This window comes from Bartonella senegalensis OS02, from assembly GCF_000312545.1.
GTDB lineage: Bacteria > Pseudomonadota > Alphaproteobacteria > Rhizobiales > Rhizobiaceae > Bartonella > Bartonella senegalensis.
Genome location: NZ_HE997540.1, coordinates 600,072 through 657,742 on the forward strand (window position 1 = coordinate 600,072; position 57,671 = coordinate 657,742).

At 39.3% G+C, this 57,671-nt stretch carries 36 protein-coding genes, 1 tRNA gene and 3 pseudogenes (1 of these 40 only partly in view); 16 read left to right on the plus strand and 24 right to left on the minus strand.

Annotated features, from left to right (window positions below):
- The 8 genes and pseudogenes from BN200_RS10055 to BN200_RS02435 all read right to left on the minus strand — a co-directional run.
- Positions 1–391 (minus strand): annotated as a pseudogene (locus tag BN200_RS10055) (HNH/ENDO VII family nuclease); the annotation flags it as partial.
- An 84-nt stretch (positions 392–475) separates the two neighbouring features.
- Positions 476–1,054, minus strand: coding sequence for an SMI1/KNR4 family protein (locus BN200_RS02405; RefSeq protein WP_019220836.1), 579 nt, complete (start codon positions 1,052–1,054; stop codon positions 476–478).
- A gap of 63 nt (positions 1,055–1,117) precedes the next feature.
- Complete coding sequence (locus BN200_RS08500) at positions 1,118–1,510, minus strand: HNH/ENDO VII family nuclease (protein WP_019220837.1); 393 nt, start codon at positions 1,508–1,510, stop codon at positions 1,118–1,120.
- Positions 1,511–1,774: 264 nt separating this feature from the next.
- Positions 1,775–2,341 carry an SMI1/KNR4 family protein gene (locus BN200_RS02415; protein ID WP_019220838.1) on the minus strand — a complete coding sequence of 189 codons (567 nt, stop codon included), beginning with the start codon at positions 2,339–2,341 and terminating at the stop codon, positions 1,775–1,777.
- 234 nt (positions 2,342–2,575) lie between these two features.
- Positions 2,576–2,938 (minus strand): HNH/ENDO VII family nuclease, encoded by a 363-nt coding sequence (locus BN200_RS02420; protein WP_034988641.1) that lies wholly within the window; start codon positions 2,936–2,938, stop codon positions 2,576–2,578.
- Positions 2,939–3,074: 136 nt separating this feature from the next.
- Positions 3,075–5,618: a DUF6990 domain-containing protein gene (locus BN200_RS02425; protein WP_019220840.1), complete on the minus strand. Its 2,544-nt coding sequence runs from the start codon at positions 5,616–5,618 to the stop codon at positions 3,075–3,077.
- A 6-nt stretch (positions 5,619–5,624) separates the two neighbouring features.
- On the minus strand, positions 5,625–12,893 hold the full coding sequence (locus BN200_RS02430; RefSeq protein ID WP_019220841.1) for a two-partner secretion domain-containing protein: 7,269 nt from the start codon (positions 12,891–12,893) through the stop codon (positions 5,625–5,627).
- Positions 12,894–12,984: 91 nt separating this feature from the next.
- Positions 12,985–14,748 (minus strand): ShlB/FhaC/HecB family hemolysin secretion/activation protein, encoded by a 1,764-nt coding sequence (locus tag BN200_RS02435; RefSeq protein ID WP_019220842.1) that lies wholly within the window; start codon positions 14,746–14,748, stop codon positions 12,985–12,987.
- Positions 14,749–15,148: 400 nt separating this feature from the next.
- Here BN200_RS02435 and BN200_RS09350 point away from each other — a divergent pair.
- From BN200_RS09350 to BN200_RS02475, 4 genes and pseudogenes are all read left to right on the plus strand, one after another.
- Positions 15,149–15,733, plus strand: a pseudogene (locus BN200_RS09350) (type ISP restriction/modification enzyme); the annotation flags it as partial.
- Between the two features lie 1,716 nt (positions 15,734–17,449).
- A complete protein-coding gene (locus BN200_RS09955; protein WP_019220845.1) occupies positions 17,450–18,688 on the plus strand; it encodes a hypothetical protein in 1,239 nt (412 codons plus the stop codon).
- A gap of 87 nt (positions 18,689–18,775) precedes the next feature.
- Positions 18,776–19,402 carry an LbetaH domain-containing protein gene (locus BN200_RS02470; RefSeq protein WP_019220846.1) on the plus strand — a complete coding sequence of 209 codons (627 nt, stop codon included), beginning with the start codon at positions 18,776–18,778 and terminating at the stop codon, positions 19,400–19,402.
- A gap of 96 nt (positions 19,403–19,498) precedes the next feature.
- A pseudogene (locus BN200_RS02475) lies at positions 19,499–20,268 on the plus strand (hypothetical protein).
- A gap of 1,816 nt (positions 20,269–22,084) precedes the next feature.
- On the opposite strand, the gene ilvD reads toward BN200_RS02475, so the two are convergent.
- The 3 genes from ilvD to BN200_RS02490 all read right to left on the minus strand — a co-directional run bounded on the left by ilvD (position 22,085) and on the right by BN200_RS02490 (position 25,434).
- Complete coding sequence (gene ilvD / locus BN200_RS02480; protein WP_019220847.1) at positions 22,085–23,923, minus strand: dihydroxy-acid dehydratase; 1,839 nt, start codon at positions 23,921–23,923, stop codon at positions 22,085–22,087.
- Between the two features lie 930 nt (positions 23,924–24,853).
- Positions 24,854–24,929 (minus strand) — tRNA-Ala (locus tag BN200_RS02485).
- A 124-nt stretch (positions 24,930–25,053) separates the two neighbouring features.
- On the minus strand, positions 25,054–25,434 hold the full coding sequence (locus tag BN200_RS02490) for a TIGR02300 family protein (protein ID WP_019220848.1): 381 nt from the start codon (positions 25,432–25,434) through the stop codon (positions 25,054–25,056).
- Between the two features lie 187 nt (positions 25,435–25,621).
- Between BN200_RS02490 and aroA the strand changes: the two genes are divergently transcribed.
- From aroA to pncB, 5 genes are all read left to right on the plus strand, one after another.
- Entirely contained in the window at positions 25,622–26,950 is a 1,329-nt protein-coding gene (gene aroA, locus BN200_RS02495) for a 3-phosphoshikimate 1-carboxyvinyltransferase (RefSeq protein WP_019220849.1), read from the plus strand.
- On the plus strand, positions 26,947–27,594 hold the full coding sequence (cmk, locus tag BN200_RS02500) for a (d)CMP kinase (protein WP_019220850.1): 648 nt from the start codon (positions 26,947–26,949) through the stop codon (positions 27,592–27,594). Before aroA ends, cmk begins: the two co-directional genes overlap by 4 nt.
- Positions 27,595–27,726: 132 nt before the next feature.
- Positions 27,727–29,427 carry a 30S ribosomal protein S1 gene (gene rpsA, locus BN200_RS02505; protein WP_019220851.1) on the plus strand — a complete coding sequence of 567 codons (1,701 nt, stop codon included), beginning with the start codon at positions 27,727–27,729 and terminating at the stop codon, positions 29,425–29,427.
- 198 nt (positions 29,428–29,625) lie between these two features.
- Positions 29,626–38,187 (plus strand): glycoside hydrolase family 94 protein, encoded by an 8,562-nt coding sequence (locus tag BN200_RS02510; RefSeq protein ID WP_034988651.1) that lies wholly within the window; start codon positions 29,626–29,628, stop codon positions 38,185–38,187.
- Positions 38,188–38,330: 143 nt separating this feature from the next.
- Complete coding sequence (gene pncB, locus BN200_RS02515) at positions 38,331–39,635, plus strand: nicotinate phosphoribosyltransferase (protein ID WP_019220853.1); 1,305 nt, start codon at positions 38,331–38,333, stop codon at positions 39,633–39,635.
- 1,106 nt (positions 39,636–40,741) lie between these two features.
- Here the strand turns inward: pncB and BN200_RS02520 are convergent.
- The 10 genes from BN200_RS02520 to nth all read right to left on the minus strand — a co-directional run bounded on the left by BN200_RS02520 (position 40,742) and on the right by nth (position 50,477).
- Positions 40,742–41,128, minus strand: a complete 387-nt coding sequence (locus BN200_RS02520; RefSeq protein WP_019220854.1) for a YbaN family protein — start codon at positions 41,126–41,128, stop codon at positions 40,742–40,744.
- 390 nt (positions 41,129–41,518) lie between these two features.
- Positions 41,519–42,424 carry a metal ABC transporter permease gene (locus BN200_RS02525; protein WP_019220855.1) on the minus strand — a complete coding sequence of 302 codons (906 nt, stop codon included), beginning with the start codon at positions 42,422–42,424 and terminating at the stop codon, positions 41,519–41,521.
- Positions 42,421–43,287 carry a metal ABC transporter permease gene (locus tag BN200_RS02530; protein ID WP_034988655.1) on the minus strand — a complete coding sequence of 289 codons (867 nt, stop codon included), beginning with the start codon at positions 43,285–43,287 and terminating at the stop codon, positions 42,421–42,423. Before BN200_RS02530 ends, BN200_RS02525 begins: the two co-directional genes overlap by 4 nt.
- On the minus strand, positions 43,284–44,114 hold the full coding sequence (locus tag BN200_RS02535) for a manganese/iron ABC transporter ATP-binding protein (RefSeq protein ID WP_019220857.1): 831 nt from the start codon (positions 44,112–44,114) through the stop codon (positions 43,284–43,286). Before BN200_RS02535 ends, BN200_RS02530 begins: the two co-directional genes overlap by 4 nt.
- On the minus strand, positions 44,111–45,019 hold the full coding sequence (locus BN200_RS02540) for a metal ABC transporter substrate-binding protein (protein ID WP_019220858.1): 909 nt from the start codon (positions 45,017–45,019) through the stop codon (positions 44,111–44,113). The genes BN200_RS02535 and BN200_RS02540 overlap by 4 nt, the downstream gene beginning before the upstream one ends.
- Before the next feature lie 305 nt (positions 45,020–45,324).
- Positions 45,325–47,739 (minus strand): phenylalanine--tRNA ligase subunit beta, encoded by a 2,415-nt coding sequence (gene pheT / locus BN200_RS02545; RefSeq protein ID WP_019220859.1) that lies wholly within the window; start codon positions 47,737–47,739, stop codon positions 45,325–45,327.
- Positions 47,740–47,770: 31 nt separating this feature from the next.
- Positions 47,771–48,856, minus strand: coding sequence for a phenylalanine--tRNA ligase subunit alpha (gene pheS / locus BN200_RS02550; RefSeq protein WP_034988884.1), 1,086 nt, complete (start codon positions 48,854–48,856; stop codon positions 47,771–47,773).
- 93 nt (positions 48,857–48,949) lie between these two features.
- Positions 48,950–49,351 carry a 50S ribosomal protein L20 gene (rplT, locus tag BN200_RS02555; RefSeq protein WP_019220861.1) on the minus strand — a complete coding sequence of 134 codons (402 nt, stop codon included), beginning with the start codon at positions 49,349–49,351 and terminating at the stop codon, positions 48,950–48,952.
- Between the two features lie 33 nt (positions 49,352–49,384).
- Entirely contained in the window at positions 49,385–49,588 is a 204-nt protein-coding gene (gene rpmI / locus BN200_RS02560) for a 50S ribosomal protein L35 (protein WP_019220862.1), read from the minus strand.
- A gap of 148 nt (positions 49,589–49,736) precedes the next feature.
- Positions 49,737–50,477: an endonuclease III gene (gene nth, locus BN200_RS02565; RefSeq protein ID WP_019220863.1), complete on the minus strand. Its 741-nt coding sequence runs from the start codon at positions 50,475–50,477 to the stop codon at positions 49,737–49,739.
- Positions 50,478–50,585: 108 nt separating this feature from the next.
- Between nth and BN200_RS02570 the strand changes: the two genes are divergently transcribed.
- From BN200_RS02570 to BN200_RS09355, 3 genes are all read left to right on the plus strand, one after another.
- Complete coding sequence (locus tag BN200_RS02570; protein WP_019220864.1) at positions 50,586–51,014, plus strand: Hsp20 family protein; 429 nt, start codon at positions 50,586–50,588, stop codon at positions 51,012–51,014.
- 19 nt (positions 51,015–51,033) lie between these two features.
- Positions 51,034–51,285 (plus strand): BQ00720 family protein, encoded by a 252-nt coding sequence (locus BN200_RS02575; RefSeq protein ID WP_019220865.1) that lies wholly within the window; start codon positions 51,034–51,036, stop codon positions 51,283–51,285.
- A gap of 700 nt (positions 51,286–51,985) precedes the next feature.
- Positions 51,986–52,159, plus strand: coding sequence for a hypothetical protein (locus tag BN200_RS09355; RefSeq protein ID WP_195886763.1), 174 nt, complete (start codon positions 51,986–51,988; stop codon positions 52,157–52,159).
- 42 nt (positions 52,160–52,201) lie between these two features.
- Here BN200_RS09355 and BN200_RS02580 read toward each other — a convergent pair whose 3' ends face one another.
- Positions 52,202–52,789 carry a transglycosylase SLT domain-containing protein gene (locus tag BN200_RS02580; protein WP_019220867.1) on the minus strand — a complete coding sequence of 196 codons (588 nt, stop codon included), beginning with the start codon at positions 52,787–52,789 and terminating at the stop codon, positions 52,202–52,204.
- Between the two features lie 104 nt (positions 52,790–52,893).
- A complete protein-coding gene (locus BN200_RS02585) occupies positions 52,894–54,078 on the minus strand; it encodes a DNA recombination protein RmuC (protein ID WP_019220868.1) in 1,185 nt (394 codons plus the stop codon).
- Positions 54,079–54,169: 91 nt separating this feature from the next.
- On the opposite strand from BN200_RS02585, the gene def reads away from it, so the two are divergent.
- Genes def through truA form a run of 3 tightly spaced genes read left to right on the plus strand, consistent with a single transcriptional unit; the run spans position 54,170 to position 56,377 of the window.
- Positions 54,170–54,697: a peptide deformylase gene (gene def / locus BN200_RS02590; RefSeq protein ID WP_034988659.1), complete on the plus strand. Its 528-nt coding sequence runs from the start codon at positions 54,170–54,172 to the stop codon at positions 54,695–54,697.
- A complete protein-coding gene (gene fmt, locus BN200_RS02595) occupies positions 54,697–55,632 on the plus strand; it encodes a methionyl-tRNA formyltransferase (protein WP_019220870.1) in 936 nt (311 codons plus the stop codon). The genes def and fmt overlap by 1 nt, the downstream gene beginning before the upstream one ends.
- 1 nt (position 55,633) lies before the next feature.
- Entirely contained in the window at positions 55,634–56,377 is a 744-nt protein-coding gene (gene truA / locus BN200_RS02600; RefSeq protein ID WP_019220871.1) for a tRNA pseudouridine(38-40) synthase TruA, read from the plus strand.
- Positions 56,378–56,410: 33 nt separating this feature from the next.
- Here truA and BN200_RS02605 read toward each other — a convergent pair whose 3' ends face one another.
- Positions 56,411–57,274, minus strand: a complete 864-nt coding sequence (locus tag BN200_RS02605; RefSeq protein WP_019220872.1) for an LOG family protein — start codon at positions 57,272–57,274, stop codon at positions 56,411–56,413.
- 108 nt (positions 57,275–57,382) lie between these two features.
- Here BN200_RS02605 and dapD point away from each other — a divergent pair, with 108 nt between their 5' ends.
- On the plus strand, positions 57,383–57,671 hold the 5' end (the start) of the coding sequence (dapD, locus tag BN200_RS02610; protein ID WP_019220873.1) for a 2,3,4,5-tetrahydropyridine-2,6-dicarboxylate N-succinyltransferase. The gene runs 560 nt beyond the window's last position; 289 of the gene's 849 nt are visible here — the first part of the coding sequence; its start codon is at positions 57,383–57,385; its stop codon lies off the right edge, out of view.

The window sequence follows — 57,671 nt, forward strand, 5'->3', positions numbered from 1 at the left end:
GGATTATCATGAATCACAGAAGTATATTTTTGATGAAATTCCTTGCTAGTTTCTGCTAAGGGGCCATCAGGGGTTTGCTTTAAGTGATGCAACTCTACAGACTCACCATCATATCCTATAGGTGCTCTTCCTGTTTCCATTCTCTCAACATTGGTGCCCCACACTTCTTTTTTGTTTTCAGTCCATTTAACCCTTTTGTTAGGATCAAACAAATCGTCTCTCTGATAGACTTTGTTGGTCTGACCAAATTTGCTATCGGTAAATTTAATGGGTTTTCCTTTTAACCAATGTTTTTTTCTTTAGCAGCTTCTTTGGTCAGTTCTTTCTTCGCTTCAAGCTTGGCAAGATCTCCCTGAGCAGCAAGTTCTGCAAGATTTTTCTTGGAAGCGAATTAAGTGATCATAAATAATACCACTACTCGGAATATCTGCTGTATATCCCTTATAAACGTTACATATTTTCTCACCCCCTCTTGTCACCTCCCCCATAATTTTTTCCAAAAGCGCTTGTAAAAAGGTATCAGTTGCGGAGTGGGAGGAATCTTAGCCTTTTCAATTGGTTGATCACCTTCAGGTATCTCAGCTCCCACGCTTTCTTTAATTCTTTTACAAAGGAATTCATAAAAATTACTTGCGTAATATTCACAATCTTCAGATGGAAGCATGACATAGAGTGGGCATTCACCATCCCGAAACTGCGTATAATCAAAATAAAAGGTTTCACCAAAATCAGCATCACAAACGATAAGCTGTTCTGGTGTCGCAAAACCACGTTTTCTATCATTTAAGTTTTGAAAAACAATGTCATTAACAGAAACACCTATAGGATGCTCATAAAGACTATAGATTTCTTCACCACTAATGTCCCCGCCTTTATAATGTTTTAAAAAACTCTTATAAGACGATGTAAATTTCAAACCAAGAGCTTTCTCAGCTTTTTCAATCACGAGATCATCAACAACATCATCTTCAGTACGAAAGTTGATAATATCATCATCATATTTATTCACTTTATCAATTAATACTGCAACATCAACTAAGGTATAGGTTTTCATTCATTATTCTCCATCAATTATTTTATAAGTCTTTGTTTTTCTCTTTTCATTAACCGTAGAGCACTACTGCTGATGCTCCTGTCCCCATCTGTTAAAATCTAGACCTATGATACCCCATCTCATATCGATTATTCCTCCTAACTGACTGTTTTTTTGTTCTCTATAGCCTTTAGCACGTTCCTTCCAATATTCCTCTCTCCACTTATCAAACTTTTTTCTATCTATAAGTGATTGATGTTTTTGAGGATTATTATGAATCACAGAACTATATTGATTATGAAATTCATGGCTCATTGCTGCTAAGGGGCCTTCAGGGATTTGATTTAGGTGATGCAACTCAACAGACTTATCATCAAACCCTATAGGTGCTTTTCCTGCTTTCATTCTTTCAAGATTGGTGCCCCACACGTCTTTTTTGTTTTCTTTCCAATTAGAAATTCTGTTAGGATCAAACAAATCGTCTCTCTGATAGACTTTGTTGGTCTGACCAAATTTGCTATCGGTAAATTTAGTGGGTTTCTTTTTTAACCAATGTTTTTTTTCTTTAGCAGCTTCTTTGGTCAGTTCTTTCTTCGCCGCAAGTTTGTCAAGATCTCCCTGAGCAGCAAGTTCTGCAAGATTTTTCTTGGAAGCAAATTAAGTGATCATAAATAATACCACTACTCGGAATATCTGCTGTATATCCCTTATAAACGTTACATATTTTCTCACCCCCTCTTGTCACCTCCCCCATAACTTTTTCCAAAAGCGCTTGTAAAAAGGAATAGGTTGCGGAATGGGAGGGGTCTCAGGTTTTTCAATCGGTTGATCACCATCAAGTATCTCATCTCCCACGTGTACTATAATCCTTTTGCAAAGGAATTCATAAAAATTACTCGCGTAATATTCACAATCACCCAATGCAAACTTGACATAGAGTGGGCATTCACCATCCCGAAACTGCGTATAATCAAAATAAAAGGTTTCATCAAAATCAGCATCACAAACGATAAGCTGTTCTGGTGTCGCAAAACCACGTTTTCTATCGAGTACGTTTTGGTAAACAATATCACCAGCAGGAATACCAGAACAGATTTCATAAATACTGAATATTTCTTCACCTCCAATTTCTCCACCTCCATAATTTTTTAAAAAACTCTTGTAGGAAGAGGTAAATTGTAAATCCAGAGTGTTCTCAGCTGTTGTAATCCGTACATCATCAGGGGCATTATCTTGAGTACCAAAATTAATAACATGACTATGCATATCAACATATTGTGCAACATCTGATAAAGTATAACTTTTCATAAATTTTTCTCCATAAAACACAGCGTGTTTTTACTGATCAATATTTCTCTGCTATAGCCAATAGAATTGAGATGACATTGATAAAATCATAAGGGATATTTACTTGATGGAGCTCTTTTCTCATCTATGTCTGTAAAATTATCTCACATTTACAATATATGATGTAACAAAAGGGATGATCGTTAAAGCTTAGAGAGCAGCTTTTAGAGACATTACTCCAATATTTGCCAATAATTACTTTATCTTTTTTTCCAACTTAGGAATTTTGTTTGAAATCCAACAAATAACTTTGCTGATAAAATTTCTCTTTGGCTGCATAGGAGAAACCAAACTCCTGCCTTGATAAAATGAGTAGAGAACCTCAGCGAGAGGACCTTCTTGTGTCATAGGATATAACATAATAGGTCTACAATCGACTCCAATAGGAGCTCTTCCTGTTTCCATTCTTTCAAGATTGGTACCTGTTATTATCTGTCCTTTTTCTTTCCAAGAAGAAACTGTTTCAGGCTCAAACAGTTCATCGTCTTGATAAACTTTTGTACCTTTAAATTCTACAGGCTCAGCTGTCCCCATATTTTTTTTCTTTATCCATTTCACGATTCATTATCCCCTCGATTATTTTCAAAATAATCACGTATTCTTTGTCCTAAATAGGCTTATAAACCTCCCTCCAAGAATGAGGCTTCACCTCACTGAAAAGCTCTTGTTCAGAACTATTTTTCTTCCAAATGGCTCATGTTTTTGATACTTTTTCAATCAAAGCGTAGCTCACTTGCTTTGATTTTGATACTTCTTGAGCTAATGCTACTGCACGTTCAAGATGAAGCTGTTGGATGCTTTCGCAAAAACCTAAATGATCCCCTGCAGTAAAACTTTTATGATAAGAGTGTAAAGTCTCAACATCACCTAACAAAGCAAGAGCACCAATATGAAGTAAGGCATAATCCGTATAATCTGCTTTAGACGTTGCATCCTGTTCCCAAGGAGCACTTCCATAATCAGAGCGAAGTCTTTCAGAAAGGTCAATAGCATTTACTGCCCATTCTAGCGCATCATCAAGTGCCTGTGTTAAACGATCTGCGGTGACTTCTGGTTCAAAGATTTCTAATCCTTTAGCCTCAAAATTAAGCTGTATATCTGGGATATCTTCCGTGTGAGTAGGGTCAATGAATTTGCAAGCTGCGGAAAGAATGCCGGTACTAATCAAAAAGGCGCTATCAAATTGCGGACAATCTTTAGCAATTTCATCGTTATAAAGAATGTCTACTTCACGATCAGCCAATTGATAGCTTGCCATATGGTCATTCTCATCGATTTTCTTGGTTGACCAACCTAGGCTTTTTAAAAGGGCTGTGGCACTTTCCATATTCAATGGAGCATCTTTATCATCCCTTTCATCTACCTCCTCTCTCAAATCAACAGATGTTGTTTTGGAAGCAATAATAGACGCTGTTTGTGGGTCTAAGCTCAAAATCGGAGCATTTTTAGGAAAACCAGTTCGATAACCCCGTGCAAGACTGAGGAGATTATCAACTCTATATTTTGAGATTTCTTCCACAAAGCCTAAAGGATTTCCCTTTCTAAAATTCTCCTTGTAAGATTTGAGCTTCTCAATATCCCCAATCAAAACAAGCGCAATAAGGTGACGCGCCACAAGATCAAGTTCACTGTCTGGGGGAAAAGCGACATAATCATAAATGATTTGATTAACATTTTGCTGCTCTGCCCACACAAGTATATCTGTACAAATCTGTTTCAGCTTGCCTTCATCCAATTCAGTACTAGAAACTGTATAAACTTCTTCTGCTTCTTTGAGAGCTATATATTGAGGCATATTATAGAAAATCTCTCTATGAGCAGAGCAAAAGCCAAGTGTTGAAAGGGAAGCCCTAAATGCAAAAATCGGCTCTTTTTCATCACTTTGAAGGCTGTACATTATATTGATGATACGGTCTTTATTTATAAAATAAGCATTGCAATTGTAGTTTTTATCGCGATAAACTGTCCAGCCCATTTGTTTTAATTGCTCTGCAACTTTATTGAAAGTAATCAAAGTTTGTGGACCAAGATGTGCTTCTGCTGCCTCTCGCTCATGAAGGATTTTCAAATGTTTTTCAGCAAATTCAACGGCATGGTTAACATATTTTTCTACTTCATCATCATCCAAATATTCAGAAATTGTACCTACCGCAATGGAATTTTGATAAGATCTCAGTACATCGATCTTTCCTGTTAACGCTAAACAAGCCAAATGCCAAATTATATCTGTATTGTAGTTGTATTTTTGAACAAGCGTTTTGCTTTCGATCGATACTTGTAAATCTTGGGCACGCGCCCATTGTATTATCCGCTCAGAGATTTTTGTCAACTCTTGCTCATTCAATGCCTCTACACAAATATCAATACCTTTACCAAAACCGCTAAAAAGACCTCCCCCAATCGTATTAAAAGACTTATAAATATCCGTAGGTCGTATCCAAATATATTCTCTCCTATAGTAAATATATTTGCAAGCTACAGAAATCTCTTCGTTAGAGATCTCTGCTTCAAGACGGATATTGTAATTGTTATGGAGGCGTACAAAACCAAAATCAAATTGAATAAAGCGATCTGGCAAAGAGAGCCACATTTTTCCAAGTTCCGTAGAAAACCAACCGTGGGTTTTGAGAATACGGCTTGCTGCAGTAAGACTCATCTGCTGCTTTTTTGGTTTTTTGCGCGTTAGAATATCGTCTAACTCCCCATTCTTATAGGCTTGTGCAAATAAAATAAGGCGATCAATCCATTCTATGGTTGCATAATCCGCAAATTCTGGAACATGTAATTGGGATGCCGGCTTGTCAGACCTTAAAGCATCAATATCGCCAAGCAATGCTTCAGCAACGGCAGAATGATTGGCAGCTTCTTCGCGCAATTTTTGTTCAATATTCTGCGTTTGTGCCCATGCAATCACTTTATTTAGAGCTTCCTCAATATGGCTTTCAGAAAGATTCTGTGCTGTAACTCCGAAATTTTCTTCTGCAGAAATCAACATATCATCATATTTGTAGCGCGACTGTTCACCATTAGAATATTCCCTAGCAAGGCAATAAGCAGCTGTAGTAAGATCAACTGATAGCCGCAACTTTCCACCATCTTCTCTATAATCTACAACATCGTAAAGAATGCGTATTATACGATCAGAAAGATGATAATAAGCAAATGTATCTCCAACCTCATGGCGATGAGTCTCCCAACCCAATCTTTTTAAAATCTCTGTTACGTCTTTTGTTTGCATAGTAGTTCACTTTTCTTCTAAATAGCTTGGATATTCGTTAAGTCTATATTTCCGTGGTCCTTTTTCCCATTTCTTATCCAATTGTTTTTTAGGCCACTCTTTATTAAATTCTTCTAGTTGTTTCTCAGTTGGTTTCTCTTTTTCTATAAACTTCTTTAAATTTTCTTGGTATTTATTAAATTTTTCTTTATTTTGCTTAAGATACTCTTCAGCTTTAGGACCACAAAATTTTATACTTCCTGTTGTTTTACATATTTCTCTTAAACCTTTCTGCCCTGTACTTAATCTGGATTTACCGGTTTTCGTCTCACTAAAAGCTGGTTCACCATCCTCAATATAAGTATTATCAGGACGTGTTCTTGCCTTGGTTATACCTTTATCTGTCGTAATTTCAATTTCAATCGTTAATTCTCCTTCGCTTGGTGAAAGTCCTTCCTCTTCTAATCTTTGTTTTTCCTCATCGCGTTTTTTGTCATGATATTTTCTGCCTTTATTAAGCTTTTTACCCTTTTCATCATTATCATTGTCATTATTGTTTTGTGGGTCTTTGCCACTCGCCTGAGAATTTTTATTTTTTTCTTCTTTTGAGCTTTGATTTGTTTTTTCGCTGTCTTCTTCTGCAGAATTTTTCGAAGCAAACCAATCGTTAAGAAAATCAGCTATAGCCGACCTATTGCTAGGAGATTGAACAAGAGTTGCTCCGCCAGCCATAAAAAGGGACAAAGCAGCCAACTCTTCTGGTGCAAGCGATACAACGAATGCTACGAATGCTGCTACTGCAGGAAAAAAATTATTTTCCGCGGCATTTCCAGCGGCATCAGCGCCGGTATTGACATCACCACCAGCAAGAGCAGCAGCAAAGCCTCCCGCTATGCGAGAAATATCAATGGCATGATCATTAAAATCAGAAAACTGTGCTTCAATCTTTGCATTGATACGCGCTTGTTCTTCTGCCGTTGGAATACGACCATCCAATGCTGCTATTTCTTTTTGTATAAAATTTTTGGACCATAGTTTAAACTGGAGCATTGCGGCGGCTTCGCCTACAACACCCCCCACGGCGCCAGCTGTACAATCACCACTCGCTGTCGCACCGACAATACAGCCAAGACCGGCATGGGCGACGATCTGTGTGACCGTGTCTATTTTGCCTTCTGCCTTAGCGGTACCAATTTCTTCCGCTAATGTTTTCCCAAGGGTTCCTGACAGCGCTGTACGCAGATTATTAAAAAAGTTTTTGTCAAGTGAACCGCCTTCAAGAGCCGTTTGAACGCCCGTGCCAATGGCGGCTTTGATCAAATTCTTTTCTGCCTCACGCGTGATACGATCAACTAAAGGGGCGGTTTTAGGTAAGGATTGACCAACTCCGGCCATCTCTGTGAATTGGCTGGTTAAACCTGCTGTCAACATTGAGGAGACAATGCCCAAAACATTCTTCGATGAGCCTAGCTCATGAAGTGCGTCGGCAATGTTGCCGCGATTATTGACAAGAGCCACAGCACTTTTATTAATCAATGCTTGGACACCTGCTTGTATTGCTGCATTCATGGCTGTGCTGGAGCCAACACCTAAAGTATTGGCAATAGCACCGGCGGCACTGGAAGCTGTTCCGGCGGTAACAGCTGTTACAATCAAGGTGACTAAAGCTGCCCCTACTTCTGTGAGACCCTGCTTTTTATAATCCCAGTCTTTAAATTCAGCCTTAACAGCTTGCCAATTAACTTGCTTGGCTAATTCTGGATCATCACGCAATTGCTTGATCCAGGACAATTCTGGTGAACGGGCTAACTGCTCAAGGGATTGGTCAAAATCACCGGTTTGTTCATATTCAACAACAAAGCCATCGCCCGCATCAAGCTTCATGCCCCCACCAGCTTCCATGGTCACATGCTTGATGGTCTCCTGCAAATAACCTTTGTCGCTCTCACTCCACCACACAAGGTTTTCATTGCGCTGATAAACATCCTTAAAATCCTGATCCTTGTTGGTCAGAAACTTTATCTTCCCCTTATCTGCCGTAAGATGTATCTCGCCATCACTTTTTGCCCCTATGGCTTTAAGCGTAAGGTCCCCATTTTGCGCATGCATAGAGAGATTGCCACCCGTTTCTATCATGGTTTTATTGGTGGTAACTTCGGTTGATTGTTGACGAAACTTATTCTTTTGCTTTGATTCATCGCCTTCTTTCCCCCTAAGATCCAAATCAGAACTGCTAAAGTCTTGTTCTGAAACCACATTGAGAGCACCACCACTGGTGAAATCTGCATCGCCCTTGGCTTTAAACTTTCCCCCAAGATTAAGCTCACCCCCTGTAACAATGGTTAGATTGTCACCACTGGTAACTTCTGCCAAATGGTGAAGGCTGCTTTGAGCATCATAATGCCCTTTTTCTAAGGTTTGCTTATTCTCACTCTCTAGTACCAATGAGCCAATGGTCGCAGAACCACCGACAGTCACCGTCGTTGATCCGCCACTGTTCCATTGCCCACCATTCATGCTTAAATCGCCAAGGGAGTGAATGTTTAAATCCTGAACAGCAATGATTTGAGACTGCTGCCCACTTCGATCAACAAAACCAAATTCATTCGTGTCACGGATTTTGGCAGTCCCATCAACGATTGTCTCAGCAGTGAGGGTGATGATATTCCCTAAAATACCCCCTGACGAGTTGACAAAAAGCCCTTGGCTGCTGAGATCAACAATACCGCTGCCAAGCAAAAATCCACCATCATTCAACAAAGTTTGTGTTGTTGATACGTTGAGTGAACCATTACTCACGATGGAGCCGCTATTGGCAAAGCGCTCCGCCTCTAAAGTGATACCATTGCCTTTTAAGTGTGCACTAGCAAGATTTGCTTGCTGCGTTTTGCCCCAATAAATATCCTGCGAGAGAGAAGAATTTGCTGCCAAATAAACATGGGGCACCAAGACTTCTTGCCCGTTTACAACATGCGTCTCAAGCCAGATCATATCTTTTTTGATCTCGGCAATTTGCTTTTGTGTTAATGGTTTGCCTAGCTCTAACCCTAAGGGATCTTGCTGTGCGATGGCATTGTCATAAAGCCTTTGCATTTGTGCGTTGGGATCATCCACGTCTATGAAGCTGCGATTACCGGTGAGTTCAAAGATTTGCTCCCCCACCAGACGAGTTTCATAATAGGCATCCCCTAATCTTTTAAACACTTGCTCAGGCTTATAATTGCCAACCCTTTTGAGGAAATAATCTGAGCCCAAAAATTTGCTGGGATTGATAAAATCTGGACGCGTTTCGACTAAAAACGGCACATCAGGTGTTTGGGGCTGAGCAAGCTCTGTCTTTACAGAGCTAAGTCCATCTTGCTTTGGTACTTGTATGGATTCTGGTGCTGGTGTTTGGATACTCGGTGCAAAAAGTGCTTTATGCCCCGTCAAACCATTGATAATCTCGTCTAATCGATCATCACTGATCAGTGGTTTTGAGCCGTCAAAATCGGTGTTTTTAACACCAGCCAAGCCTTTATCACCAGAGCTTAAGCCAACTTGCTCTACCCCTTCACGCACCGCATGATTATCAATATAGCCCGTCAGCTTGGCATCAAGCGTTCCCCCCGCTTCAATCGTGCTATAAACTGCATCATAGGTGCGTGTGGTTGTTTTGGTATCGGTCGTGCTGCCAAAATACGTTATGCCACCCCACAGACATCCTCCATTCCAAACAGTACAGTGTTTCTTCCTGCGATGCGTTTCAGTTACAATCTTGGTTGTTTCGATTAAATCGCGCCCCTCATTGAGCAGTGTATCGCCCCGCATCTCAATGTTGCCATTGACAGAAATCAAGCTATAGCTATTGCGAATATCCCCGGCATGAACTGTTAGATGACGCCCTGCTAAAATCTGTGCAGCATTATGCTTAAAATGTGCTTGCTGACGGATGACTGTAGTATCAACATCTTCCTTTATCTGGTGGTGCTCAACATTGGTTCCTCTCCATTGTCCCTCAAAGAACCGGTGAGAAACCACTTTATCGCTCACTTCAACCCCACCTTCACGCATGTTGGTGAGTGCTGAAACATCAAAACGCATATCGCCTGAGACAGCTTCTAAAAGACCCGAACTGTTGATCACATGACCAGCCCGCTCTCCCTTTAAGCCACGGATGATGAGATTGTCTTCGGCAATGACATCGCCAAACTGATTGATGAAATCCCCATCTAAGGAGAGCATGGCAGATTTCTTGGCATAAATCAGCCCGCTATTGCTCATATCCCCGCGCACATTGAGGGCAACCGCATCACCACCAGAACCAAGGCTGCCAGCATTGTTCAACGCATCTGTCGTCAAAACAAAAGTGCCACCACTTTTGAGAACCCCACCTTCAGCATTTAAAACCAGAGCCGTTTGCCCCAACAGTGGATCATGATTTTCTGCGACAAGTGTAAAAGCCCCTTGAGATAAAAATTGACCTGAATTTACTAATGAACCAAGCTTTGCATCAACAACACCCCCCACCATGATGCCTTGATTGCTTACAAGACCAGAGCTGTTTAAGCTAAGCATCCCCCCTTGTGCTTCCACAAGCCCTGCATGGGTGAGCATGCCTGCACTCAATGCCACATCATAGGCGCCAACCTCACTTGTCTCGCCCATTGTCAAGGTGCCATCACTGGAAAGCTCTATCCGCTTTTTGGAAACAATGCGCCCTGTTTGATTGAGATTTGTTTGCGCATGCAAAGCAATTTCATCATTGCTTTCTATCGTGCCGTTATTGGTTAAATCACCACGGCTCGTCAGCTGAAGATCACCACGCTCAATCTCTATGTACCCTGCTTGGATCACACTATCGGCAACAACATTAACTGCCCCTTGCGTAGAGATGAGACCATCAACATTTTCAAAACGACCCACATCAATGCGCAAACCATCTCGCGCTAAAATATGTGCACCCTCATCATGTGTAGCGTTTTGTTGGTTTGAATTTGTTGTTGCAGCGCTTTTATTGACAAAAGATGTTGCAACAATCTTCATCTCACCGGCAAGAGCACTGAGAAGACCAGCCTCATTATTTACATGACCAGCCCGTGTCTCTTTCAGCCCATGAACGGTGAGAGCCTCTTCAGCAATTATTCTGCCCTGTGTATTGGTTAAATCACCATCACTGGATACAGCCATGGATTTTTTTGCGTAAATCAGCCCACTATTGTTCAAATCTCCGCTCACATTGAGGGCAAGATTTTCATCACTAGAGCCAAGCGCACCAGCATTGTGCAATTGCCCTGCGGACAAAACAAGACTGCCCCCACTTTGGATAACCGCACCAGAAGCATTCATAAGAGAAGCTTGTTGACTATCCGTTCCCTCTTGTGTGTTGATCACCAATTGTAAATCATTGCTGGCAATCAACATCTCTTGATTTGTTAAAGAACCGGCACCGGTCTTGACGCTATCACCGCGCATCATACCATGATTGATGATCTGATTACGCACTTGAATAGCGAGTTCTCCACCTTGTGCTTCCACAGTCCCCGTTTGGCTTAAACGATCAGCGCTCAAGAATACATCATACCCCAACACTGTACTTTTCTCACCCGTTGTAAGCATGCCCCCAGCTGTCAATGCAACCTGCTGCAAACTAACAATATCACCCTTGTGGGTAAGTGCTCCATACGCTTGAAGTGTGATCACACCATTGGACGAGACACTGCCTTCTTGGATAAGATCACCACTCTGGGCAGAAAGATCAACTTTTTGCTCTGCTGCTAAACGAGCCCGTGAAGTAAGCGCTGCGGCTTCCGCCAAAAGAAAGCCGCCAGCGCTATAATGACCAGCTCCTATATTAAGCGCATCAGCGGATTTCAGAATAACATTTCCCCTAGCACCAATATGGTTATTTAAAGCACTAATTTGATTGGTTTTAATAATCACATCGCCAAGGGAAGAGATCCCAACCTGATCATTATCTTGCAAGCGATCCAGATCAATAGCCGCGGCATTTATCTGTAAAAGTGCACCAGCCGCAATTCGCCCACTGCCTGCCTCAACTTTTGTTGCTTGTAAATGTAAAGAGCCCATAGCGGACTGTTGGCCATTATTGCCAATACCATTGGCCAACAGAGCATCAGAGCCAAGCTTAATCACACCGGCGTTCACATCAACATTGCCGCTCGCTGCAACCCGTGCATTTCCTGCTAATTCAACAGTGCGACGCGCTTTAAGCTCAACAGAATCTTCTGAAAACAATAAGTCTTTTACATGCACGCTCTCGTGATGAGAATGCGCATGCACTGCACCTTTAGCACGGGCTTTAGCAAGCACCAGCTTCCCATCACTCGTCAGTCTCATGGCGCCTGCATTGGCAACCATGTCCCCTCGCATTTTAACGCCCGCTCCTTTATCGTTGGCAAGCACGCGGATCTGACCCGCATACATCCCACCAAATTCGCTGGAATCAATCGCCAATTCCGGCTCTTTGCCATCTGAGCCAAGAAACGTTGCTTCCCGTTTACTATAATCAAAATGATTATGCCCCGCGATAACAGCCAAATCCCCTTTGACTTGTATGGGCCCTGCAACGCTAATCTTGCGCGAAACAAGATCAAAAACATCTAATGCACTTCCATCAGCACCACGAGTACCTATGGTGATATCTCCACCCTCAACACGCAAGCCACTCAAAGCCCCATTGGCGCCAATAATCGGCTGCCCCGTCGATAAAGTCACCCGCGGTGTATTGATAAAGCCACAACCATTACAGGTAATGCCATTGGGATTAGCAATAATAACATCCGCCGTGGCCCCATGAACTTCGCTCACACCCTCAAGACGCGAACGATTAGCACTTATCACTTCGTTGAGAATAACCTTTGCAGCACCAGTGCCCCGTAAATTGCCATTGCCAAGCACCAAACCACCAAGCTGTGAACGTGAAACCTCCTTGGTCGAATTGTTTAAAATCACACCACGGCTATCAACATTAAAACTGCCATATTTATTGTGAGAAAGACCCTGCCCATTGGGGCGCGCTATATCAACAAGCGGTACGCCATTGCTGGCTTCTCCTATCGCGGGGCGGAAAAGTGAGCCAACCCCATCTGCCGCTTTAATCCCTTGAGCCTCTTGTGCTGGTGATCTTTGTGCACCAATTGCTTGCGCTTGCACTAACAAAGGTTGAAAAGCTAAACTAAAGCTTAAAACGAGAGAAATCCCCTTATGAGCCCCTCGCTGCAAAACACCAAGAGCATGCTGCCCTAGCACATACCCATATCCCAATTTATGCTTTTGATTTTTGAATCCCCGCATCTTACTCTCCTCAAAAAGCCTCTATCTCTTTGTAAAAAAACACCCCAATGGGTATAAACAGTTAGGCGATCTTTTCGACCGCCCCTTTGCTCTAAAATCTCAATAATGTCCGCACTTGAAACAACCCTGCCGTATTCCCCTGCTCTCTCGGTGTTGATTGGGTCAAAATATTTGAATATGACAGATCCATATCCAAAATCTCTCCGCTTGCATGAAAACCCAGAGTTGCACCAACGAGGCTACCGCCAAAACTATTTCTAAGGGGAGCATTGGCGACCATCCCTAAATCAAGCGCCATATACGGTGTAAATTGCCCTATAAATTTACGCCCCATTTTTGAAGAAAAACCTGGTAATAATAGCGACAATTCATTGCGCCAAAACACACCATTATTACCGTAATAAACCGCCTCACGCACGCCGCGTACAGAAGAATTCCCTCCAAGTGACAGTTGTTCTGAACTAAACAACGTATCAGGGGACAATTGCCCTGAAAGCAACGTGTTATAGCGAAAATTATACTGTTTGAGTGAAAAGGCACGCCCATACCCTAAAGAAAAAGACAACTTTGAAAATTGCCCTTTGGGAGCATTTTTTGTCGAAGTTTCTTGCTCTTTATCATCATAAGCGCCCAAAATCGCCAACCCCTTATGAACCCCTATATGAGCACTTAATTCTCCTCCCATCCATTTGCGTGAATGATCAAACTCTAATGTTGCAATAGCTAGTTTACGGCTGGAAACATCAACTTTGCTGCCCATAATAAAATTATCGGAATATTTCCATGTCAATTGTCCTGTAACCCATGTCTTTCCCTCTTGATCGCGGTCAATAACCCGTGAAATCCATGGCGTAAGCGATAAAGATTTACCGGCAGTATCAATATCAGAAAATATTCCCTTAATACTCGAATGATATTGACTCCAACTGCCATCAAGACCTACCGTCCAATAGCCATAGGGAATGGAAAATGAACCCGTTATCGTATCACTATTGGGGCGCTTGCCTGAAAAATGATACGGGCCACCATTCATGGAGCGCTGATAACTAAACGACCATTGATCATTGATCCCTAATAAATCATCAAAAGAAAGGCTAACACGCGTTTGGTAAATCCCTGTTGCTTTAGCACCAAGATTATCACTGGAAACTGTAAGGAGCCACGGCTTCTGCTTATCAATATGAATATCAAGAATAGAACCACCTGGAACCTCCCCAGCACCAAGATTGATCGTCGCATGACGAGAGAAAAGCCGATTAATTTGATCAAGTCCTTGTTCTATCGAGCGAAGATGAGCAGGATGACCAATCACATTAGGAAAAGCCGTAATGATTTCCCCTTGATATTTTTTTCCAGCTTTCTGTCCGTCTAGGGTAATATCCTCTATTTGTCCTTCAACAACAACAATCTTAAGACGACCACCCCTTAAGTCTTGTTCAGGTAAATAAGCCCGCACCGCAATATAGCCGCGCTTCATATAAAGCTTGGTTACTGCTTTGAGCACTTTGTTGATCTCGGCAATACCAAGACACCGCCCCTCCCAAGAGGAAATGGTGTTATGAAGGTCGCTGCGAGAAATCAATTGAGCACCAACAAATTCAATGTTTTTAATCAGCAAACAGTTTTTTTGTGTTGAATCACTTTGAAATAATGGGGGGTCATTATCATCCTGTAATGAAACCTCATGCGTTTCGTTCCTGCGATGTAATTGTTGAAAACGCTGTTCTTGTGTTTGTTGACGTTGAATCCTCTCGGATTGATCAATCGCTTGATCACGAATGCTTTCTGCAAAACTCCCCCATGAAAAAAAGCACAAAAATGCTGCAAAAGTAAAAGCTAAAAAAAAGCTACGCATTCATTGTGCCCTCAAAATGAGAAACAAAATGAACCACATCATCAGTGTTACAGAAAAAATCACCAACCGCGTAACAATTTTTTAATTTTTTGATGAGAATAATTCTTTTAAAATCTAACAGAAAAGCATAGACTGTACTGCATATACCTGCTTTATTGGTTGTGTAAAACATATTACTCCCCCCGCTCTTGGAAATCTTATAATTACAATGTCAAATGGCAATCATACACTCTAATATGCCTCTTAATTTTAGGTGTTGTATGTAGTATAATTTTGAAGATTTAAGTAAAGACTGTTATTCATAGAATATATTTAATTTATTGGAACTGTTACATAATAGAGACAATAAAAGACTCTCCATGATTGTCGCCTGATAAGAAGCCCAAAAAATACGACCTAAAACGATATCTTTTATTACGTTTACGGTTTACTTCATAAAGCAAGATTATCGCGTTCGTTATGCCGATAATCTCTCTAAAGCCCCCCTCTTACCTCTTGTGTAAAAACTTCTAAAGACTTTTGAAATTTGTGATAGCAGGGCGTGAACTGGGGCATTTGCACGTGAATTATGAAACTGTAGAACCTTATCCAGTTACATTTAAAAAAGGCAATCCTAAACAGACTGATATCTCTAATCCTAAAGAATTCTATTATGTAACTGAAATGAAATTCGCTGGAAATAGTAAAATAAAGGATAAGTCTACTGTTATTTACAACCGTCATATTACAATAACAGATATCCCTCTTGAAGCTTATAAATATATCGTCAATGGCAGGCCTGCTCTTGAATGGGTTATGGGGCGTCAATGCGTTAAGACTGATAAAAAGAGTGGTATATGTGAATGATGCCAATCGCTATGCTGTTGAAACCGTTGGAAACCCTGCCTACCCTCTAGAATTGTTTCAAAGAGTTATTACCGTAAGTTTAGAGACAATGAAAATCGTTAAGAGCCTACCAAAATTAGAAATGAGAGAAACTGAATAGACTTATAAAGCATGCTCACATAATGGGCATGCTCATCTTATAAGGGGTATAAGGTCTTATAACTATAGATTTATACCCCTTTTATAAATTGCTTACATACAATCTAAAAGGAGTGTTTATATGCGTTATTCTAAAAAGAAATCATTTGCACTTTTAAACACTCTTATTTTATTTGGATTACTTTAAGACTTATAAGAAATCCCCTTTTAAATAGAATACGCTTCTTTTGGATTGCCTTTAAAAGATTATATCGCAATCTCAAATGATAGCTTTATTGTTTTTAAAAGCTTTGTTTAAAGAGAGCTATGTATATTCATTTTCTTATATTACTTATAGGTTTTGTCTGTTTTTAAAACCCCCAAAACCCCTACAAAACCCTCTTAAATACATATTAAAGATTGTATTTACGTGTTGTATTTAATATAGGTTGTTTATTTTAAACATTAACTTATTGAAATATAATAACTTTTATTTTTAACTAAAAAATATATATAAAGGGGGGGTAAAAAGAACACCCATAACTCCCTAAACTCATAACCATAATAGTCTTAATAGGATTTCTTATCATTATAAACTGTCTTTTGAAAAGCTTTAAAGGATCACATGTTTTCTAAAGACGTGGTTTAATCATTTTCTAAAATTATAAGTTTATCCATTTAAGTAGACTGATAAAATTCATTAAAGGATTTTGATAACGTAATCGGTTTTCATTTTCATATGCTTTTCATAAAACCCGTTTTAATCACTCACTAAAATGATCACTTTTGTCAGTTCAATTTACTGACAGATAACTGACAAATATATATTTACAATTGTATTTAAGGTTGTATTGTCGATATAGGTTGTATCATTAAAATGCTAACATATTGAAATATAATGTTTTTAATTTTCTCTCATTTAAAAAAAATAATATAGGCTCTAAAAAGAACTGACAAAACTGACAAAAGTCTATTAAAAGAGATTTTGCTAATCTCTATAGTTATCAATCTCTCTTTAGATGTTTTTATAACAGACTATAAATCACAATTATCCTATTTATCCTTTCTCTTGTGAAAATGAAAAATGATGCGGTGGCTATAAAGAATATAACAGCTATAGAGAATGCGTGAAAAAAGCGGGCTTTCATAATCACAATGCAAATGAAAGCATTTATTATAAAGACAGTCCCTATAAAAGGCTGTTAAATTGCAAATGTGTTATAAAAGAAATTAACAGAAATATTAAAAACCATTTAGTAAAAAACAAGATAGGTTATAAAGTTAAAAATACGCATTATGAGAGCGTTTCTAAATATTATGAATGTATAGACTCAGAAAATAACGCAATCGTTTTATAATACCCATAATATAGCTTTAAAAGCATATAATAGAAAAGAAGAAATTAATAAGCATATAAATAATATTTATACACAATGCATTTAAAAAAATATCAAAAAAATGCATAAATTAATTGAAAATAAATACGTATTTTGATATATAAATAATCAAGTGCTAGAAACACTAAATCGATAGCGAAGAGGTTGCGATAAACCTAATCCTATTATAAAAACTGGCTATCTTTTATGCTTTTGTTGGTATATGAGAACTTTGTCGGGTGTGTTACACCATACAATACTCTTTATGAGAAAAGTGTAACGACGGACTATCGACCGTGTTTCTACCACCCGGCGCCCTTATAGGGTGTCAATAGAAACCTTATAATCGATAGGATTTAGTTATGAAAACTATATCACAAAACACCCCCGTTATTTCTTCCATTTCAAATAAAACCGCATCTAATAATAAACAAGAACCTGCAAAAAAATACGAATTTACGAATGAAACACGTTGCGTGGCTGGTCATACTTTACACCGCATTAAAGCCATTAGAGATTTTGGTGATGTTAAAGCTGGTTCTTTAGGTGGCTTTATTGAAAAGGAAAGTAACTTATCACATGATGGTAATTGCTGGGTAGCTAATGAGGCTCGTGTTTATAATAATGCTCTTGTTTCTGATAATGCTACTGTTTTTAATTATGCTAGTGTTTTCGATAATGCAACGGTTTGTGATAATGCAAAGGTATTTGATTTTGCTAGTGTTTATGACAATGCAAAAATTTCTGATAATGCCTTGGTTTTTGGCTATGCTTTTGTTTACAAACATGCTCGTGTTTTTAATAACGCCGCTGTATGTGATAAGGCTGTTATAAGAGACAATGCAAAAGTCTATGGGAATGCTTTTATTAATTGGTATACACGTGTTGAAGATAATGAAACGATTAATCTTGCATCTCAAATTTCTGATGACGCTTGTGTCTCTTTACCTATAACAAAAAAATATGAATTTACTGACGAAACTAAGATTATTGAAGGGTTTACTTTACACCGTATTAGAGCGTTAAGAGATTTTGATGATGTCAAAGCTGGTTCTTTAGGTGGCTTTATTGAAAAAGAAGATAATCTCTCTCATGATGGCAATTGCTGGGTATATGATAATGCTACCGTTTTTTGGGATGCTGTCATTTCTGACAATGCAAAAATACATGATAATGCTTGTATTAATAGAAATGCTAAAGTTTATGGCAATGCCGTTGTTAATGATGATGCATGGGTTTTTGGTGCAAATGCTCATGTTTATGGCAATGCAAAAATTAATGACAATGCTATCGTTCGTGGTCAAGTTTATGACAATGCCTTTGTTTGTAATAAAGCTAATATCATTTTTGATGCAAAAATCTATGGCAATGCGAAAATTGCTGATAATGCTTATGTAAAGGGCTTTGTTTATGGCAATGCGAAAATATTAGGCTCTGCTCGTATTGATTGGGCTGCTCATGTTTACGATGATGCCGTCGTTTCTGACAATGTATATGTTTGTTACTCAGTAAAAATCTCTGACAATGCTATAGTGAATGGCAATCAAAAAATTTATGATGATATTGGTAATAATAACAAAACCATAAATGAAGCTGCTTAAATAAAGCACGGGCGGTGCGGGGGCGCTTTCTTGCTAACCAAATTTTTTCATTCAAAAATTGAATCTTCTTTATAAAGGAATTGTGCCATGCAAAAAAAGTTTGCACTCACAAATGAGACACGTGTATTTAATAATCAAACTCTTTATCGCATTAAAGCATTAAGAGACTTTGCTGATGTAAAGGCTGGGGATTTAGGTGGTTTTATCGAAAATGAAAGCAATCTCTCTCATGATGGCAATTGCTGGGTATATGATAATGCTCTTGTTTTAAATACTGCCTATATTTATGAAAATGCAAAGATTTCTGATAAGGCTATTATTATGGGCTTTGTTTATGGTAATGCGCATGTTTATGACAATGCGCATCTTTCTTATAATGCTTGGGTTTATCAATATGCAAGGGTTTATGGGCATGCAAAATTATCGGGGTGTGCACGTATTCATAGCAAGGCGGTAGTTTATGATCATGCTGTTGTGAGTGGTGCTGCAAAGATTTATGGCAAGGTCTATGGCAATGCTAGCGTGGGGTCTCATACTGATGTTTACGGCTCTGTTTATGGGAATGCGAAAATCTCTGATTATATCGTGATTAGAGGCACGGTCTATGGCAATGCAAGGATAAAAAGACATAGCGGTTTATGTTCGGTTCCCATAAATTGTGAAGTTTATGAAAGCGATCACGTTGTAAAGATTATTGAAAACAAAGCAGCATAATTGAATGCTCGGGTGTTGCGGGGGCGCCCCTCTTACAAATTTTCCATTCCAAATTTTAGAAAATCTTTATCACATTCAATTGTGTGGGGTATCCTTATGTGCAAAAAATACGAATTAACTAGAGAAATCAAAAAAATCAAACATGCTCTTACTAGAGAAACTATCAATCTTTATCGCATTTGTGCTTTAAGAGATTTTGATGATGTCAAGGAAGGTGACCTTGGTGGTTTTATCGAAAAGGAAGCCAATCTTTCTCATGAGGGTAATTGCTGGGTGTATGATAATGCTTGTGCCTATGGTTATGCACGCGTTTCTGATAATGCAAAAATACGGCATTATTCTCAAGTCTGTGGTCAAGTCTATGGGAATTGTGAGGTCTATGGAAGAGCGTTTATCTCTCAATATGCAAATATTTATGACAATGCTTGTGTCTATGGCAATGCCCGTGTTTATGGCAATGTTTATGGGTATGCCCATGTAAGTGGGGGGCTTGTGTTTTTGCTGATGCCCATATTTATGACCATGCCCATGTTTCTTATGATGCTACGGTTTTTAATTATGCAAGGGTCTATGGTCGTGCCATTGTTGCTGGCTCGGCTCGTATTCATAGCTATGCCGAGGTTTATAATTATGCCCTTATTAATGGTCGAGCAAAAATACATGGCAAGGTCTATGGCGGTGCTTTAGTGGGTGGTTGTGCTGAGATTTATGGCTCTGTTTTTGGCAATGCCAAGGTTTTATTCTATACTAAGGTCTGGGGGCGCGCTTATGGCAATGCCAAATTAACCAAGCAAAGCAAAGTAAGGGAAGTCCCTATAAATTATGAGGTTTATGAAAGCGATAACCTTGTAAAGATTGAGAAATAGAACAAATAACAGGCATGGGGAGCGCCTTTAATGGCTATAAACGCATTATAAAATATATAAACGTATCATAAAAAAGAGAATTCAAAAAGAAAGCCGTGCCAATTGATATAACGCGGCTTTCTAATTTTGATTCTAATGATTTAATAATCACCTACAATGGAGTAATGAATGCCTATATACAAAACGTATCATATTGCAAGTGTTCTATTGTTTTTATGAAAACTTATCAAAAGAACCGTAAACGATGGCTATAATCTTGATAGCATTCATTTGAATGAGAAAGTCTATAAACGCTTTTATAGAATGTAAGGCTTTTAAGATTGGCTCTGCTGTGAAATATAGATCTTTGTTTTTTCGTAAATGAAACGTTCTTAAGAACAAATGATAACTGTTATAAAACATCAGTTTCAAACGTTTATACATTCACTTAAAGAGGTTCTTATAAGCGTATTTTTACTTTTCTTTAAAACCTAATTTCTTTAAAAATTAGCCGGCTCAATTTTGAGTTTGCAATATTAACCACTCCAATTCTGGAGGCGTTATTTTTAGAATAGAGCATTTTTAAAACAATGTCGTTTTTGACTCCAAATTTAGTAAAATCCCATGCCTTATAAGGTTACAACGATTTTGAATTTTGCCTGCTTATCTTTTTCTCAATAGATGCCCCCAATTTTAGGGTGACCCCATTTGACTTCATATTTTTAAACGATAACTTTTAAAACGTTTTTTAATAGCTTGCTTGCATACGTCATAAAAAGGCTTTTGATTATCATAAGATATAACGTTTTGAATTTCATATCTAGTTATGATGATAGTGTCGTATAATAACTGCCTATCGTTTTCTAAACTTTTAGAAAGCGCTTTAAAAACGATTTTGTCTTTAAATCCTTTTATGCAATCTTATAAATGAAAATCTATAAGCTTATAAAAGTTTTAAACGACTACTCTCTTATAGGATACTATAAGATCTTTAGATTTTGCGCTCCCCAATTTTGGGGACCGTTAATTTGTTCCTTTTATGCGATTAACAATCCAATCTTTAAAACAAGCTGTGATCTTTAAATGTATGTTATAGATAATTTCAAACGACTAAATTTTAAAACAATGCGATTTTTGAATGATAAAAACGTATCATAAAATTTATGAACTGTTATGAATGATAGTTGCTTTTCATTTCATTTGAATAACACATGCGTTATAATATTTACATCATGATTTGCTTTTTATGCTCTATTCATACATGGCAATTGTTTATAAAAAATGGTCAATTTAAATACGTATAAAAGTGTGGATTCTTAAGTGGATTCATATAAAATAATTACACTCAACATATTGACTTTATTGTATTTTTTATGATAAAATCTTGAATGACAGATCCGAATACCGTAAAATTCTTTCATTTCAAATTTGTTTATATTGAAATCACTTAAAAGTACTTGCTTACATGTCATAAGCGGGGCTAGCGTGTGGGTTAAACTACTTAAGAAAGAAATAAAAATGCCTCTTATGAGCCGTCTCAGGTGCCAATGGTTATCGCAACACTAGGAGCTAGCAAATAGTATAATGATAGCTGGCTTGTTTCTTCATAAGCGTAAAGATTGTAGTGTATAATGGCTGTTACGGTATACCATCAAGCACTATCGTGAAATGGCGTTTGTACCCTCCAGATGCCTCTTAAAAACAAGCGCATGGGTGTGCAAGATAATGGTGTTCTATTTTACGTGAGAGATGTGCCCTTTAAACAACGAAAAAGACACAGAAATCTCTAAAAAACCAATCTTTCATACTCCTTCACACAATGAACTCTTCATTTCAATCAAATATTACGCACAGCACCTTTTGCAGCAGAAGTCGTCATAGCCGCATAGGCTTTAAGAGCCTTTGAAATCTTACGTTTACGTTTCTCAATCGGTTGCCAAGCCGCTTTTCCTTTTGCTTCCATTTTGTTACGACGACGCATCATTTCATCCTCATCAACCAACATATGAATGGTACGGTTAGGAATATCAATTTCTATGATATCCCCCTCTTCCACTAGAGCAATGGCTCCTCCTTCAGCAGCTTCTGGAGAAACATGCCCGATGGAAAGCCCCGAAGTCCCCCCCGAAAAACGACCATCCGTTATAAGTGCACAAACCTTTCCCAATCCTTTGGATTTAAGATAACTCGTAGGATAGAGCATTTCTTGCATTCCAGGTCCACCACGTGGACCTTCATAACGGATTAAAACAATATCACCTGATTGAATTTTATCGGCTAAAATCGCGGAAACAGCGGAATCTTGGCTTTCAAAAATTCTTGCTGGACCTTTAAAGGTTAAAATTGACTGATCAACTCCTGCTGTTTTCACAATACAGCCATCTTTTGCAAGATTTCCATAAAGAACCGCTAATCCTCCATCTTGCGAATAAGCATGTTTACTATCGCGGATAATACCTTTTGCGCGATCCAGATCAAGATTATCATAGCGACGAGATTGACTAAACGCTGTCTGGGTTGGAATACCCGCTGGAGCTGCACGGTAAAATTTATGAGTCTTTTGTTCATTGGTGCGTTTCACATCCCAATGAGAGAGAGCCTCTTTCATCGTTTTTGCATGAACCGTATAAGTAGATGTATCAATCAGTCCAGCTGCATCCAATTCCCCTAACAGTCCCATAATACCACCAGCACGGTGAACATCTTCCATATGCACATTGGCAACAGCAGGTGCAACCTTACATAAAACAGGAACACGGCGTGAAAGGCGATCAATATCTGTCATGGTAAAATCCACCTCACCTTCTTGCGCCGCTGCTAAAAGATGCAAAACAGTATTAGTTGATCCCCCCATGGAAATATCAACAGTCATTGCATTTTCAAAAGCCCTGCGTGAAGCAATCGAGCGCGGCAAAACTGTCTCATCGCCTTTCTCATAATAACGCTTAACCAATGCGACAATTTGTCGTCCAGCCTCTTCAAAAAGCAGCTGACGATCTGCATGCGTTGCTAACATTGATCCATTGCCGGGAAGAGAAAGCCCTAACGCCTCTGTCAAACAATTCATAGAATTGGCGGTAAACATTCCTGAACAAGAACCACATGTAGGACAAGCAGCACGCTCCATCTCAGCAACTTCTTCCTCTGAGTTATTTTCAGCAACCGCAGCAACCATGGCATCAACAAGGTCAACACTCAGATCTTGATCTTTCCATTGAATCTTACCTGCCTCCATAGGACCGCCTGAAACAAAGATTGTTGGAATATTCAAACGTAAAGATGCCATTAACATACCAGGCGTAATTTTGTCACAATTGGAAATACAGACAAGTGCATCCGCACAATGGGAATTGACCATATATTCAACAGAATCAGCAATAATTTCACGTGAAGGTAAAGAATAAAGCATCCCATCATGCCCCATAGCGATTCCATCATCTATAGCAATCGTGTTAAATTCCTTCGCAACACCGCCAGAAACCACTATCTGCTGCGCCACCAGTTGCCCAAGATCTTTTAAATGAACATGCCCTGGTACAAATTGTGTAAAAGAATTCGCAATTGCAATAATGGGTTTGCCAAAATCAGACTCTTTCATCCCCGTTGCGCGCCACAGACTGCGAGCTCCGGCCATATTGCGCCCATGCGTCGATATTCTTGAACGGTAAGAAGGCATTATTTTTTTCCCCTCAAATAATTCCATTTTCCCTGTTGTGCTGTAATCTAACCCTAAAAACAAGAGTCCATCACCATGAGAAATAAAAAAGCCTTTTATTGAGACATTTAAATCACAAAATTAAATGCCACGCATAAACCCCATTTGATAACGATTCTTCATCATTGAATAAATTTTTCTTCAAACAAGTAGTTTTTAGATCATTCATAGAACCGATAAAAGCTGTATCTTAGCTTTACAAAAATAGATTTTTGCAAAAATATTAAAACAAGTGTTCACTTGAATTATAAGAATAATCATTGGTTCTTATCGTATAAAAATAACCTTTATTGATTATAGTGCTGATCCAGATGCTCTTTTTTTCCATATCATGGTACAAATGATAAAGAGTACGCTTTTTCTTTTCGTATGCACTTCCAAAAGAGCATCAACCTGCTTTTTTGCTTTCATAACGGCAAAACTTTATGAATCTTGTAAACTCACAAACAATCCATCATGACAAATAGTCACAGCTGGTACTCTCATTCTTTTTGCCAGCTCCTCATGTGCAATTGCTCTTGTAGTTGAGACAATTTATAAAATTATAAGAGACATTCTTCTTTCTTAAATGCTTCTTATCTAGATGCCAATTCCTTTTGTGACAGATAAGTTGTGACAGATAAGCAAATGGTTTTTTCTGATTTTGAATGCGAAAATTTGAAATGAGAAAACTTTATGATATTAGAGATGCTCATTCAACATGCAAAATAATAAGCTATTTTTATAAATCAAAGCTTTGTTGCAATACAATGCACCATGAAATTACTAAATTACTGAAAAACAAAAGCGGAAATAACTCTTAAGGCAATCACTATCGATAAGTAGTGCGCTTTTCAAACACAATGTAAAACTGTAAAATTGCTGCTCTCTTAAGCTAAATAGAGGTCTTTTTGGTGGAGCTAAGCGGGATCGAACCGCTGACCTCTTGCATGCCATGCAAGCGCTCTCCCAGCTGAGCTATAGCCCCACATTAAAGACATATCCACCCCTTTAAAAGAGGAATAAACAATCTTAAGGGGTTTTCTAGAACGAGAAAAATCGAAGATCAAGAAGAATTTGCATTCCGTGAAAACAATGCTCTTTCACTTCCCTTAAGAATCATCATCCTTAGAAACACCGCCTCCAAGAATATCGGTAACATCATCGTCTTCATCATCTTCATCGTGAGATAAAAACGTGTCATCGTCATCACCCAGATCCACATCACTGTCTTCCAAATCAGGAAGATCATCATCTTTAGGATCATCACCATTGTCTTCCAAAAGCATAAAAGCAGATTTTTCAAGCGCTGTATCAAGCTCTTCAGTATCAACGTCTTCTTCACTATTTGCTTCAGCTGCCGCAACCTCAAAATAAGAACGCGGATAAGAAATTCCTGTATAAGGCGACACAATAGGGTCGCGATTAAGATCATAAAACTTCTTTCCCGTTTCTGGATCAACACGCTTAGTTCCAAGTTCTTCTTTTGCCATGAACCGTGCCTCTTTAAGTTAACTATAATTCTATTAAAAAATAAATTTTATGGTGCTTAATCGAAAAATAATGTCTTTGTCAAAGATAAATACATCATTTCACATGGATTTCCTCATGACGCCTTTCAAAGCATGTGCTAAAAAGTGCTTCATTTTATAAAAAACAGAGAAATTAAATAGAACTTCTATGCAAAAAACAATACCCATAACCGCTTACAAAGCTACGCGTCTTTCTGGCACAATTAAAGTACCAGGAGATAAATCAATCTCCCATCGATCCCTTATATTGGGAGGATTAGCAAGTGGTGAAACACATATCCACGGACTGCTTGAAAGTGGTGACGTTCTCAATACAGCTGCTGCTATGCAAGCTTTGGGCGCCTGTATTATTAAGAAAGATGATCTCTGGATTATTCGAGGAACAGGAAATGGTTGCTTGTTAGCCGCACAAAAACCTTTAGATTTCGGCAATTCTGGAACAGGTGCACGACTGGTCATGGGAATGGTTGGAACTTACCATATGAAAACGACCTTTATTGGTGACGCTTCTCTCTCTAAACGCCCAATGGCACGTATTCTAGACCCGCTGAAGTTAATGGGTGTGGAAATTGAAGCAACCCATGATAACCGTCTCCCTTTAACGCTTTATGGTCCCAAAATGGCTAACCCGATTCGTTATCGCATTCCTATGGCTTCTGCTCAAGTGAAATCAGCAGTCTTACTCGCTGGCCTCAATACAGCTGGTACTACAACTGTTATCGAACCAACTCCCACACGAGATCACACAGAAAAAATGTTAAAAGCGTTCGGTGCTCAACTTGAGATAGAAAAAGATGCACAAGGAACGCGTTTTATTCATCTCAATGGTCACCCGCACCTGACCGGACAAACAATTCATATTCCAGGTGATCCATCTTCTGCAGCTTTTCCTCTTATCGCAGCCCTTCTTATAGAAGACTCTGATATCACTATTGAAAATGTTCTTATCAATAACTCTCGAATGGGACTTATCGAAACATTGTGGGAAATGGGAGCTCAAATTGAACTTTTGAATCAACGTCAAACAGGTGGCGAAGATGTTGCAGACCTACGGGTTAAATCATCAGTACTAAAAGGTGTAACTGTACCCAAAGAACGTGCTCCATCAATGATTGATGAATATCCTGCTTTAGCAGTAGCAGCAGCCTTTGCTGAAAGCAAAACAGTTATGCTAGGAATTGAAGAATTGCGCGTTAAAGAATCAGATCGACTGTCTGCACTTGCTCAAGGACTCAAAATCAACCACGTAGACTGTGAAGAAGGTCCAGATTTTCTCATTGTTCATGGAAAAGGCTCCGCTAAAGGATTGGGTGGTGGACATGTCACAACACATCTTGACCATCGTATTGCCATGTCCTTTCTTATCTTTGGACTGGTCTCAGAAAAACCTGTTACCATTGATGACAAACGAATGATTGCGACGAGCTTTCCAGAATTTATCCCTTTTATACAAAAACTTGGGGGAAAAATCTCTTGAAACCTTTTGTGATTGCAATTGATGGACCAGCAGCCTCAGGAAAAGGGACATTAGCACGAAAAATTGCTAGGCATTACCATCTTCACTATCTTGATACTGGGCTTACTTATCGCGGTGTTGCCCATGCACTTTTGCAACAAAAATTGGCGCTCGATGATGAAAAAAGTGCACTTTTCTATGCGAGAGAACTTGATTTGAATACTTTAAATTCAACGCTTCTTTCTTCTCATGAACTTGGTGAAGCCGCTTCAAAAATAGCAATCATACCAGCTGTACGCGAAATTCTTGTTGCAAAACAACGTAACTTTGCTAAAATCCTCCCTGGAAGTGTGCTCGATGGTCGAGATATTGGTACCGTCGTATGTTCTGATGCCGATGTTAAGCTTTATGTTTTAGCAGATGTTCAGATACGTGCAAAACGGCGTTATCAAGAGATTTTGAAAAAAGGAGCTTCAGCAGACTATCACGAAATCCTTGCCAATCTTGAACAACGTGACAGTCGCGATATGACGCGTGGACAAAGCCCGCTAAAACCAGCAGAAGACGCGCACTTGCTTGATACGTCAAAATTGAGTATAGAAGCAACATTTACAGTTGCATGCGCTCTTATTGATCCAGTCATAAAAGCGCATATAATTGGATAGAATCGTCAGGGTGATTTCCAGCCAAGCGCTAATTTTCTTCCTGTATATAAGGAAAAAGGCAGGAAGTTACTTCATGTTAACACTAACCTAGCGCTTATACCTTTAAAATTAAGGTATGTATCAGGAGTTCTTATGTCGCAATATAATCCTACAACAGCGGATTTCGAAGCCCTTTTAATGCAATCTTTCCAAACCAATGATCTAAATGAGGGATCCGTTGTTAAAGGTCGTGTCATTGCAATCGAAAAAGACATGGCTATTATTGATGCTGGACTTAAAGTCGAAGGACGTATTCCACTCAAAGAATTTGGAGCTAAAGGAAAAGATGGTTCCTTACAAATTGGCGATGAAGTGGAAGTTTATATTGAACGCATTGAAAATGCAATGGGAGAAGCTGTTCTATCGCGTGAAAAAGCACGACGCGAAGAAAGCTGGATTCGTTTAGAAGAAAAGTTCAATGCCGGTGCACGCGTCGATGGCGTTATTTTTAGCCAAGTAAAAGGAGGATTTACGGTCGATCTTGATGGTGCGATTGCTTTCTTACCTCGTAGTCAGGTTGATATTCGTCCCATTCGCGATGTCTCACCTCTCATGCATAATTCACAATCCTTTGAAATTTTGAAAATGGATCGTCGTCGTGGCAATATTGTTGTTTCACGTCGTAGCGTCTTAGAGGAAAGTAGAGCTGAACAGCGTTCAGAAATCGTACAAAATCTTGAGGAAAACCAAATCGTTGAAGGTGTGGTTAAAAACATCACCGATTATGGTGCCTTTGTGGATCTTGGTGGAATTGATGGCCTCTTACACGTCACAGATATGGCTTGGCGGCGTGTGAACCACCCATCTGAAATCCTTACTATTGGTCAAACGATTAAAGTCCAGATTATTCGTATCAATCAAGATACACATCGTATCTCTCTTGGTATGAAACAGCTTGAAAGTGATCCTTGGGAAAGCATCAGTGCAAGGTATCCAGTTGGTAAAAAAATTACTGGTGCTGTTACCAACATTACCGATTACGGTGGTTTTGTTGAAATCGAACCAAGAATCGAAGGATTAATCCACGTTTCCGAGATGAGTTGGACAAAGAAAAACGTTCACCCTGGAAAAATTTTGTCTACTTCACAAGAAGTGGAAGTGGTTGTTCTGGAAATTGATCCTTCTAAACGGCGTATTTCTCTCGGTTTAAAGCAAACATTTGAAAATCCATGGGTTGCTTTTGCTAATAAATTTCCTGTCAATTCACAAATTGAAGGAGAGGTTAAAAACAAAACCGAATTCGGTCTCTTTATTGGTCTTGAAGGCGATGTTGACGGCATGGTCCACCTTTCTGATCTTGATTGGAACCGTCCTGGTGAACAAGTTATTGATACTTACAATAAAGGTGACATCGTTAAAGCTGTCGTTCTTGATGTTGACATTGAAAAAGAGCGTATCTCTCTTGGAATCAAGCAACTTTCCAGTGATAAAGTTGGGGAGGCAGCAGCCTCTGGCGAACTTCGTAAAGGTGCTGTTGTAACATGTGAAGTCACTGCAGTGAATGACAATGGCATTGATGTAAAATTGACTGACCATAATCTTGAAACCACCATTCGCCGTGCTGACTTGGCACGTGACCGTGATGAGCAACGTCCAGAACGCTTCTCGATTGGACAAAGGGTCGATGCACGTATCACAGCATTTGATAAAAAAACACGTAAACTTTCAGTGTCTATCAAAGCTTTAGAAATTGCCGAAGAAAAAGAAGCTGTTGCACAATATGGTTCTACAGATTCAGGTGCTTCTCTTGGTGATATTCTCGGTGCAGCTTTGAAAAAACAAGAACAAGATTAATATGTGATTTAATAGACTACATTAAGGCCGCTTGTTTCTCTGGCGGCCTTTTTTGTTGTTCAATGAAACCGCTTTATTATATTTTCAATCGTCTGGTTAAAAAATTGTAAATACTTCTCAAAACAAATCCCCTTCTTGGAAGAGAAACGCCAACATCCTCCTGAATAAAACGGCATAATTGAGTCGCAATAAAATATTATGGCGTCTATACTCTCTTTCATGAAGTACTTTTTTTCCCGAAAAACCATAAGCTACCGTCTTACTGAAAGCAATTCTCCTCTTCGATCAACTTACAAATCGCAGGACGAACTCTATACATTAGGTTCTACTGTAGCCTCTGGTGAGACACTTTTAATCCCTGAATATGAAGAAAGTAAAAGTTTTCATAAGCGTTTGAGTGAAAATGCCAAATTTATTCTCCATGCCTTTCATAACAGTGATATTGCTGCCCAAAATGATGAAACTCTTGCACCATCTGCTCAATGGCTCATTGATAATCATTATACCATTGACAAAACCATACAACAGTTACGACGCAATTTGCCTAAATCCTTTATTAAACAAATGCCTCTTTATCAACAAAAGGCAGGAATGCCTCGTATTTTTGCTTTGGCATGGCTTTATATTGAGCATACAGATAGCAGATTTTCACAAGAAACACTAACAGCTACCATCAATGGATTTCAAAAAGTTTGTGCCCTCACAATTGGTGAATTATGGGCACTCCCTTCTGTCATACAAATGCTCTTAATTGAAAATGTTCGTCGTCTTTCATTGCGTATTGAACAAGCAAGGCATATGCGTCATCTCGCTTATCAAGTTGCTGATAAAATTTCTTTTACGAAAAATGAACCAAAATTACGCGCTCTTTTGACTCTTTATGCAACATTCGCCACTGATTCAACCTTTGCAGCTCATTTATTCTATCGGCTACGAAGTGCACCTGTCGATGCAACAACAGCATTAACTTGGCTTGAAAAGCAATTACAGAACCAAGGTAGTAGCCTAGAAATTGTAACAGCCAATGAACATACCCACCAAGCAGCAGATGGCGTAACCATGGGCAATATTATTCGTTCTCTTAAAGCCATTGATGGTGTTGAGTGGACAGCATGGTTTGAAACTGTCAGTACTGTAGACTCCATTTTGCGTGAAAAGAGTGATTTTTCCGAAATTGATCCTCACTCACGTAATATTTATCGACAAGTCATCGAAAAAATTGCACGCTTTTCGCCTTTTAGTGAGCCAGAAATTGCACGTAAAGCTATCAAAATGGTGCACTCTTCCTCCAAAAACACCTCTCATCATAACAATTCCTCTGTTGGATGGTATTTGATCGATGATGGGCGTTATGCCTTTGAAAAAGTTTGTGGCTATACTCCACCTCTGCGTATCAAGTGGCGAGAATATTTCTGTAGCGCAAAGATAAGAACCTTGGCAATTCCTGTCTCTCTTTTAATGCTTGCTTTTTTGCTTGCGATCTACGTTCTCTTACAAACATCCGGCATAGCTCCATGGATGCCCTTTTTCTTTACTATATTAGCGCTTTTTCCTGCTATGGATACTGCTTTTGCCTTTTTCAACACTGTTGTTTCGTGGTTTATCCCTTCAAAACAATTGATTGGTTATGAATATAAAAAGGGTATTCCAAAACATGCACGTACAATAGTTGTCGTGCCTACTCTCATGACGTCACGCGATTATATTGACGAGCAAATACATAATCTTGAAGTTCATTATCTCTCCAACCCAAAAGGTGCCATTCATTTTGCCCTCCTTACAGACTGGGTAGATGCTCCCTTCGAACAAACACAAGACGATCTTGACTTGTTGCATTATGCGCAAAAAAATATTGATGAACTCAATCGCCGTTATCACCGTGATGATTTTTCACTCTTTTTCCTTTTACATCGCCGACGCCTTTATAACCCTAGTGAAAAATGCTGGATGGGATGGGAACGCAAACGTGGTAAACTTCATGAACTCAATCTGTTATTAAGAGGCGATCAAAACACCAGCTTTTACCCCCCAAGTCCAAATCTTCCCATGGATTGTCGTTTTGTAATGACATTGGATTCAGATACACGCCTTACCCCTGAAAGTGTTACAAAACTTGTTGGAAAGCTTAACCATCCACTTAATCAGCCGATTTTCGACCCAGAAAATGAGAAAGTTGTAAGAGGCTATAGCATTTTGCAACCCCGTATTACATCGTCTCTTACAACAGGAAAAGAAACATCAATTTTGCAACGGGTGTTTTCGACCAATCGTGGTATTGATCCTTATGTCTTTGCTGTCTCTGATACCTATCAAGATCTTTTAGGAGAAGGAACTTTTATCGGCAAAGGACTTTATAACATTGATGCTTTTGAAAAAGCACTCAATGGAAAAATTAAAGAAAATACCGTTCTCAGTCATGATCTGTTGGAAGGAGGATATGCCCGTACTGCTTTAGTCAGTGATGTAGAAGTGATTGAGGATTATCCAACAGCCTATAATATTGATGTTGCGCGCTATCATCGTTGGATTCGCGGTGATTGGCAACTCCTCCCTTATCTTTTCTCTCGTCATCAAATTAGTGCCATTACACGTTGGAAAGTGCAAGACAATCTTCGCCGTTCTCTTACACCACTTATGTGGTTGATCGCAGCAATTGCAGGATGGTCTTTTTTACCGTTAAAGAGTGCAATCATTTGGCAAATATTCTTGCTGTTTAGCCTTTTTATCTCACAAATTTTAGGTGTATTACAAACGCTTGTTCCCTCCTATATTGATTATTCTTTGCGTGGGCAACTCCAATCAATTATGAACAAAACTACCCTTACGGGTGCAAATATATTTCTTAAAACAGCATTTCTTGCCCATTCAGCTTATTTTATGACTGATGCGATTATCCGCACGCTTTATCGCATGACGATTTCAAAAAAACACTTGCTTGAATGGAAAACCTCCGCCGCAACAAAATCAATCCCCAATAGTTTTGGCTTTTATGTCCTTACAATGTGCCCAGCAGCGTTTATTGGTATTCTTGCCATAGCATTGCCTCTCTTTTCTAAGACTTTTGCAAGCTTTATTGCTTTGCCCTTTGGGCTGGCATGGTTTTTTTCGCCCTTAATTGCATGGTTTGTCAGTCAACCTTCAACGTTTCAAGATACTCTTAATGCATCCTCAGAGGATAAAAAAACACTACGATCCATTGCACGACGGACATGGCTTTATTATGCAACCTTTGTCAATGCACAAAGCAATTATTTGCCCCCTGATAATTTCCAAGAAGATCCTGAGCCTCTGGTTGCACAACGCACATCCCCTACGAATATTGGGCTTTACCTTCTCTCTGTGATTGCTGCACGTGATTTTGGTTGGATTAATTGTAAAGAAACCATTTTCCGCATTGAATGTACATTAAGCTCTCTTGCAAAAATGGAAAAATTCCGTGGGCATTTTTATAATTGGTATGCAACAGATACCCTTAAACCTCTCTTGCCTACTTATGTATCAACTGTTGATTCAGGAAATCTTGCTGGTCATTTGATGACACTTGCTTCAGCTTTAAGGGAATGGGCTGAAAAACCTGATATTTTTCTTCAAAATCATCGAGAAGGCTTATCTGATGTTCATGCTATTCTTGCCGAAACTTTCAAAGAAATTCCCGATAATCAACCTATTTTACGCCCTTTACGTCAACAAATCGAAGAGCGCATTGCCAATTTTGATCACTGTGTTAATGCTTTCGTAAAAAAACCAAACACCATCACTTCTCCCATTCCGCATCTCTTACTTATCGCCCGTGATATTGTGCAATTGATAGATGAACTGAATCAAAAAATTCACACGACAGAATCCGCTCAAACACTCTCTTGGGCCAAATGCCTTGTAGAAACCTGTGAAGTTCATCATCACGATACCAGCAATGACTATAACACCAAACAACTCTGTACAAAATTAAACACTTTAGCCATAAAGACTCGGAAAATAGCCTTTGCTATGGAATTTGATTTCTTAGAGCATCCTGAACGGCATCTCTTGTCCATTGGATATAATGTTCAAGAAAATAAACTCGATGAAAATTGTTATGATCTTCTCGCCTCAGAAGCACGCCTCACAAGCTTTTTTGCCATCGCAAAAGGAGATATAAAATGTAAATATTGGTTTCATCTTGGGCGACTTCTTACCCCAATCGGTTGGAAAGGAGCCCTCTTATCATGGTCTGGATCCATGTTTGAGTACCTCATGCCATCTCTTGTCATGCATGAACCTTTAGGGTCTCTCCTCGATCAAACCAATCGATTGATTATTCGTTATCAAATACAATACGCTCATAAACGAAAATTACCATGGGGTATTTCAGAAGCTGCATTTAACGCCCGTGATCACTTAATGAATTACCAATATGCTCATTTTGGTGTTCCACACCTCGGACTGCAACGTGGACTCTCACGCAATGCTGTTATTGCCCCCTATGCTAGCCTTTTAGCAGCGCAGTATACACCTGCACAAGCTGTAAGCAATTTAAAACATCTGCGTGGGTTTGGAGCTTTAGGAACATACGGTTATTATGACTCTGTCGACTTCACTCCTTCACGCATAAAAACAGGAGAAAAATACGCCATTGTGCGCAATTATTATGCACACCATCATGGTATGTCCATTCTTGCTATTGATAATGTGATTTTCCAAGGGCGGATGCGTGATCGCTTTCACCGTGATCCAGTCATTGAAGCAATACAATTGTTATTACAGGAAAGAGCACCACACCAAATTCCCATCATCCATACCAAAGTTGTTAACTCCGTGCGCAATAACTCTCGAGAATTTGATGACATTCCTTTGCGCATGATCACGAACCCACTGCTCAAACCACGCGCAACTTTGCTTTTATCTCATGGTTTTTATTCCGTAATGTTGACAGCCAATGGTTCCGGTTACAGCCGTTGGCACGATTATGGGATTACGCGCTTTATTCCTGATCCTACAGAAGATCAACAAGGCACTTTATTCTTCCTCCGTAATACGGATAATGGACGTTGGTGGTCTGTCACTGGTGAGCCAACACGTGTTGTTGAAGAAGAAGCTGTTAGCATTTTTACAGATGAAAAAGCTGAATATAGAAAAATGGTTGATGGTATTCAATCGACACTTGAATGTATTGTTACTTCTGAAGGGTGCGGTGAAGGCAGACGTATTCAACTTCTCAATACAACAAACAAAGACCGTCTTATTGAAGTGACTTCTTACGGTGAACTGGCACTCGCAACAATGGATGCGGACCAAGCTCATCCTGCTTTTTCACGCATGTTTATAGAAACAGAAATTGCTGAAGACGGAAAAACTATTTTTGCCAAAAGGCGCAAACGTTCCCCTCATGATCCTGAAATTCACGTTGCTCATTTTGTTACCAGTACAATGGATAACATCCAAGAAACAGAAGCTGAAACGGATCGCTCCCTGTTTATTGGTCGAGGACGCTCTCTTCACCAATCTGCTGCTTTTGATCAAAATGCCCGTTTTAGCAATAGTCAAGGTTTTGTTCTTGATCCAATAATTTCACTTCGATGCCGTATAAAAATTCCCGCACATGAAAAAGCAGAACTTATTTTTTGGACTTTTGCTGCCAATGCAAAAGAAACACTGCATAATCATATTAAACATTATCGACAACCCAATATGTTCCAACAGGAACTTTCAATGGCATGGACACGTTCACAAGTTTCACTGTATCAGAGCGGTATCCAGCTTAGAGAAGCGATGACTTATCAAAAATATGCAACTCCCCTTATCTATCCTGAGCGAACATGGCGTCTTCCTACAAAAAATTTAGCAAAAACTCTTGGTAAACAATCTGATCTTTGGCCTCTGTCCATTTCAGGAGACCTTCCACTTTGTCTTCTCAGATTAAACAATGTAGGAGACATCAATGTTCTACAGGAACTACTTAAAGCGCACGAATATTGGCGTATACGTGGACTGCTCGTTGATCTTGTTATTCTCAACGAGCAAGCTTTTTCCTATATACAAGATACACAACGCACTATTGAATGGGTGTGCGAATCTTACCGTCATCATATTCACGAAACTGATGAACACAACCATATTTTCACGCTTCAACGTGATCAAATGAACGAACAAAGTTTTAAGACGCTCCTTGCCTCTGCACGCATCATCCTTCATGCTCAAAATGGCTCTTTATCTGAACAGATCAAACGACTTAATGAGAATGATTTTGATCTCGTAACACGGAATAGTCATCGGGAATCTCATGATAAATTAAACGACAAAAGAAGACAAACAACACCAAATGAACAAAGCCACTTTGCTTCCATTGTTCTTATCAGTCAACAAAAATCATCCGCTCTTCCCATTAATGGAGAAGATTTACAGTATTGGAATGGTTATGGCGGTTTTAACCACCATAACAACTATGTGATACGTCTTCATGGACAAACCACCACACCACATCCATGGATTAATGTTATTGCAAACAAAAGCTTTGGTTTCCATATCTCTGCTGAAGGTGCACTCTTTACTTGGGCCAACAATAGCCGCGATTATCAATTAACCCCTTGGACAAATGATCCGGTTTCTAACCGTCCAGGGGAAGCACTTTATATCGTTGATCGCCTATCTTTAAAACGGTTCTCACCAGTTTCTGCGGTAGAATGCAACGAAAGTGTTGTCTATGAAGCTTGCCATGGTTTTGGATTTTCAACCTTTAAATCCACACATTCAGAAATTGCCTTAGAACTGACCCATACACTCGATCAAGAAAAACCTGTTCGTCTTTCACGTCTCATCCTAAAAAATGAAGGAAAAAAAACACGCAGTTTACGCCTTTATAATTATGTTGAATGGGTTTTTGGTAATGTCCGCACAAAATATGCACCTTTCATAATCGCCTCTTATGATCCCATACGTGGTACACATTTTATTCAAAATCCCTATCACCTGGAAAAATCTCAACATGTGGCATTTTTATCAGCATCGGAAATGCCAACCAGCACCACCACTGATCGGAACGAATTTATCGGTTTAACAGGAACAGTGACACATCCACACGCGATCCGCAAAGCTGATGCGCTTTCCAATAAAATTGAAGCAGGATGTGATCCTTGTTCAGCATTCGCCTATGATATTGATCTTCTACCAGGGCAAACAAAAGAAATCATTTTCTATCTTGGCAGTACTGAAAATAGGCAAGAAGCGGAAAATTTACTCGATCAAGTCCGTGCAAGTGATTTTGAAATTCTCCTCACACAACAAAAACAGCAATGGGATGATTTTGTTTCTCCACTGCAAGTCAAAACACCTGATCCCTCTTTTGATATTATGGTCAATCATTGGCTCCCTTATCAAATCTACGCATGTCGCATGATGGCACGCACAGCTTTTTATCAAGCCAGTGGTGCATTTGGCTTCCGTGACCAGTTACAAGACAGCCTATCTTTATTATTACTGGAACCACAACTGGCACGTGAACATTTGTTAAATGCCGCAGCCCATCAATTTCTCGAAGGTGATGTACAACATTGGTGGTTGCCTGATACCAATGCTGGTGTTCGCACGCATATTTCCGATGACATTGTCTGGCTCGCTTATGCAACAGCTCTTTATGTTAATACTACCGGCGACTACGAATTGCTTGATACGCCAATTGCTTTTATGGAAGGAGATACTCTTACTGTAGAACAACACGATGCTTATTTTAGACCCACGCAATCCTCGAAAGCCACAACACTATATGAACATTGTGCTTTGGCTTTAGATCTTGCTATCAAGCGCTGTGGGCAACATGGACTTCCCCTTATTCTAGGAGGTGATTGGAATGATGGCATGAATTTAGTAGGTATGCAAGGAAAAGGTGAAAGTATTTGGTTAGGATGGTTTCTTGGCACTACACTACAGGCATTTATCCCCCTTGCTCAAAAATATCGTGACAAAACCCATGTGAAAAAATGGAATGCATATCTTAATCGTTTGAAAAAATCCCTCGAAGAAAATGGTTGGGATGGTGCTTGGTATCGACGTGGTTATTTTGATGATGGAACGCCTCTTGGCTCTAAAATCAATGATGAATGTAAAATTGATGCCATTGCTCAATCTTGGGCTGTTATTTCTCAAATGGCTTCGCCTGAGCGCCAAAAGCAAGCTATGTCCTCAATGCTTGAGCATTTGTATGATGAAAAAAGCGGTCTTCTACGTCTTTTCTGGCCGCCTTTTGATAAAACACCTCTCGAACCAGGTTATATAAAAGGCTATCCCCCAGGCATTCGAGAAAATGGTGGTCAATATACGCACGGTGCTATTTGGAGCATTCTAGCGCTTGCTGAAATGAATGAAAATGATAAAGCTTATGCTTTATTTTCTATGATCAATCCCATTACTCATGGAAAAAATCCTGAAATTTATCGTGTTGAACCTTATGTGATGGCCGCAGACATCTATGCTGTTGAACCACGTCGTGGACAAGGCGGTTGGACATGGTATACAGGCTCCGCTGGTTGGTTCTACCGCGCCGCAATACAAGCTATTTTGGGGATTAATCGTCAAGCTGAACAATTATTTTTACATCCACATTTGCCTTCCTCATGGCCCGAATATGAAGCAAAAATGAAATTTCATGACGCTGTTTATACCATTAAAGTGAAATGGGGCAGCACAAACATGCTCTCTATCGATGGAAGAGAAGATTCAAATATTTATAGGGGCATAAAATTAGAAAAAACAGGTAAACATGAAATTATATGCACTCTTAAATCTTAGAAATGAAAAAGATAACAAGCTTTTTTACTCTTGCTCAAAACCTTAGAGTTGTTATAGTTCTTGCCGTCCCTATATTGATGGTGTTGGTGCACAATTTTAGCTTCTACAAATTTAGATTCTACAAAACTGAAAGAAAAAGGGTTATGAATCATCCAGACATTGCAAGGCGTGTTTACAATCATACCTGGAAACTTGACCCCATTATTCGTTCACTGCTCGATACCGATTTTTATAAACTTCTTATGGTACAGATGATTTGGGGACTCTATCCCAATGTAAAGGTTACTTTCTCCCTCATCAACCGCAACAAAACAATACGTCTTGCTGATGATATTGATGAGATGGAATTGCGGGCACAACTTGATCATGCCCTTAGTTTACGCTTTACAAAAAAAGAAATGATCTGGCTTGCTGGTAATACATTTTATGGACGTAAACAAATTTTCGAACCAGATTTTCTTCAGTGGCTCGAGAATTTTCAACTTCCAGAATATGAACTCACACGTAAAGATGGCCAATATATCCTTCATTTCCATGGTCCCTGGACCCATAGCTCCATGTGGGAAATCCCCGCCCTTACTATTATCAGTGAATTACGTTCACGTGCTGCTATGAAAAACCTAGATCGTTTCACTCTTGATGTCCTTTATGCGCGTGCTAAAGCAAAAATGTGGAGTAAAGTCGAAAGACTCAAAAAATTGCCTAATATTAAAATATCTGACTTTGGGACAAGACGTCGTCATTCTTTTTTATGGCAACGTTGGTGTGTTGAAGCGTTAAAAGAAGGGATTGGCGATTCTTTTACTGGAACCTCTAATGTCCTTCTCGCCATGGATACAGATTTAGAAGCTCTTGGTACCAATGCACATGAGTTGCCGATGGTCATTGCTGCTCTCAGCAACAACGATGATGATTTACACAGAGCACCTTATCAAGTCTTGCAGGATTGGAATCGTTATTATGGTGGAAATCTTCTCATTGTTTTACCAGACACCTTCGGTACAGAAGCGTTTTTACGTAATGCACCAGATTGGGTAGCTGATTGGACAGGTTTCAGACCTGACAGCGCTCCCCCTCTTGAAGGCGGAGAGCGCATTATTCAATGGTGGAGAGAAAAAGGAAAAGACCCACGTGAAAAATTATTGATTTTCTCCGATGCACTAGACATAGAAACCATTGAAAAGACCTATCATCACTTTTATGGTAAAGTGCGTATGAGTTTTGGATGGGGAACAGATCTTACCAATGATTTTGCAGGCTGTTCGCCCCAAGAAATTGCAACTTTTGATGCCCTTTCCCTTGTTTGTAAAGTCACCCATGCCAACGGTCGACCAACCGTAAAACTTTCAGATAATCCTGAAAAAGCTACCGGTGATCTGCAAGCAATACAACGTTATCTCAATTTTTTTGGTAATGAAAACCGTATTGCTAGACCGATTAAAACATAATAATGTTTTTTTAGTTTAGTATTTTTTCTTTATGCGTATTTTTAAAAATAAGGATAGAGATTCTTTACAATACAGTAAAAAGGAAATATCCAGTTTACGATGCTTTTTGCAATGAAAGCAAAGAGTTTATTCTATCATCATCGAAAACAAGCATACCATTCTGCAATGTGCTGCTCATCTGCAAATTTTCTGCGATTATTTGCTCCCAAAGTCATCCGTCCTTGAATCGTATAGTGCAAGCCATTGGATATCACTATCTTCACTTCTACACGTTAGAAAACCGGAACTATATTATATTTTTCAACTTCTCATGTTGTGCTACTCTTACGTTGGAACGATTTATAAAAGGCATATTGATCACTCTTTTCCTCAACGATTTTTATCTACACGACTATTCCATTTATGACGTGCAAATGAACAATTTTTTGATTCATGATCAGAGGATTTGGAATGAAAAAATCTTATTGTATTCGAGGGACTCTCATAAAAGCTGCAAAATAAGACCTGTCTTTATCAATCAACCGCTTACCTTGAAAAGGATGATCATATAACAATTGCATCACAACTTAAAGCACTCTTTTGACCAATAAATGATAAAGGAGCAATTTGTTTTCATAAAGAGTATCTTTGCCAACTTTTTTCTCTATTCATTTTTTGCATTCTCTTAAATCTTGCTGTGCAAAGACATTCAAAATTCTTGTAAATCTATAAACAATTTCACGGTTCAATAAGTCAAAAGATTGCATTGTAAAGCCATTTTGGTAAGAAGCTAGTCTCTCTTCACCAGTTCCACTATTTTTATGCTCTCAAGCATATAATCAGTAACCTTTTCTTCTCTATCTAAATGAGAATTTTGCCGTCGACAGAAGGTAACAACGCCGCTGATGTCACTAATTTTTAACGATATCTAAAAATGTTCTGTTCTGATCACTGCAAAATTTACAAAAGATATTCCCAAATTCAGCTTATAGGTATTTTATCAATTTATAGGCACTTTAAATATAGGTGATCTCTGAAATTTAGTGGACTAAACTCTCTCTCAAGAGTGTTAGCAAACCTGCAAAATTAAAAGAGATCTTGATTTACAAAAGCTTTTATTTTTCTCTCTATGAAGATGGACGTGTCACAATATAAATGGCAATTAATAGCAAAATAGTAGCAACTAATAAAGCAAACCATAAAGCAGGGTGTATCATCACCAAAAATGACAAAAAGCCACCAGCCATACTCACCACTGCAAAAATTTTAATAAATGTTGAGATAGCCCTTTTTTCTTCCCATTGCTTAATAGGTGGACCGAAAACACGGTGATTATTCAGCCAATGATGAAAACGTGGTGATGAACGCGCAAAACACCATGAAGCAATTAATAAAAAAGGCACCGTTGGCATAATAGGTAATACTATACCTATAACACCCAATATAATCATTACCCACCCTACTATAGAAGTGCAAATACGCAAAGGGTGAGACATCTTAAAATCTTTTTTCATCCTCTAGCGCTATTTTCCTCTATAAAAAACTATTAGATATTCTTCTGCTTTTCACATGCTTTAGCCCAAAACCACTCCTACCACTTCATTTTAAGAGTATTTCCCGTGGTAAATTTTTGTAAAAAACAGAATAGTTTACGCTATATGATGATCATTTCAAATTTTTCAAGCAACCAAAAAAATTTAAATTCTAAAATAAAAAAAGGCTGCAGAATAAATCAATGCAGCCTCTTAATTACGAATGCAGTTTTTTGGGGGGGGAGAATACACACTGCATTCATCCGCTAGATATTAGGAGGAAAATAACCTAGCAGCCCATTCTCTATTTAAAACCAGTATGAGAGACAATACATAAAAATGCATGGCTGATATGCATAAGTTTTGGCAAGCTCAAATTTCTTGAATCGTGACTCGACGAGAAAAAATCCACAGGAAAATAGCAATAAAAATCAGTGTTAAAATCAACACAATCGTAGAGGCAGAATCAGAACCAATAAATAAGCTTAGATAAATTCCTAAAAAACCAGAAAGACCTGCAACAAGTATAGCAATCACCAACATCAAAGAAAACCGCTTCGTGATAAGATAAGCAATTGCTCCCGGCGCTATTAATAAAGAAATAACAAGAACAATTCCAACAGCCTTCAAAGCTGCAACAATGGTGAGAGAAATCATTGTTAAAAGAGTATAGTGGAGTAGTGCTATTCTCAATCCCATTGCACGACCTTGAACGGAATCAAAAATATACAGCATAAAATCACGCCATTTTGCTCCTAGAATAAAGGTGACAACAGCAGAAATGATCGCCGTCTGTGTAATATCAAGCCAGTTAACACCCAAGAGATTACCAAATAGGATATGGTTTAAATCTAAGCTACTATAAATAGCCGTTGCCAAAACCAGCCCCAAACCAAACATTGATGAAAAAACAACACCCATCACTGTATCGTGTTTGATACGGCTATTGCTTCCTAAAAAACCTGTTGCAAGTGCACAAACCATACCTGCAACAAAAGCACCGCAAGTAATCAAAGCCATTGTAATATTCTCTGGACGCATATGCTGAAACCAAGCAAATGGCAGAGAGGTCAAAAGTGCTATCACCCACGGCGTTGTCATATAACCAACAACAACACCAGGAAAAACTGCATGGGAAATTGCATCGCCTAAAAGCGCCCATCCTTTTAAAATAAGAAAACAGGAAAGCATCGCCATTGGAACAGAAAGGATCATGACGATAAGCATGCCTTTCAACATAAAAGAAAACTGAAAAGGAAGGAGTAATTGATCAATCATGATAACATCAAACCTTTTTTTGCCGCATTTATACGTAACCGTGCAGCGATAAACCCATGTTTAGGAGCAAAAATAAAAGCTAAAATAAACAGGAATGCTTGAAAAAGCACAACAACACCACCGGTTTGCGCATTCAAAAAATAACTCACATAAACACCTAATACGCTTGTGAATGTCCCAATGATAACTGCAATAACCAAAACATTGACAAAACGGTCACTTAAAAGATAAGCTGTTGCCCCTGGCGTTACAACAAGACAAATGACCAAGAACGCTCCTACTGTTTGCATAGCAGCAACAGTACAAGCGGCAAGCAAGGTAAAAAAGAGAATCTTTAAAAACTTTACGTTCAGCCCAATAGCACGAGCGTACGTTTCATCAAACAAAGAAACAAGAAGATCTTTCCATTTCAAAAGCAATATAAGCAAAGAAAAAAAACCAATAAAAGCCAATTGTATAATATCTGACGAACTGACTGCTAAAATATTCCCCAAAACGATTGTATCAATATTAACAGCCATCGGTTTTAATGATTTGAGAAACAACCCAAACGCAAAAAAAGAAGAAAAAATGAGACCAATAATGGTATCTTCTTTCAGCTTTGTGCGATGGTTAAAAAAGAGCATCGCTGCCGCAGCGAGTCCACCAGAAAAAAAAGCTCCAAGCGAAAACGGTAATCCTAAAAGATAAGCCCCTGCTACTCCAGGAACAATCGAATGAGAAAGCGCATCACCAATCAACGACCAACCTTTTAACATCAAAAAAGCAGAAAGAAAGGCACAAACACACCCAACTAACCCAGAAACCCACATCGCATTAACCATATATTGATAGCTCAACGGCTCAAGTAACCAAGACATCATGCAACATGCTCCACTCTTTCAATATTCTCAGGAACTGTAGATTGTTTTCTCCCCGTGAAAATATCATCTTTTTTTTTGTCTTGAAGATCAAAAATATGGTGGTGTAAAGTGCCACCAAAAGTTTCCTCAAGATTTTCCTTTGTAAAGACGGTTTCAGTTAAACCAGAAGCCAAAACTGTTCCCTTTATTAAAACCGTGTGATCACAAAATTCACGAACAGAGCCTAAATTGTGTGTAGAAACTAATATCACAGCTCCTTCTTTACGAAGGTCTTGTAACAAAGCAATAATTTTATCTTCTGTTGTGACATCAACCCCTGTAAATGGTTCATCTAACAAAATAGCTTTTGCCTGCTGTGCAAGAGCGCGTGCTAGAAAAACACGCTTTTTCTGCCCACCAGAAAGTTCACCAATCTGACGCTTAGCGAATGGCAGCATATCAACCCGTTCTAATGCAACACGCACAGCTTCATAATCGCGTGCCCTTGCATAACGAAAGAAATTCATATGACCATAACGTCCCATCAAAACAACATCTTCAACAAGGACAGGAAAATTCCAATCAACATCCTCACTCTGAGGAACATAAGCAATAAGGTTTTTTTTCAAAGCCGTATCAACCGGCAAACCAAACATGCGAATTTTTCCTTTTGATGGTCGTACAAACCCCATAATCGCTTTAAATAGCGTTGACTTACCTGAGCCATTTACACCAACCAATGCCGTAATAGAACCTGTTGGGCTTTCAAAATTGACTTCCCGTAAAGCAGTATGTCCATTACGATATGTTACCGTTACCCCTTGAGCAAATATTCCAGATCTCATCATTGGCCTTTTACTCCCTCTAATAAGGCAGCGCTAATGCGCCCGCTTGTCACACGTAATAAATCAATATAGGTTGGTACCTCACCATTCTTCTCACTCAGAGAATCAACATAAAGGACACCGCCATATTTAGCCCCTGTTTCTCTCGCAACCTGTTTAGCAGGCGCAGGAGAAATGGTGCTTTCAGAAAAAACTGCATGGATATTGTATTTGCGAACCATATCAATAACATGCTTAACCTGCTGTGGTGTTCCTTGCTGATCAGCGTTAATGGGCCATAAATAAAGTTCTTTCAGATCAAAATCACGCGCCAAATAGCTAAATGCACCCTCACTGGTCACAAGCCAACGCTTGTCTTGCGGAACCGCTTCTAATTCCGCTCTAATTGGATCAATTGTTGAGCGAATCTTTTGTTTATAAATTTCAGCATTTTCTTTATAAATAGAAGCATGCTCAGGATCGTATTTCACAAAAGCGTCACGGATATTATCAACGTAAATTAATGCCGAGGTCGGAGACATCCATGCATGAGGATTGGGTTTTCCACTGAAAGGGCCCTCACCAATTTTAATCGGCACAATACCTTTTGAAACAACGACGCTTGGAACATCCTTGATATTTTGAAAAAATTTTTCAAACCAAAGTTCTAACTCTAATCCATTCCACAAAACCAGATTTGCTCCTTGCGCACGCATAAGATCACGAGGCGTTGGTTGATATTCGTGAATTTCAGCACCTGGTTTTGTGATTGACTCAACATCAGCAACATCACCTGCTACATTGCGCGCCATATCAGCAATAATGGTAAAAGTCGTAACAGCTTTAAATTTTCCTGCACACAAAGCAAAATCGGATGTAAAAAAAATAGCACTCGCCCATATTATGGTAAAAAACGTTTTTACGTTCATTGATCCTCTCTTTCCTTTATATGCTCTCTATATGCTCTCTCTTTATTGCTAATGATTTGCATTATCATTTAGCAAATAACAGTTATCTTTTACCTTTGCAATGAAGAATCGTTACAAAGAAACAATTTTTTAAGTGATTTAAAAATATTCTTTTTTTGCCTTGAAAAAGGCTAATATTTAAAGAAAATCTCTCTTATATGAAGATCCTTTTAAGGAACTCCATAGCTCTTGAATGTATGAAAAATAAGGGAGCACTTCTCTAAGTGCTCCCGTTGAGAAGTCATCTCACAAAAAAGAAAAAACATTCAACAGCGCAAATTTGCACCCGTCATCCTGGTGACATTTTCTACTACTTTCAAAGAGAGATTTTCTATATCTTCATCAGTAAGAGTCCGCTCAATGGGTTGAAGAGCAACTTCAATCGCAACAGATTTTTTCTCTTCACCAAGGCTTAAATCTTCAAAAACATCAAAAACCTGTACTGAATGAATAAGCTTTTTATCTGCTCCACTCGCTGCACGAACAATAAGAGAAGAGGAAACCGTTTTATCAACGACAAATGCAAAATCACGTCGCACCATTTGCAGTGATGACAGTTTCAAAGGAGAACGACTTTTTGTTGGTTTTTTCTTTGGCTCTGGAATTCGATCGAGAAAAATTTCAAAACCACATAAAGGACCACTGACATCTAATTTTTCCAATGTCGCAGGGTGAAAAACACCAAAAAAACCAAGAATAATCTTTGATCCAAGCTTTAGAACTCCTGAACGACCAGGATGATACCAATCAGGTGCTCCCACTTCAATTTGAACCTTGCTCCCCTCTATACCACATGCTTCTAAAACAGCCAATGCATCTGCTTTGGCATCAAAAACATCAACGGCTTTTGCATTCCCATCCCAAAAACGCCCAGCCCCTCCAAACTGCTCTGTTCCACGGCGAATACCACCGGCAACACAGTGTTGCTTATCAGGGGTATCATCCTCATAGATGTTAGAAACTTCAAATAAAGCAATATCTGGAAAACCGCGATCAGCATTGCGTTGTGCTGCCAACAATAAACCAGGCAAAAGAGAGGGACGCATGACGGACATATCAGTAGAAATAGGATTTACTAATTTAAGCTGTGCTTGACCGCCTCCAAAAGCCAAAGCCTGTTTTTCAGAAATAAAAGACCAAGTCACAGCTTCTCTCATACCACGATCTGCTAAAGCCAAGCGTATAACACGTGAACGAAGTTGCGAAACTGTTAAAACTGGACCTTTTTCTTTTGTAAAATTTTCCAATGGAATAGGCTTAATTTTATCTAGTCCATAAATCCTCATCACTTCTTCCACTAAATCGGCTTTACCAGAAATATCAGGGCGCCATGTTGGCACTTTAACCGTAACAACATCTTCTTTTCCTTCAACACAAAACCCAAGCTTTGTTAAAATAGTTACAGCCTCTTCATGCTCTATTTGCAAATTTGTTAAACGTTGAATTTCAGAAAATGGAAAGGCAATCTGTTTAACGTCTGGTTGCTGATAACCAACAATCTTCGTCTTTGAAACTTCACCACCACAAAGACGTAAAGCGAGTTCTGTCGCAATCTCAAGCCCCGTTTCCATAAAAGCTGGATCAACGCCCCGTTCAAACCGATAACGGGCATCACTGATTAATCCTAATGCACGCCCTGTCTGGGCAATGCTCTGTGCATCCCAAAGCGCTGATTCAATAATAACGCGACGCGTCGTCTCATCACAGCTCGTTCTCTCACCCCCCATGATACCGGCAATCGAAACAACGCCCTCTTCATCGGCAATAACACAGTCCTTAATACCTAAATTATAAATTTTTCCGTTAAGCGCCTGAAGCTGTTCCCCTTCACGACCACAACGTACATGCAAATTTCCCTTAATCTTATCGGCATCAAAAACATGAAGCGGACGACCAAGATCAAAACTGATATAATTGGTTATATCAACCAGCGCATTAATTGGTCGCAAACCAATGGCGCTCAAACGCTGTTGCATCCATTGCGGTGATGCATTATTTTGAACATTGCGGACTTCACGCCAAGCAAAACCTAAACATAACGGTGCACTTTGCGAAAAATCTAAAGAAACATCAAGCGATGTTTCAAAGGCAGCATCCAACTGTGGCAAGGATAATTCTTTTAACCGACCAATTCCAGCCGCAGCAAGATCACGAGCAATACCACGAACCCCTGTGCAATCAGAACGATTGGGTGTTAAACCAATATCAATAACCGGATCATCTAAACCTGCATAAGCCACAAACGACCCTCCAATAGGCGCACCTTCTGGAAGCTCGATAATTCCATCATGTTCATTCGATAATTCAAGCTCGGCACACGAACACATCATTCCAAAACTCTCAACACCGCGGATTTTTCCTACGGATAGTGTCACATCAAGTCCTGGTACATAAGTTCCTGGTAAAGCAAGAACACCAACAAGTCCAGCGCGTGCATTTGGTGCACCGCAGATAACTTGTATAGGTGTATCAGTTCCTATATCTACTGATAAAATTTGAAGTTTATCCGCATCAGGATGTTTTATTGCCGTTAAAATTTTTGCAATCACAAAACCATTTAAAGAAGAACGATCATCAACATGATCAACCTCAAGACCAATAGCCGTTAGTTTGTCACAAATTTCATATAAAGATGCATCTGTCTCTAAGTGATCTTTTAACCACGACAATGTAAATTTCATTTTAAAACCTCACAGGAAAACTATGATAAGATCACATATTTCTTAAATCAGGAAAAAAAGCAGGCATGTCAAAACAACGAAAACCATAATGGTCTAACCAACGCAGATCAGCGTCAAAGAAAGCCCGCAAATCAGGCATACCGTATTTCAACATAGCAATGCGATCAATGCCCATGCCCCATGCAAAACCCTGGTACTCATCAGGATCTAAACCAACATTCTTTAAGACATGAGGATGAACCATTCCGCATCCTAAGATTTCTAACCAATCCTGCCCTTCCCCGAATTTTACTTCTGAACCAGACCGATCACATTGAATATCCACTTCTATGGAAGGTTCCGTGAACGGAAAAAAAGAAGGACGAAAACGCATCTTTACAGAGGGAACTTCAAAAAAGGCTTTACAAAAAGTCTCATGAAGCCACATCATATGGGCAATGGTAGAGGTTTTATCAATCACAAGACCTTCTACCTGATGAAACATAGGCGAATGCGTTGCATCTGAATCCATGCGATAGGTTTTTCCAGGAATAATGATACGTATCGGTGCTTTTTGCTTTTCCATTGTGCGAATTTGCACAGGCGATGTATGGGTGCGCAATAATTTCCGCTCTCCCGTTTTATGAACATCAAAAAAGAAAGTATCATGCATTTCACGCGCAGGATGACCTTCAGGAAAATTCAATGCCGTAAAATTATAATAATCTGTTTCAATGTCTGGTCCCTCTGCAAGAGAAAAACCCATCTTCGTATAAATAGCTACAATTTCTTCAATCACTTGTGAAATCGGATGAATACGTCCCCGTTCTATCGGCGAAGAACGCACCGGCAAAGTAACATCAACTGTTTCATGACTAAGGCGTGCATCCATTGCTTGGCGTCTCAAAAAATCACGCTTTTGTGCCCATAATTCTAAAACGCGATTTTTTAATCCATTAAGAACTGGACCAACTTTTTGGCGCTCGCTAGCACTCATCTTTCCTAATGCTTTTAACTTTTCAGAGATGCTACCTTTTTTGCCTAACGCTGCAACACGCACCGCTTCAAGTGCCTGTTCATCACCAGCCATCTCTAAGGCTAAACAAATTTCTTGTTCAAGACGCTCAATATCGCTCATATCTTTGCCTATTTTTTTAAATGAAAAAACCCGCACTAGTTTAACCAGTACGGGATCCCGAATAAATGAATGCTTTAAGAGAACGCGACTGGCTTACTTGACAGCGCCTTCAAAAGCGTTAGGCGTTGTATCTTTCAAATATTCCAAAGCTTTCTTTGCAGAAGCTACTAAAGCAGAAAATGCTGCTGACTCATGAACTGCTATATCTGAAAGAACTTTACGATCAATCTCAATACCAGCCTTTGATAAGCCATCAATAAAGCGTCCATAGGTTAAACCTTCTGCGCGAACAGCAGCATTGATTCTCTGAATCCACAAAGCACGGAAAGTACGTTTCCTATTTTTGCGATCACGATAAGCGTATTGCTTTGAACGGTCAACCGCCGCTTTAGCTGCACGGATGGTATTTTTACGACGACCGTAAAAACCTTCAGCCTGTTTAAGAACTTTCTTGTGCTTCGCGTGCGCCGTCACACCTCTTTTTACACGTGCCATGTAATATTCTCCTCAAAATCAAAAGCGTCAGGTTTAAAAACCATTTGGCAAATAATGCTGAATAACTTTTTTAGCATCTTGTTCACACAGAACCATTGTTCCACGTGCATCGCGAATAAATTTATTCGAACGTTTAATCATGCCATGACGCTTACCTGCAGCGGCCACTTTAACTTTGCCTGACGCAGTGATTTTAAACCGCTTCTTAGCGGACGATTTGGTCTTCATCTTGGGCATTTTGCTACTCCATACATTATTCACAAGTGAATCTTTTTATTCAAACGGACCAAGGCTTGAATAAGCATTTAAACAGCCACGGCATGCCCTGCCGGGCGGTTCCAACAGTGTTCTCATAAGACAGTATCAACAAAATAGCAAGTCCATATCAAAAAAAAATCGGAGCTCCATTGCCTTGAACTTCAACCAAAGGTGCCGGAATCGCATTTGTTTTGCTTGCTGCTTTACAGAGATCAGCAATGATGCAACGCGTACATTGTGCTTTACGCGCTTGACAAATATAACGCCCATGTAAAACAAGCCAATGATGCGCATAACGAAGATAATGAACCGGTATAATCTTTAGCCACTTTTCTTCGACAATCTCTGGTGTTTTGCCTGGCGCTAAACCAAGACGATTCCCAAGACGCAAAATATGCGTGTCTACTGCTAGTGTAGGCCAACCAAAAGCAATATTCAAAACAACATTAGCCGTTTTACGCCCCACACCAGGAAGCGCCATAAGCGCCTCACGATTATCGGGTACTTGACCACCATAGTGATCAATTAAAAACTTGCAAAGCGCGTAAATATTGCGTGCTTTTGCACGCCAAAGACCAACTGTACGAATATGACGTGCTATTTCTTCTTCTCCTAACGCAACCATTTTTTCCGGTTGATCGGCAAGGTGAAATAATTCTTTTGTCGCTTTGTTAACACTTGCATCCGTCGCTTGTGCTGAGAGAACAACTGCAACCAAAAGAGTAAAAACATTCGTATAGATAAGATCACTTTTAGGAATCGGACGTTGCACAGAAAAACGGCGAAATATTTCTTCAATTTCGTCTTCGCTATACAATATTCCACTAACTTTTCTTTCCTTTAACAATTTTATTGTTTTTTGAGCCATTTAACTCTCTTATCTTTTCTCTTGAAGTTACCACTTACACTTGCCATATGAGAAGGATGCAACAAACGCTTTATTTAGAGTATAGCAGCTTTAAAGAGGACATTCACAATGACACATGTGACGCCTTTCTCCAATCCTTTTCTCTTAGGATTTGAAACAATAGAAAAAACATTGCGACGTATTGGTAAAGCTGATGAAGCTTATCCAGCTTATAACATTGAGCGTTTACACAAAAATGATGATGCAAGCCATATACGCATAACTTTGGCTGTTGCCGGTTTTAAAGTCAATAATCTCAATATCGTCCTCGACGACAATCAATTGATTATTCACGGTAAACAAACAGACAATCATAACCACCAATATTTATATCGTGGTATAGCTGCCCGTCAATTCCAACGAACCTTTGTTCTTGCAGAGGGAATGCACGTTACAAATGCCGAGTTGAAAAATGGTCTTTTATCAATTAACTTATACCAACCAAAAGCAAAAAAACAAACGAAGCAAATTCCAATCAAAGTGAGTAATAAGAGTTAAGGCGTAAAGGAATAATGAAATGGGAGAACATAAACAAAACTTGTCATTGCAAGATATAACCCATTCTGATACAGGGCAGATTGCTTATTTAAAAAAGGTTTGTACAGATGATCTGGCTAAAAACTTTCCAGATCTTCCACCAATGACTCCAGGTATTACAGTATGGGCTCTGTTTGGCGAAACAGGTTATCCAATTATTTTATCCGATGAGCGCTCTATCGCTCTTGCAGGAGCCAATGAGCATGAGCTGCAAATTGTAACCCTCCACTAGGTTACTTTACGAGAAATATTGGGTGTTTTTATAAACTCTGCCGATCTTGCATGAAAAAGTATGATTACGAGTCTTCTTTGGAATAAATTGGAAATAAATCACTCCAATTTCAGGAATTTCGTAATTGTTTTCATCAAGAAGCATGATTGCTTTTAATTTCACATTACTCTTTAGATTATCAATCTTTCTTTTTGAATATTGATATTTTGGTCTTTGTTTCTTTTTGTACTCTGCTGTTTGGCTTTTATAATTTTATAAAAAGAGCGAAAAACAAAGATTTTCTGATTGGTGGTCTTTCATGTATTTTATGAGCAAGCCTTTATAGTGAACTTTTTACCTTGTGATATCATCTCTTTGTTTTAACAAAGGTTTTGATAAAAAAATCCTCCCCGTCGTATTCTTAAAATGCATTGAAAGAATTGCTTGTCATATGGAGAGGTAATTCATAGAATGATTATACAAATCATTGATTTATAATGATAATTTACCGTTTTGCATGTTGAATGAGAGACCCCAATATTGTAAGATTTTCTCATCTCAAACCTCTTTATGGTGAATCCCCCCCAAAATCATTCGCTTGCACGTCACAAGCGGGGTTGGCGTGTAGATAAAAAATTTAAAGATAAGAAGTAAAAAATACCTCTCATGAACCGTCTCAATGCAATGGCTTCTACAATATTGGAAACTGATAAATAGTATAATGGCGCCGACTTGCACCTTCACAAGCGTAAGTGGTGCACAGTGGCATTACCGTTATACTACCTACCTTCACGGACATCGTCGTAAAATGGGCTTGAGAGCATTAGGAGCTTTCTCTTTAAAACGACAGCTGCTCATTCAGGTTGTGAGAAATTCTGTACTTATGTCAATTTGAAAACCAATTGAATTCCTGTTTCAGGTATTTTTATAATCTTCCTTAACGCCGTCCACATGCCTTTAATTGCTGATCATAGTGTCTAGACATCATTGCCATACGCTGTGCTGCCTGTGCAAGTGCACCAGGCACAACCCCTTGACTATGCGCATAAGCACCATGACCCATATGATAATTTAAGTAAAGGCTATAGGCATCATCAAACCGCACACCATTGCGTTGAACACTCTGGCGATGGTACCAAGCAACAAAATCAGCGGCATCTGCAAAATTAGTACGCCATGCAAAAGATCTTCCCGTAGAGCGAAGATACATTGCCCATGTACTGTCAAGCGCTTGAGAATAACCATACGCTGTCGACGGACGCTTCCATGGAATAAAACCAAATAATTTTGTACGTGCAGGACGTGCATTATGGCGAAAATTCGATTCCATCTTAATGGTTGCAAGAATAATAGGCATAGGAATGCCATAGCGTATTTCTGCTCTTTTAGAAGCTTTTCCCCAATTATCAAAAAAACCATCTTTTTGTGCTAAAACGGCGCAAGCATTGTTTGTATAAATCGGGGTGGTTGTTGCACACCCCCCTAGCAGAAACACCAATGCCCCCAAAAACAAAAGGTGTCGCATCTTCTCCCTTTCTCTCCTTAGGAAATAAAACATATAGATACTAAAAAATTATTACCAATCCATAAAGGATAGGAGACATACTTGTGATGTCTGAGAGCCTTGTTTTATTCTTCATCAACCAAACGCAATGTTTGCGATTGAGCAGATGTTTTCATCTCCATTGGCTCAGAGTTCTTGTCTTTTAATTGAAAAGTTTCAATACGGTTCGCTCGTTTCATAATTTTGGAGGATGAGATTAAAATCCCTTCTATATCCTCCCCCGCTTTGTAAAAATGCTTCTGTAACGCGCGAACACGGGTATCCATTCGTCCAAAATCTTCCATTAATTTTGCTACTTCTGACTGAATCAAATGCGCTTGTTCACGCATTCGTGCATCTTTCATAATAGTTTGTACAACCTGAACAGAGAGCATCAACAAAGATGGAGAGACAATGATCACATGTGCTCGATTAGCTTTTTGTACCAACGGTTCAAAATCCTCATAGATTGTGGCAAAAATCGATTCCGATGGCACAAAAAGAAAAGCTGTGTCGTGTGTTTCTCCAGGAATCAAATATTTTTGTGCAATATCACGAATATGAACTTCCATGTCGATACGAAATTGGCGTTCTGCCTCTTGACGTTCTTGTGCTGATGCTGCTTTACGCATAGCATTCCACGCCTCTAGAGGAAATTTAGCATCAATAACAAGAGAAGGTGCCTTATTTGGCATATGAATAAGACAATCTGGACGCTTTCCATTAGAGAGAACAGCTTGAAAAACATAAGCATTCGCTGGTAAGGCATCGGCAATAATTGCTTCCATCCGTCCTTGACCAAAAGTGCCACGCGTCTGCTTATTGCTTAAAATTGCCTGCAATTGAACAACCTGTCCCGTAAGTGATTGAATATTGTTTTGTGCTGCATCAATGACCGCTAAACGCTCTTGTAAACGATTCAAATTTTCATAAGTCGATTTTGTCTGCACCTGAAGAGTTTGGCCCAAATTGGCTGTCATCCCATTGAGTTGCTCACTGAGTGATTTATTCAATTCAGCCTGTCTTTGACCAAAAATTTCTGCCATCGTCTGCATCCGTCCTTGCATTTCAGCCTGTGTTTTCAGCAATGTGGCCATCTGCATTTGTACTTCACGAGAACGCTCAGCAGTTTCACTTTCCCAAAGTGCCTTTTTCCGATGAGAATGTATCAGCACAAAAGATACCACGCAAATGAGTATTAGTAAAAGCAGAGCACTTAGTTTAACAAAAGGCTCATCAGCGAGTATAAGAGAAAAAAACGAATCGAACATGAGAAATAATATAACGCTCCTATTGTAAAAAAGCGTAAGAATCTATCATACAATATTGACCGATAACAAACCATTGATTAATCTGTACCTCATGCCAATAAAACCTTTAGTTATTTTACCTGATCCGATTTTACGGGAAATATCCAAACCTGTCGAGCATATTGATTCAGCTGTTCAAAAGCTTGCTGATGATATGTTGGAAACCATGTATCATGCTCAAGGCATTGGCCTTGCCGCTATTCAGATCGGCATACCAATGCGCATGTTGGTCATAGATGTCTCGCGAGATGAACAGAAAAATCCTCTTGTTATTATCAACCCTGAAATCTTATGGTTTTCAGATGAGCGTAATATTTGCAAAGAGGGCTGTCTTTCTATTCCGGAGTATTTTGCAGAAGTCGAACGTCCTAAACGTCTGTGTGTTCGCTATCAAAATCGTGAAGGGAAACAAACAGAAATTGAGGCAGATGATCTTCTTGCTACTTGCTTACAACACGAAATTGATCATTTAAATGGTCGCCTTTTTATTGATCATCTTTCGAAGATCAAACGCGATATGGTGATACGAAAATTTAAAAAACGTGCAAAAGAAAAAAATACACAGGATGCAGTGTTGTAATGGCATTAAGATTAAGTTTTATGGGAACACCGAGTTTTTCTGTTCCTATTTTACAGGCTTTGTTAGATGCGGAACATGATATCGTAGCTGTTTACACTCAACCGCCTCGCCCAGCAGGACGTCGGGGTCTTAAATTGATCCCATCACCTGTGCAAAATGCAGCAGAAGAAAAATCTATTCCCGTATTCACCCCTCAAACACTCAAAACAACCGAACAGCAAGAACAATTTGCAGCACTTGATGTTGATGCTTCTATTATTGTTGCCTATGGACTTCTCTTACCGAAAACCATTCTTGAAACACCGCGTTTTGGTTGTTTTAATGCCCATGCTTCACTCTTACCACGTTGGCGTGGTGCTGCACCTATTCAGCGTGCCATTATGGCTGGTGATAAGGAAACGGGAATGATGATTATGAAAATGAATGAAGGACTTGATACGGGACCTATCGCTCTCTCTCGCTCCATCCCCATTACTGAGAACATGACAACCGGTGAACTTGCAAACAAGCTTTCACATATTGGTGCAGAACTTATGATAGAAGCTCTATCAGCTCTTGAAAAAGGACAGCTTAAACTTACCCCACAATCAGAAGAAGGCATCACCTATGCCGCCAAAATCAACAAGGAAGAAACCCGCATTGATTGGACAATGCCCGCAGAACATATTCATAGATATATCCGTGCTCTTTCTCCCTCTCCTGGTTGCTGGTGTAACATGAATATCGCCGGCCAAGAAGAACGTGTAAAAATTCTTGGAAGTCGCTTAACGAAACGTCCTTCTCTTGAAATTGGTCGTATAGAAAAAGAACCAGATTCTTTGATTATCCATTGTGGACAAGGGTGTCTTGAAGTTACCCATCTGCAAAGATCTGGCGGTAAAATTCTCGAATGTGCAATATTTTTGCAAGGTGCTCATATTTCTGCTGTTTTTTGATATGCCACGTTTTAAACTCACCCTTGAATATGATGGCTCAAATTATGCTGGATGGCAGCGCCAAGCACAACTTCCTACGATACAAAGTGCTGTGGAACAGGCACTCTTTCATTTTAGTGGACAAAAATTGACCATTACGACAGCCGGTAGAACGGATGCTGGTGTACACGCGACCGGACAAGTTGCACATGTTGATTTTGAAAAAAATTGGCATACGCATACTGTACGTGATGCGCTTAATGCGCATTTGCAAAAACAGGGAGAAAATATCGCAATCTTACATGCACAAAATGTTCCTGATAGTTTTGATGCACGATTTTCTGCAATCAAACGCCATTATCTTTTTAAAATTCTCAATCGCCGCTCTCCACCAGCGCTAAATGCTAAACGCGTGTGGTGGATACCAAAACCCCTTAATGCGCAAGTCATGCATGAAGCTGCCCAAAAACTTGTAGGAAAACACGATTTTACCACTTTCCGTTCAGCACATTGCCAAGCAAAAAGCCCTATTCGCACCCTTGAACGTCTCGATGTTCAAAGAGAAGGAGAAGAGATCTTCCTCTATGCACAGGCACGCTCTTTTCTCCATCATCAAATCCGTTCATTTGCAGGAAGCCTCATGGAGGTTGGTATTGGACGCTGGACAGTACAAGATCTTGAAGCCGCTCTTCATGCCAAAGATCGCACACGCTGTGGGATGGTCGCACCACCTTCAGGACTTTATCTGACCAAAGTGGAATATTAACGACCTTTTTAAAGGTGACGTCCCTTAAAACGATTAAGAAAGCTTATAAAAATCACGAATTACTTCAAAAGCTTCTGCTGCTGTATCAACGAATTTCACCAAATCAACATCGGAGGGAGAAATTGTACCTTGCGCTGATAAATAATCCAAATTGATTACATTGTCCCAAAATTCTTTGCCAAAGAGTAAAATTGGAACCCGTTTCATCCGTCCTGTTTGTATGAGAGTTAATGTTTCAAACAACTCATCTAGAGTACCAAATCCTCCAGGGAAAATAGCCAATGCCTTCGCCCGCATGAGAAAATGCATTTTGCGCATCCCTAAATAATGAAAATTAAAACATAAATGCGGAGTTACATAAGAATTAGGCTCTTGCTCATGCGGTAAAACAACATTCAAACCAACCGTTGGTGCACCAACATCAACAGCACCGCGATTCCCTGCTTCCATTATTCCTGGTCCTCCCCCTGTGACAACCACAAATTCACGATATTCTGTCGTAGCAGAATAGGATGAGCATAAACGCGCAAATTCCCTTGCTTCATGGTAATAATGTGACATAGCATGCAGATTCTTTTTTTGTGTTTGATTTTTTGCTGCCCATGCTTCTTTTCCAGGTTCTGGAATACGTGCACCACCAAATAAAACAACTGTTGATCGGATATCACATTCTTGAAGCATTATTTCTGGCTTTAAAAACTCAAGACCAATACGTTGTGAACGGAGTTCTGGACGCATCATAAATTCTTGATCAATATAAGCTAAACAATAAGTAGGAGAGCGCACTTGTGCTGAATCAGAAACTTTTTTTATCTGTTGTAGAGCATCCTTCGTATGGAGAAGTGGTGTCCAATGTTTTTGTTCTTCTTCTGTTTTTTCTTTATAACCTTTTTTCATACAACCATCCTGCTTGCTTATCGTTTTATTGACTGAACACATTTCTTCGCGTAGGTCATTAAAGTAATAAATCTTGAAGCTTTCAACTTGTTTAACGGAACTCTGGTCATGACTGATCTCACACAACTTGAAATGATTATTGAAAAAGCATTTGACGAGCGTAATTCTATCAATACCACCACAAAGGGTGAAATTCGTGAGAGTATCGAACATGCATTACACCTTCTTGATAAAGGAGAACTGCGTGTTGCACAACGTCAAGAAAATGGACAATGGCATGTTCATCAATGGTTGAAAAAAGCCGTGCTTCTCTCTTTTCGGCTCAATCCTATGCAAATTATTGCCGGTGGAGTCAATGGAACATATTGGTGGGATAAAGTTCCTTCAAAATTTTCTC

What these genes read in the sequence shown, in the direction of transcription:
- fmt (WP_019220870.1), top strand. Translation starts at nt 54,697, where the DNA reads ATGGCATTAAGATTAAGTTTTATGGGAACACCGAGTTTTTCTGTTCCT.
- BN200_RS02405 (WP_019220836.1), bottom strand. Translation starts at nt 1,054, where the DNA reads ATGAAAACCTATACCTTAGTTGATGTTGCAGTATTAATTGATAAAGTG.
- rpmI (WP_019220862.1), bottom strand. Translation starts at nt 49,588, where the DNA reads ATGCCCAAGATGAAGACCAAATCGTCCGCTAAGAAGCGGTTTAAAATC.
- BN200_RS02570 (WP_019220864.1), top strand. Translation starts at nt 50,586, where the DNA reads ATGACACATGTGACGCCTTTCTCCAATCCTTTTCTCTTAGGATTTGAA.
- BN200_RS02605 (WP_019220872.1), bottom strand. Translation starts at nt 57,274, where the DNA reads ATGAAAAAAGGTTATAAAGAAAAAACAGAAGAAGAACAAAAACATTGG.
- def (WP_034988659.1), top strand. Translation starts at nt 54,170, where the DNA reads ATGCCAATAAAACCTTTAGTTATTTTACCTGATCCGATTTTACGGGAA.
- BN200_RS02415 (WP_019220838.1), bottom strand. Translation starts at nt 2,341, where the DNA reads ATGAAAAGTTATACTTTATCAGATGTTGCACAATATGTTGATATGCAT.
- BN200_RS02435 (WP_019220842.1), bottom strand. Translation starts at nt 14,748, where the DNA reads ATGCGTAGCTTTTTTTTAGCTTTTACTTTTGCAGCATTTTTGTGCTTT.
- rpsA (WP_019220851.1), top strand. Translation starts at nt 27,727, where the DNA reads ATGTCGCAATATAATCCTACAACAGCGGATTTCGAAGCCCTTTTAATG.
- aroA (WP_019220849.1), top strand. Translation starts at nt 25,622, where the DNA reads ATGCAAAAAACAATACCCATAACCGCTTACAAAGCTACGCGTCTTTCT.
- BN200_RS02575 (WP_019220865.1), top strand. Translation starts at nt 51,034, where the DNA reads ATGGGAGAACATAAACAAAACTTGTCATTGCAAGATATAACCCATTCT.
- ilvD (WP_019220847.1), bottom strand. Translation starts at nt 23,923, where the DNA reads ATGCCTTCTTACCGTTCAAGAATATCGACGCATGGGCGCAATATGGCC.
- BN200_RS09955 (WP_019220845.1), top strand. Translation starts at nt 17,450, where the DNA reads ATGAAAACTATATCACAAAACACCCCCGTTATTTCTTCCATTTCAAAT.
- pheS (WP_034988884.1), bottom strand. Translation starts at nt 48,856, where the DNA reads ATGAGCGATATTGAGCGTCTTGAACAAGAAATTTGTTTAGCCTTAGAG.
- BN200_RS02540 (WP_019220858.1), bottom strand. Translation starts at nt 45,019, where the DNA reads ATGAACGTAAAAACGTTTTTTACCATAATATGGGCGAGTGCTATTTTT.
- BN200_RS02535 (WP_019220857.1), bottom strand. Translation starts at nt 44,114, where the DNA reads ATGATGAGATCTGGAATATTTGCTCAAGGGGTAACGGTAACATATCGT.
- BN200_RS02530 (WP_034988655.1), bottom strand. Translation starts at nt 43,287, where the DNA reads ATGATGTCTTGGTTACTTGAGCCGTTGAGCTATCAATATATGGTTAAT.
- BN200_RS02490 (WP_019220848.1), bottom strand. Translation starts at nt 25,434, where the DNA reads ATGGCAAAAGAAGAACTTGGAACTAAGCGTGTTGATCCAGAAACGGGA.
- BN200_RS02585 (WP_019220868.1), bottom strand. Translation starts at nt 54,078, where the DNA reads ATGTTCGATTCGTTTTTTTCTCTTATACTCGCTGATGAGCCTTTTGTT.
- BN200_RS02580 (WP_019220867.1), bottom strand. Translation starts at nt 52,789, where the DNA reads ATGCGACACCTTTTGTTTTTGGGGGCATTGGTGTTTCTGCTAGGGGGG.
- pncB (WP_019220853.1), top strand. Translation starts at nt 38,331, where the DNA reads ATGAATCATCCAGACATTGCAAGGCGTGTTTACAATCATACCTGGAAA.
- BN200_RS09355 (WP_195886763.1), top strand. Translation starts at nt 51,986, where the DNA reads ATGGCGCCGACTTGCACCTTCACAAGCGTAAGTGGTGCACAGTGGCAT.
- BN200_RS02525 (WP_019220855.1), bottom strand. Translation starts at nt 42,424, where the DNA reads ATGATTGATCAATTACTCCTTCCTTTTCAGTTTTCTTTTATGTTGAAA.
- BN200_RS02470 (WP_019220846.1), top strand. Translation starts at nt 18,776, where the DNA reads ATGCAAAAAAAGTTTGCACTCACAAATGAGACACGTGTATTTAATAAT.
- truA (WP_019220871.1), top strand. Translation starts at nt 55,634, where the DNA reads ATGCCACGTTTTAAACTCACCCTTGAATATGATGGCTCAAATTATGCT.
- BN200_RS02510 (WP_034988651.1), top strand. Translation starts at nt 29,626, where the DNA reads ATGGCGTCTATACTCTCTTTCATGAAGTACTTTTTTTCCCGAAAAACC.
- nth (WP_019220863.1), bottom strand. Translation starts at nt 50,477, where the DNA reads ATGGCTCAAAAAACAATAAAATTGTTAAAGGAAAGAAAAGTTAGTGGA.
- rplT (WP_019220861.1), bottom strand. Translation starts at nt 49,351, where the DNA reads ATGGCACGTGTAAAAAGAGGTGTGACGGCGCACGCGAAGCACAAGAAA.
- pheT (WP_019220859.1), bottom strand. Translation starts at nt 47,739, where the DNA reads ATGAAATTTACATTGTCGTGGTTAAAAGATCACTTAGAGACAGATGCA.
- BN200_RS02425 (WP_019220840.1), bottom strand. Translation starts at nt 5,618, where the DNA reads ATGCAAACAAAAGACGTAACAGAGATTTTAAAAAGATTGGGTTGGGAG.
- BN200_RS02430 (WP_019220841.1), bottom strand. Translation starts at nt 12,893, where the DNA reads ATGCGGGGATTCAAAAATCAAAAGCATAAATTGGGATATGGGTATGTG.
- BN200_RS02520 (WP_019220854.1), bottom strand. Translation starts at nt 41,128, where the DNA reads ATGAAAAAAGATTTTAAGATGTCTCACCCTTTGCGTATTTGCACTTCT.